Origin of the sequence: Acetobacter sp. DmW_136 (genome assembly GCF_008690365.1) — a bacterium.
Taxonomy (GTDB): domain Bacteria; phylum Pseudomonadota; class Alphaproteobacteria; order Acetobacterales; family Acetobacteraceae; genus Acetobacter; species Acetobacter oryzifermentans.
In genome coordinates, this window is record NZ_VHON01000014.1 from 1 (window position 1) to 45,120 (window position 45,120).

General features: G+C 60.9%; 38 protein-coding genes and 1 tRNA gene. 30 read left to right on the forward strand and 9 right to left on the reverse strand.

Going from position 1 to position 45,120, the window contains the following annotated elements; genetic code table 11:
• The first annotated feature begins 12 nt into the window (after nt 1–12).
• Nucleotides 13–89 (forward strand) — tRNA-Met (locus FKW31_RS06020).
• On the opposite strand, the gene FKW31_RS06025 is transcribed toward FKW31_RS06020, so the two are convergent.
• A complete protein-coding gene (locus FKW31_RS06025) occupies nt 46–1,710 on the reverse strand; it encodes a recombinase family protein (protein WP_123809158.1) in 1,665 nt (554 codons plus the stop codon). The genes FKW31_RS06020 and FKW31_RS06025 overlap by 44 nt on opposite strands.
• Nucleotides 1,711–2,369: 659 nt before the next feature.
• On the opposite strand from FKW31_RS06025, the gene FKW31_RS06030 reads away from it, so the two are divergent.
• From FKW31_RS06030 to FKW31_RS06045, 4 genes are all read left to right on the forward strand, one after another.
• Nucleotides 2,370–3,482 carry an iron-containing redox enzyme family protein gene (locus tag FKW31_RS06030; protein ID WP_035378738.1) on the forward strand — a complete coding sequence of 371 codons (1,113 nt, stop codon included), beginning with the start codon at nt 2,370–2,372 and terminating at the stop codon, nt 3,480–3,482.
• A gap of 159 nt (nt 3,483–3,641) precedes the next feature.
• Entirely contained in the window at nt 3,642–4,265 is a 624-nt protein-coding gene (locus FKW31_RS06035; RefSeq protein ID WP_238331253.1) for a TetR/AcrR family transcriptional regulator, read from the forward strand.
• Between the two features lie 164 nt (nt 4,266–4,429).
• Nucleotides 4,430–6,451, forward strand: a complete 2,022-nt coding sequence (locus FKW31_RS06040) for a conjugal transfer protein TraG (RefSeq protein WP_035378733.1) — start codon at nt 4,430–4,432, stop codon at nt 6,449–6,451.
• Nucleotides 6,448–6,900, forward strand: coding sequence for a hypothetical protein (locus FKW31_RS06045; protein ID WP_035378731.1), 453 nt, complete (start codon nt 6,448–6,450; stop codon nt 6,898–6,900). Before FKW31_RS06040 ends, FKW31_RS06045 begins: the two co-directional genes overlap by 4 nt.
• Before the next feature lie 27 nt (nt 6,901–6,927).
• Here FKW31_RS06045 and FKW31_RS06050 read toward each other — a convergent pair whose 3' ends face one another.
• Complete coding sequence (locus tag FKW31_RS06050) at nt 6,928–7,602, reverse strand: MucR family transcriptional regulator (protein ID WP_370512886.1); 675 nt, start codon at nt 7,600–7,602, stop codon at nt 6,928–6,930.
• Nucleotides 7,603–8,208: 606 nt separating this feature from the next.
• Between FKW31_RS06050 and trbB the strand changes: the two genes are divergently transcribed.
• The 12 genes from trbB (at nt 8,209) to FKW31_RS06110 (ending at nt 19,595) form a co-directional block, all read left to right on the forward strand.
• A complete protein-coding gene (gene trbB / locus FKW31_RS06055; RefSeq protein WP_150150571.1) occupies nt 8,209–9,231 on the forward strand; it encodes a P-type conjugative transfer ATPase TrbB in 1,023 nt (340 codons plus the stop codon).
• On the forward strand, nt 9,231–9,584 hold the full coding sequence (locus FKW31_RS06060; protein ID WP_052051224.1) for a TrbC/VirB2 family protein: 354 nt from the start codon (nt 9,231–9,233) through the stop codon (nt 9,582–9,584). Before trbB ends, FKW31_RS06060 begins: the two co-directional genes overlap by 1 nt.
• Nucleotides 9,584–9,859 (forward strand): VirB3 family type IV secretion system protein, encoded by a 276-nt coding sequence (locus FKW31_RS06065; protein ID WP_035378726.1) that lies wholly within the window; start codon nt 9,584–9,586, stop codon nt 9,857–9,859. The genes FKW31_RS06060 and FKW31_RS06065 overlap by 1 nt, the downstream gene beginning before the upstream one ends.
• Nucleotides 9,860–9,872: 13 nt before the next feature.
• Nucleotides 9,873–12,317 (forward strand): conjugal transfer protein TrbE, encoded by a 2,445-nt coding sequence (gene trbE, locus FKW31_RS06070; RefSeq protein WP_150150572.1) that lies wholly within the window; start codon nt 9,873–9,875, stop codon nt 12,315–12,317.
• A complete protein-coding gene (gene trbJ, locus FKW31_RS06075) occupies nt 12,314–13,084 on the forward strand; it encodes a P-type conjugative transfer protein TrbJ (RefSeq protein ID WP_089179471.1) in 771 nt (256 codons plus the stop codon). The genes trbE and trbJ overlap by 4 nt, the downstream gene beginning before the upstream one ends.
• A gap of 3 nt (nt 13,085–13,087) precedes the next feature.
• Entirely contained in the window at nt 13,088–14,494 is a 1,407-nt protein-coding gene (gene trbL / locus FKW31_RS06080) for a P-type conjugative transfer protein TrbL (protein WP_089179470.1), read from the forward strand.
• Complete coding sequence (trbF, locus tag FKW31_RS06085) at nt 14,494–15,177, forward strand: conjugal transfer protein TrbF (RefSeq protein WP_089179469.1); 684 nt, start codon at nt 14,494–14,496, stop codon at nt 15,175–15,177. Before trbL ends, trbF begins: the two co-directional genes overlap by 1 nt.
• Entirely contained in the window at nt 15,174–16,181 is a 1,008-nt protein-coding gene (gene trbG / locus FKW31_RS06090; RefSeq protein WP_089179468.1) for a P-type conjugative transfer protein TrbG, read from the forward strand. Before trbF ends, trbG begins: the two co-directional genes overlap by 4 nt.
• Nucleotides 16,178–17,413, forward strand: a complete 1,236-nt coding sequence (locus FKW31_RS06095) for a TrbI/VirB10 family protein (RefSeq protein WP_089179467.1) — start codon at nt 16,178–16,180, stop codon at nt 17,411–17,413. Before trbG ends, FKW31_RS06095 begins: the two co-directional genes overlap by 4 nt.
• Nucleotides 17,406–17,645, forward strand: coding sequence for a DUF2274 domain-containing protein (locus FKW31_RS06100; protein WP_035378714.1), 240 nt, complete (start codon nt 17,406–17,408; stop codon nt 17,643–17,645). The genes FKW31_RS06095 and FKW31_RS06100 overlap by 8 nt, the downstream gene beginning before the upstream one ends.
• A gap of 97 nt (nt 17,646–17,742) precedes the next feature.
• Entirely contained in the window at nt 17,743–18,633 is an 891-nt protein-coding gene (locus FKW31_RS06105; RefSeq protein WP_035378712.1) for a pyridoxamine 5'-phosphate oxidase family protein, read from the forward strand.
• Nucleotides 18,630–19,595, forward strand: a complete 966-nt coding sequence (locus FKW31_RS06110; protein WP_035378710.1) for a DMT family transporter — start codon at nt 18,630–18,632, stop codon at nt 19,593–19,595. The genes FKW31_RS06105 and FKW31_RS06110 overlap by 4 nt, the downstream gene beginning before the upstream one ends.
• Nucleotides 19,596–19,724: 129 nt before the next feature.
• Here FKW31_RS06110 and FKW31_RS06115 read toward each other — a convergent pair whose 3' ends face one another.
• Nucleotides 19,725–20,381, reverse strand: coding sequence for an SOS response-associated peptidase (locus FKW31_RS06115; RefSeq protein WP_035378708.1), 657 nt, complete (start codon nt 20,379–20,381; stop codon nt 19,725–19,727).
• 12 nt (nt 20,382–20,393) lie between these two features.
• The gene (locus tag FKW31_RS06120) at nt 20,394–22,496 is read right to left on the reverse strand and encodes an ATP-dependent helicase (RefSeq protein WP_052051223.1); all 2,103 of its coding nucleotides are present in this window, start codon (nt 22,494–22,496) and stop codon (nt 20,394–20,396) included.
• A gap of 156 nt (nt 22,497–22,652) precedes the next feature.
• Between FKW31_RS06120 and FKW31_RS06125 the strand changes: the two genes are divergently transcribed.
• The 10 genes from FKW31_RS06125 to FKW31_RS06170 all read left to right on the forward strand — a co-directional run bounded on the left by FKW31_RS06125 (nt 22,653) and on the right by FKW31_RS06170 (nt 34,709).
• Nucleotides 22,653–23,468: an ImuA family protein gene (locus tag FKW31_RS06125; protein WP_232877465.1), complete on the forward strand. Its 816-nt coding sequence runs from the start codon at nt 22,653–22,655 to the stop codon at nt 23,466–23,468.
• Between the two features lie 7 nt (nt 23,469–23,475).
• On the forward strand, nt 23,476–24,918 hold the full coding sequence (locus tag FKW31_RS06130; protein ID WP_228120640.1) for a DNA polymerase Y family protein: 1,443 nt from the start codon (nt 23,476–23,478) through the stop codon (nt 24,916–24,918).
• Entirely contained in the window at nt 24,915–28,082 is a 3,168-nt protein-coding gene (locus FKW31_RS06135; protein ID WP_086898285.1) for an error-prone DNA polymerase, read from the forward strand. Before FKW31_RS06130 ends, FKW31_RS06135 begins: the two co-directional genes overlap by 4 nt.
• A 367-nt stretch (nt 28,083–28,449) precedes the next feature.
• On the forward strand, nt 28,450–29,049 hold the full coding sequence (locus tag FKW31_RS06140; protein WP_035378701.1) for a glutathione S-transferase family protein: 600 nt from the start codon (nt 28,450–28,452) through the stop codon (nt 29,047–29,049).
• Between the two features lie 160 nt (nt 29,050–29,209).
• The gene (locus FKW31_RS06145) at nt 29,210–31,300 is read left to right on the forward strand and encodes a ParB/RepB/Spo0J family partition protein (protein ID WP_035378751.1); all 2,091 of its coding nucleotides are present in this window, start codon (nt 29,210–29,212) and stop codon (nt 31,298–31,300) included.
• Nucleotides 31,301–31,391: 91 nt separating this feature from the next.
• Nucleotides 31,392–31,892 (forward strand): DUF6878 family protein, encoded by a 501-nt coding sequence (locus FKW31_RS06150; RefSeq protein ID WP_035378699.1) that lies wholly within the window; start codon nt 31,392–31,394, stop codon nt 31,890–31,892.
• Nucleotides 31,882–32,244 carry a DUF6915 family protein gene (locus FKW31_RS06155; protein WP_035378696.1) on the forward strand — a complete coding sequence of 121 codons (363 nt, stop codon included), beginning with the start codon at nt 31,882–31,884 and terminating at the stop codon, nt 32,242–32,244. Before FKW31_RS06150 ends, FKW31_RS06155 begins: the two co-directional genes overlap by 11 nt.
• Nucleotides 32,245–32,393: 149 nt before the next feature.
• Complete coding sequence (locus FKW31_RS06160) at nt 32,394–33,581, forward strand: DUF932 domain-containing protein (RefSeq protein ID WP_035378694.1); 1,188 nt, start codon at nt 32,394–32,396, stop codon at nt 33,579–33,581.
• Between the two features lie 80 nt (nt 33,582–33,661).
• Nucleotides 33,662–34,072, forward strand: coding sequence for a hypothetical protein (locus FKW31_RS06165; RefSeq protein ID WP_035378692.1), 411 nt, complete (start codon nt 33,662–33,664; stop codon nt 34,070–34,072).
• Nucleotides 34,065–34,709, forward strand: a complete 645-nt coding sequence (locus tag FKW31_RS06170) for a hypothetical protein (protein ID WP_035378691.1) — start codon at nt 34,065–34,067, stop codon at nt 34,707–34,709. Before FKW31_RS06165 ends, FKW31_RS06170 begins: the two co-directional genes overlap by 8 nt.
• Nucleotides 34,710–34,725: 16 nt before the next feature.
• Here FKW31_RS06170 and FKW31_RS06175 read toward each other — a convergent pair whose 3' ends face one another.
• From FKW31_RS06175 to FKW31_RS06185, 4 genes are all read right to left on the reverse strand, one after another.
• Nucleotides 34,726–35,514 carry a hypothetical protein gene (locus tag FKW31_RS06175; RefSeq protein ID WP_035378688.1) on the reverse strand — a complete coding sequence of 263 codons (789 nt, stop codon included), beginning with the start codon at nt 35,512–35,514 and terminating at the stop codon, nt 34,726–34,728.
• The gene (locus tag FKW31_RS06180; RefSeq protein WP_052051222.1) at nt 35,483–36,466 is read right to left on the reverse strand and encodes a nucleotidyl transferase AbiEii/AbiGii toxin family protein; all 984 of its coding nucleotides are present in this window, start codon (nt 36,464–36,466) and stop codon (nt 35,483–35,485) included. Before FKW31_RS06180 ends, FKW31_RS06175 begins: the two co-directional genes overlap by 32 nt.
• Complete coding sequence (locus tag FKW31_RS16010) at nt 36,447–36,878, reverse strand: hypothetical protein (RefSeq protein WP_035378686.1); 432 nt, start codon at nt 36,876–36,878, stop codon at nt 36,447–36,449. The genes FKW31_RS06180 and FKW31_RS16010 overlap by 20 nt, the downstream gene beginning before the upstream one ends.
• A gap of 114 nt (nt 36,879–36,992) precedes the next feature.
• The gene (locus tag FKW31_RS06185; RefSeq protein WP_035378684.1) at nt 36,993–37,268 is read right to left on the reverse strand and encodes an HU family DNA-binding protein; all 276 of its coding nucleotides are present in this window, start codon (nt 37,266–37,268) and stop codon (nt 36,993–36,995) included.
• A 198-nt stretch (nt 37,269–37,466) separates the two neighbouring features.
• Here FKW31_RS06185 and FKW31_RS06190 point away from each other — a divergent pair, with 198 nt between their 5' ends.
• From FKW31_RS06190 to FKW31_RS06200, 3 genes are all read left to right on the forward strand, one after another.
• On the forward strand, nt 37,467–41,771 hold the full coding sequence (locus tag FKW31_RS06190; protein ID WP_035378682.1) for a bifunctional class I SAM-dependent methyltransferase/DEAD/DEAH box helicase: 4,305 nt from the start codon (nt 37,467–37,469) through the stop codon (nt 41,769–41,771).
• Nucleotides 41,771–42,832 carry a toprim domain-containing protein gene (locus FKW31_RS06195; protein WP_035378747.1) on the forward strand — a complete coding sequence of 354 codons (1,062 nt, stop codon included), beginning with the start codon at nt 41,771–41,773 and terminating at the stop codon, nt 42,830–42,832. The genes FKW31_RS06190 and FKW31_RS06195 overlap by 1 nt, the downstream gene beginning before the upstream one ends.
• Before the next feature lie 357 nt (nt 42,833–43,189).
• Nucleotides 43,190–44,125 (forward strand): DUF2493 domain-containing protein, encoded by a 936-nt coding sequence (locus FKW31_RS06200; protein ID WP_035378681.1) that lies wholly within the window; start codon nt 43,190–43,192, stop codon nt 44,123–44,125.
• A 50-nt stretch (nt 44,126–44,175) separates the two neighbouring features.
• Here the strand turns inward: FKW31_RS06200 and FKW31_RS06205 are convergent, their stop codons facing one another.
• Complete coding sequence (locus tag FKW31_RS06205; RefSeq protein ID WP_123809148.1) at nt 44,176–44,532, reverse strand: hypothetical protein; 357 nt, start codon at nt 44,530–44,532, stop codon at nt 44,176–44,178.
• Between the last annotated feature and the right edge of the window lie 588 nt (nt 44,533–45,120).

Consider the following 45,120-nt stretch of genomic DNA (forward strand, 5'->3'; position numbering starts at 1 on the left):
CACAATTACAACCGCGGGGTGGAGCAGCCCGGTAGCTCGTCAGGCTCATAACCTGAAGGTCATAGGTTCAAATCCTATCCCCGCAACCAATGTATCCTGTTCAATGAACGACTGAAGAACGTCGTGGTCCGGATGGACTGCGGCGCTTTTTTTGTTGGACGAGAAGTTCAGAATTGCAGCGAGGTCTCCTTCGAGGAAGATGGCAAGCTCGCCGTCCAGCGGAATCAGCTTGATCCGTGAGACCAGAGCGCGCAGCCTCTCGATGGCCTCAAGGCTCGCATCCTCCTTCTGAAGGTTTTCGTAAAGGGCTTCGATGCGTTCCCTGTAGATCACAGCCATGTTTGGATGCAGCAAAGGAGGTGGCTGGGGTGCATCGGCGAGCAGAGCCGTCAGTTCTTCCTTGCGGGCCTCCAGCCGTCCGATCTTGTCCTTCAGCTTGACGCCGGGTACGCCGTCGAGAATGGCCTGGATCGCCTTGTCCAGTTCGCGATCAACGCGGGGTAGTTCCGTGCGCATCGCAGCGAGATCTGCGCCGCGCTCCATTCTCACGCGGTTAACCTCCCGAGTAAACTCATCACAGAACTCCTTGAACAGCGCGGGGTCCATGAGGCGCGTCCGTAGCCCGTTAAGTACAGACTTCTCGAGCATGTCCCGCCGGATGGTCATGCGATTGTCGCAAGTGCCTTTGTTGCGCGCAGTCGAGCAGCCAAGCAGGTTTTTCGAGATCATTGAAAAACCACCGCCACAGCAGCCGCAGCGTGTCATCGCAGTGAAGAGGTGACGAGGACGCTTGAGACTGTTCAGAGGATGGACGCCGTCACCACGTGTCTTTTGCGACCACGTTGTCGTTGCCTGACGGGCCTTGGTCGCTTCCCATAGGTCAGGCTCGACAATTCGAAGTTCAGGAACCTCCTGCAGAATCCATTCACTTTCTGGATTCAGGCGCGAGACGCGCTTGCCAGTTTCCGGATCCTTCAGATAGCGAAGGCGGTTCCAGATCAGTCGGCCAATATAAAGCTCGTTGTTGAGGATGCCGGTGCCGCGGTCACGGTTGCCGTGGATGGTGGATGGTCCCCAGGCACCTCCCAATGGTCCGACAATCCCTTCCGCATTCAGATCGAGCGCAATGGCCCTAGGCGCCTTGCCGTCTGCATATTCACGAAAGATGCGCCGCACGATCGCGGCTTCGCTGATGTTGATCGACCGCTCTCCGCGGACAGCTTCGCCGGCAGCGTCAAATTTTCGGACGACGTCATACCCATAGCACAGACCGCCGCCCGATTTACCGGCTTCAACGCGTCCCCGTATGCCGCGCCGCGTTTTGTCTGCCAGATCCTGCAGAAAGAGGGCATTCATGGTGCCCTTGAGCCCGACATGGAGTTGGGTGACGTCGCCTTCTGAAAGCGTGATGATCCGCACCCCGGCAAACTTCATTCGTTTAAACAGCCCGGCGATATCTTCCTGATCGCGCGAAAGACGGTCCATGGCTTCGGCGAGAATGATCGAAAACTTCCCGCGCTGTGCGTCCTGCATCAGTTCCTGAATACCAGGACGAAGCAGGGAGGCACCAGAGACGGCTCTGTCGCTGTAGCTGTCGACGACGTTCCAGTCCTGACGGGCAGCATATTCCCGACACAGCCTCAGTTGATCCTCAATGGAGGCATCGCGCTGGTTGTCAGAAGAATAGCGGGCGTAGAGCGCGACCTTCATGAAGACCTCCTGTTAGTCCTCCGATCGTGTACGGATCGGTCCGTTTTCATGTTCAATGTAATCCCGCGCCGCCTGCCGGGCGAGGGCTCGTATCAGCGCCCGCAGACCCTCACCGTTACCGTCTCCATGACCGGTAGGGTCGAGAATGACACGGGGCGACGTTGACACTGTAGCGTCTTTTGCGCGCATCGTCCTGCCTTTTCTTGAAGCTCAGATGTGTGCCATCGTGCCTCTCATCGGCACGCAGGAAAATAGAAAACCGCAATAAAACAATGTGGTAAGGAGTATCGTGGCGGGTCGGGGCGTGCCCCTGTCGGTCGTGGCGTGGCGTTTTACGCTCGAAACATTCACGTTCTTGTGAGATTTCCCGCTGACTGGATCAGGAACAGAACAGTCAGTGCGATTCGAAGTGCCGCGGCTTTATGCTGCCTCCGACCACGGGGGGCTGTAAAACTACCTAAAAACAACATACTGCGCGGATCGTACTTTCACAAAAGCATTATACCTGCGGCTAGGCCTTCGGTTCTGCCTCTGCAATTATGACGAATACGCGTCAGTACGGTCTTTTTTCTTGACTCAAAACGGACCGTTTCGTCACTGTGCAACATACAGGTCGCGAGCTGTTTCCAGATTGTACACACATTGCAAGGAACTGCTTTATGCTGACACATGCTGGCGGCGCTGCTTTTGCGCGACCGGAGATCAACATCGCTGACGATACACCGCAGGCACTGCGCCGTCTGGTGAATGATGCACTTTCCAACGACAACGCGGATACGTTCCTTGCCTCTCGCGGAGCCTCGGGTCAGTTGGAGGCGCTCGCGCATCGGTGCTGTGATATGGCGTTTGCACAGAGCGACCTTGCCGCACGGAAGACCGTTCATCGCGTGCTGCATGACCTGTATGGTTTGCATCTCTCCCGACCCCACCCGGGCCTTACTGATAACCAGTACAGTATCGAACTGTTGCGAGCTCGCCGTGCGATCGAAGTTTCGTGGATGGAGTGGGAATTGAGCCAGGCCAGCCCAATCCCGGCCGATGTCGAGCCGGAAGCAATTGGCGACGCCATCAAGTCCCTCTGGAAGAGCCATTCCGGGTATAACCATGCGGTATTCGATTTCATGAAGACCGACGCGTCACGACCGCAGATCATCAAGTATTTTACGACCGATTACGCGCTGAATATGCGTTTTTATGACCTGATCGTGCTGTCTCTTGTCGGTATCGACGAAGATGTCCGGATGGAAGTCGCGCATAATTTCTGGGATGAGATGGGGCAGGGTAACCCAGCCCGCACGCATGTGCGTCTCTACCGCGACCTGCTCGACTATCTCAAGATTGAAGATAATCCGACCCAGTTTGTCGATGCGTTGGGTTGGGAGGGCCTCTCGGGGTATAATCTGCTGCTTTATTTCGCCTTCAACCGGCGGGAATATTTCCGCTCGATCGGTGCGCTTGCAATTACGGAACTCTCGGATCCCGAGCAATACGCCAAATTGCTCTCGGGTTGCCGTCGCGTCGGTATTGGCAACGATCAACCGTCGATTCTGGATTATTACAGCGAGCATGTCGAGGTCGATGCCCTGCATGGCGATGGCTGGATTGACAATGTCATTGTGCCTGTTCTCCGGCGGTATCCCGGTGAAGCGCGATCTGTGCTTGAGGGTGCGGCGATGCGCCTGAACTCCAGTGAAGCGTACTGGGACTGGCAACTGGCCGAAATGAAAGCCGTCAAACCAGTTCCGACCGTGGCCCTGGAGGCAGTCAATTAATCAGATAACGTCCCGTGTATGAACGACCGGTACATTTGATATCGCTTTATTAACTTGTGGAAAGGGAATTGCTGTGGCCTGATCTGTGCCTTGAACTTGTTGACGCACAAAACGTTCCGATTATGAATGAGACGGATTGATGCGAATTCCTGTGAGGTCATGGACGTGCCACAGCAAAAACTCCGCAGAAAGCGGAATGGTCCGGATAGTCGGGCTACTCTCTTAACGACAGCGGGATCCCTCTTTGCCCGTTCGGGTTTCCACCAGGTCAGTGTCGATGACATCGCCGACACCGCGCAGGTCGCGAAAACGGCAATCTACTACCACTTTGGAAACAAAGAGGGGCTGGTGACCGACTTCCTGGAAGGACATATTGAGACGCTTGAGGCCTCGCTGATTGAGGCCGTCAGCGCACATACGAAGCCCAGAGCCCGGCTGCGCGCGGTGTTCGACTGGCATACGTCCTGGTTTCGTCAACCCGACTTTGCAGGATGTGTGTTCTCTCGCGCGACCGAGGAATACAAGGGCAAGCAGGACGCAATCGTTGAGATTTCGCGACTGCAGAAGCGCAGCCTGCGGCACGCCATCCGGGCGCTTCTGGAGGCGGATGGCGTTCTGGAAGAGCGATCTGAGCAACTTGCTCACTTCATGATCTACCTGCTTGATGGCGCAGTTGTCTCAGCCAATGTTCTGGACGAGAAGGATGCCGCGGATCAGGCGTGGGTCGCTGCGGAACGTCTGCTGGACGATGAAACCCGCAGGCACCCACCCACAAAAAACTGACTCTTGCCGGGTCTGCCTGAAGCCAGAAGGCGTTTGGAAGTGCTACTTACGCCCGCGCCAGTTTGTTTACGCCTCCGCACGCCCGTGCCGTCAGTTGACTGGGAAAAGTCTTGAACTGAAGGGTGTGTCGTCATGCAGAGTTCCTTCCAACTCGGGAGGAATTCATGTCTGGTTCTCGTATCCTGTGGGGGCAACTTTGCCTCTGTTTCCTGATTGTCATTGTGGCTTGGTGGGCCGCGACGCAGTGGGTCGCGTGGCGGCTTGCATTCCAGCCGGAACTCGGTCCCCCGTGGACTTTAGTGGCCGGACGGTGGCCGCTCTATCCGCCATTTCTGTTTCCGTGGTGGTGGTACGAGTTCGATGCCTACGCGCCACACATTTTCGTAGAAGGCGGATGGATCGCCGGATCTGGCGGAGTGCTCGCCTTCCTGACAGCAGTGGTCCTGTCCGTCAGGCGCGCGCGGGAGCATAAACGCACAGCCACCTATGGATCGGCCCGCTGGGCCGAACGCGACGATATCGAGCAGGCCGGACTTCTCGGCCAGGATGGCGTGGTGCTGGGGCGTTGGGAGCGCGACTATATCCGGCATGATGGCCCCGAGCATGTGCTCTGCTTCGCGCCGACGCGCTCGGGCAAGGGCGTAGGGCTGGTGATCCCGACGTTGCTGACCTGGCCCGGTTCAGCCATCGTTCACGATATCAAGGGCGAAAACTGGTCCATTACGGCCGGGTTCCGGGGCCGTTTCGGCAGATTGATCCTTTTCGATCCCACTAATCTCGCGTCATGCGCCTACAATCCGCTGCTGGAAATCCGTCTCGGCGAGTGGGAAGTGCGCGATGCCCAGAACGTCGCCGACGTGCTGGTCGATCCCGAAGGCTCGCTGGAACGACGCAATCACTGGGAAAAAACCTCACATTCCCTGTTGGTGGGAGCCATTCTTCATATCCTCTATGCGGAACCGGACAAAAGCTTGCGTGGTGTCGCCAGCCTGCTGTCCGATCCGAAACGCTCGATCGCGGCCACCCTCGTTGTGATGATGGGCACGCGCCATCTTGGCGAGCGTGGCGTCCATCCGGTGGTGGCGTCGGCTGCGCGCGAATTGCTCAACAAATCCCCCAACGAGCGCTCCGGTGTGCTGAGTACGGCCATGTCGTTCCTGGGCCTGTATCGTGACCCCGTGGTGGCCGAGGTGACGAGCCGCAGCACGTGGCGGATTGGCGATCTCGTCAATCCGGCCCGGCCGACGACGTTATACTTCGTTGTCCCGCCCTCGGACATCAGTCGCACCAAGCCGTTGATCCGGCTGATGCTTAACCAGATCGGGCGCAGGCTGACCGAGGATTTGTCCGGAGCAGAAGGGCGGCAGCGTCTGTTGCTGATGCTCGATGAGTTTCCGGCGCTGGGGCGGCTCGATTTCTTCGAAAGCGCGCTTGCTTTCATGGCTGGCTACCGGATCAAGGCGTTTCTGATCGCCCAGTCGCTTAACCAGATTGAAAAAGCCTACGGGCAGAACAACTCGATCATTGACAACTGCCATGTTCGCGTCAGCTTCGCGACCAACGATGAGCGGACAGCCAAACGTGTTTCCGATGCGCTTGGCACCGCAACCGAAATCCGCTCGCAGAAGAACTATGCCGGCCATCGCCTGTCACCCTGGCTGGGGCACCTCATGGTGTCCCGTCAGGAGAGTGCTCGACCCCTGCTGACCGTCGGCGAGATTCAGGAGCTGCCAGCAACCGACGAACTGGTCCTGCTCTCGGGGATGTCGCCCGTTCGGGCAAAAAAGGCTCAATATTTTCGTGACAGCCGGTTTCGGGAACGGCTCTTGCCCGCGCCGGAGACGGGGACACGAGGATTACCGGTCGCACCCGACGACTGGACCTCACGTCCGCAGCCATCAAAGCCTGAGGTCAAGCCCGACACACCAGAGGATGCGGTCAAGGAGGCGGGTGAGGAAGAAGATCCTGTCGGCACCGAGGCGCGCCGTCAGCCGGAAATGGACGTTTCCGAGGAGCCCGACCTGCCACCGCAAGGCGACGAGGACCCCGCGCGTGATGCGCCTATGCGCGAGCGTGAACGCGATCCGATGGAAGAGGAAGACCTTCATGCCGTGCTGACGGCGGATTTGGCCCGCAAAGCCCGTCAGGCGGCTCTTGATCCAGGCAATGATCTGGGGCTGTCATGAGCGGCGCGCGCCAGAAGAAGAAGCGGCTTTCGGTCTATCTGGAGCCGCATCTATGGAAGGGGCTGCGGACGCAGGCTGCCCGACGCTCGATGTCGGACTCCCTGCTGGCCGAAGCCGCGATTGCGGCGTGGCTCGACCCGGAAGGCGCTGGTGGCGATCCCAAAGCGTCGCTGGAAGCCGCCGTGCAGCGGCTCGATCGTCGTCAGGCGCGGATCGAACGCGACCTGTCGATCTCGGTCGAGACGCTCGCGCTGTTCATCCGGCTGTGGTTCACCAGTATGCCAGGTCTTTCTGACAGCATGGCTGCAGCGGCTCGTGCCCAGGGGGCGGAGCGCTACGACCGTTTCGTCGAGATGCTGGGACGGCGGCTGGCCAGCGACAGGCGGTTCCGGACAGACATTGAACGTGAGGCGAATGAAGGCGGCGACGCCGGTGTGAAAAAGGACTGACGAACCATCCTCACGCGTGATCTCAGATCAGCGAGAGAACGCGTTGGCCAGTCGATGTTCATCCGCTTTCCCTGCTGACCGTTCCTTCCGGCCCCCCTTGGCCTTGTTTCGTGTAGGTGATGGTGCCCCCGGGGCCGACCGCGCAGACGCGTCGGTGCGGTCCGTTTTGTCCTCACTCTGGGAGGCACGCTTTCCAAGGCCGATTTTCTGTGCAACCTGACGCCGCATTTCCGTATAATTCGGCGCGACGGTCGGATATTCTTCAGGCAGCCCCCATTTGGCCTTGTAATCCTCAATGGTCATGTCGAAGGCAGCCGCGAGGTGCCGTTTGAGCGATTTCAGCTGTTTCCCATCTTCCAGGCAGATGATGTAGTCGGGAAAGACAGATTCCTTAATCGGGACGGCCGGCTGCTGCTGTTTCTCGACGGTCAGAATTGTCGGCGACGTCGCCTCCGCCGGCGCCTCGTCGACAGTCGCGGACGGTTCAGGCTTTTCAGGAGGCGAGGGAACATTGCTGGTTTTCCGGGATACTCCCGATCCTGTCGTGTTCGGCACAGGCTGTTCCTCTGAAAGCGACGCATAAAGCCGACGTACGAGGTCCGGAAGCTGGTCGGTCTCCACTTTCGTCGTCGCAAGGTGCGCCGTCACGATCTGTGCCATCGCATTCAGACGACCGAGAATGATGTCCTTGTCGCTGCTCAATAGGGTAGTCCTCAATATAGGGTGTGAATCGTTATAAGCTTCGGAAAGCCTGTATTTCACCAACGGATTTGCGCCTTGTCGATTCAAGCACGGGTCACACCTTCCGAGCAACTTTTTGACGCCGCGTGACGTCGATCTTCGGCGCACCGAAAATATTGCCAATCAGCCGTCTTCGTCGGTGTATAGCGTGTCGGGTACAATCACGCGCCGGTTTATAGTTCCAGATACAGTAAAAACTCGCCATATCCAAATATCGTACTATACGCGTTGCCGTTGATGAGCGGGGCCTGATACTCGCGTCCATACTTAATATTTGGCCCGGCTCAAAAGTTTCACGCTCGCGAAGTCAGTTATCGCCATCGTTGCAATCGGTTTCTTCGGCTCACCGTAATTCCTGACAACGCCGGATTAAAAGTTTCAAGCCTAATGCACTGATAAAACGCCAAATTTTTAGCCGTCTACGCCTCTGCCAGTTTGTATACGCTTTCGTACGCCCCGGTACGATGATGGCCGAATTTCTTGTTGCGATCTGGAAACGCGTGCCTCCTCTATTTGTCCCTGTCGCGATCCGGACCTCCCGGTTCGCTTTCCACAACGGGGACGACAATGCACACCCATGCGACGACGAACGAAGCCGTGGCGCGTGGTTTTTCCATGCTGCGCACGGCTATGGGAGAGGCGATCACGAGACAGCTTGCTGATCCGGCAGTTGTCGAGGTGATGCTCAATCCCGATGGACGGCTCTGGATCGACCGTCTGTCAGAAGGGCTGTCCGACACCGGGCACACGATCGGCGCAGCCGATGCCGAACGCATCGTGCGTCTGGTCGCACACCATGTCGGCGCGGAGGTTCATGAGGCCGCGCCCCGTATCTCGGCCGAACTCCCGACAGGCGAGCGGTTCGAGGGATTGCTGCCGCCGGTCGTGACAGCGCCCAGTTTCGCGATCCGCAAGCCCGCTGTCGCCGTATTCACGCTCGACGATTATATCGACGCCGGGATCATCACCGTCGCACAGGCGGCCTATCTCCGCGAGGCTGTCGTCCAGCGTAGAAATATCCTCGTTGCGGGCGGCACGTCTACGGGCAAGACGACGCTGGTCAACGCCCTGCTGGCCGAAGTGGCGAAGACCAGGGACCGCGTGATCCTCATTGAGGACACGCGGGAATTGCAGTGCACGGCGCCCAATCTCGTCGCCCTGCGGACCCGGGAAGGGATCATCACGCTTTCCGACCTCGTCCGGTCCACCCTCCGCCTACGTCCGGACCGCATTCCCATCGGAGAGGTGCGCGGCGCCGAAGCGCTCGATCTGCTCAAGGCGTGGGGCACCGGACATCCCGGCGGCATCGGCACGCTGCACGCCGGCTCAGCGCTCGCAGCCCTGCACCGTCTCGAACAGCTGATCCAGGAGGCTGTGGTGACGGTGCCGCGCGGCATGATCGCGGAAACCATCAATGTGATCGCCGTGCTGTCCGGGCGCGGGACTGCGCGGCGGCTGACGGAACTTGCAACGGTGGACGGACTGGATCCGGCAACAGGCCGTTACCGCCTGACCTCGTTTGATGCCCCGCCTGGCGAAGCAGGGCGTTCACATTCCTTCAACCTCTCCAGCATCGAGGACACACTCTGATGTCGCAGACCCTGTCCGCGCGCGTCATGACGCGCGCCCATACCAGTCGCCTGTCCCGTCTGACCAGTATGGCGGCCATCGCGCTGTTTGCTGCAACCTCCTCCGCCTGGGCGTCCGGCTCCGGAATGCCGTGGGAGGAACCGCTCAACCAGATCCTGGAATCCATTCAGGGACCGGTCGCGCGCATCGTCTCGGTGATCATCATCACCGTGACTGGCCTGACCCTGGCCTTCGGGGAAACGTCGGGAGGCTTTCGACGCCTGATTCAGATCGTCTTCGGTCTGTCCATCGCTTTTGCGGCGTCGAGTTTCTTCCTGTCCTTCTTCTCCTTCTCCGGGGGAGCATTGATCTGATGGTGGGATATGACGACAACGCGGTGCCAGGCTTTCATGTTCCGGTGCATCGCTCCCTGACCGATCCGATCCTGCTGGGTGGCGCCCCACGGACGCTGGCGATCGCTAACGGCACGCTGGGCGCGGCGATCTCGCTGGGTCTGCGGCTCTGGCTGGTCGGCGCGGTGTTCTGGATCGTAGGCCACAGCCTCGCGGTCTGGGGTGCGAGGCGCGATCCGCTGTTTGTCGAAGTGGGGCGGCGGCATCTCCGCTATCCCGCCTGGTTCCGGGCATGAGGAGGGCACGGCGATGATGTCCCTTGGCGAATATCGCAATCGTGCGGCACTTCTGTCGGATTACCTGCCCTGGGCCGCGCTGGTCGAAAAAGGTGTCGTCCTGAACAAGGACGGCTCCTTTCAGCGCACCGCGCGCATTCGTGGTCCGGATCTGGATTCCGCCACACCGGCCGAGCTTGTCGGCGTCACCGGACGGCTGAACAATGCCTTGCGGCGTCTCGGTTCCGGCTGGGCAGTGTTCGTAGAAGCGCAGCGCGTGCCTGCGACGATCTATCCCGAGAGCGATTTTCCCGACGCCGCCAGCCAGATGGTGGATCTGGAGCGCCGGGAACAGTTCGAGGATGAGGGCGCGCATTTCGAGAGCCGGTATTTCCTGACTGTAGTCTGGCTACCACCGGCGGAATCATCAGGTCGCGCTGAACGGTTTCTTTATGAGGGCAGGGAGCACGACGGGCCGGATCCGCACGGCATACTGAATTCTTTCATTGACCGCAGCGACCGTCTTCTGGCGTTGCTCGATGGATTCATGCCCGAGGCAGTCTGGCTCGATGACGGCGAGACGCTGACCTATCTGCACAGTACCATCTCCATCCGGAACCAGCGTGTCCGGGTGCCGGAAATCCCGATGCATCTGGATGCCCTGCTGGTCGATCAGCCGCTGTCGGGCGGGCTGGAGCCAAAACTCGGCGATGCCTTCCTGAAAACCCTGACGATTACGGGTTTCCCCAGCCGCACCTTTCCCGGAATTCTGGACGATCTGAACCGTCTGGCCATGCCGTATCGCTGGTCCACCCGTGCCATTCTTCTGGACAAGACCGACGCCACCAAGGTGCTGACGAAGATCCGGCGTCAGTGGTTCGCAAAACGCAAGAGCATCGCGGCCATTGTTCGCGAAGTCATGACCAACGAAGCATCCGTGTTGGTGGACAATGATGCCGCCAACAAGGCGGCCGATGCCGACCTCGCGCTTCAGTCGCTCGGTGCTGACGATGTCGGGCAAGCCTACATCACCGCGACCGTCACGGTCTGGGATGGCAGTGCCGGCATCGCTTCCGAAAAACTCCGTCTTGTGGAAAAGATCATTCAGGGTCGCGACTTTACCTGTATGACCGAGACTCTGAACGCGGTCGAAGCATGGCTCGGCAGTCTGCCCGGTCACGTCTATGCCAATGTGCGCCAGCCCCCGGTCTCGACCCTGAATCTGGCGCATATGATCCCGCTCTCCGCCGTCTGGGCCGGGCCGGAGCAGGATGTCCATTTCAGGGCGCCGCCGCTCTTCTACGGCAGGACCGCCGGAGCAACGCCGTTCCGGTTTTCTCTCCATGCCAGCGATGTGGGTCATACGCTGATCGCAGGACCGACGGGAGCGGGGAAGTCAGTGCTGCTGGCGCTGATGGCGCTCCAGTTCCGGCGCTACGTGGGGTCGCAGATCTTCGCTTTCGATTTTGGTGGCTCCATGCGCGCCGCAACACTCGGCATGGGCGGCGACTGGCATGATCTCGGTGGTGGTCTGACGGATGAGGACGGGCTGGGTGTGGACGGCTTTCCCGGCGTTTCACTCCAGCCTCTGGCCCGGATTGATGATCCGGATGAGCGCAAATGGGCCAGCGAATGGCTGGGCCAGATTTTTGTCAGTGAAGGCGTCGCGCTGACGCCGGAGGTGAAATCCTATCTCTGGTCGGCCCTGAATTCCCTCGCGTCCTCCCCAGAGGAGGAGCGGACCCTATCGGGCCTGGTCGCACTTCTTCAGTCCAACGCACTGAAACAGGCGCTCGCACCCTACTGCCTCGGCGGTCCCTACGGTCGCCTGCTTGATGCTGACACCGAGCGCCTGGGTGATGCCGATGTGGTGGTGTTCGAAACCGAGGGGCTGATCGGCTCCGGCGCAGCCTCCTCCGTGCTGTCCTATCTGTTCCATCGCATTGAAGGACGGCTGGACGGACGACCCACCCTGCTGGTGATCGACGAAGGCTGGCTCGTTCTCGATGACGGGAATTTCTCCGGCCAGTTGCGGGAATGGCTGAAAACCCTGCGCAAGAAAAACGCCAGCGTCATCTTCGCAACCCAGTCTTTGTCGGATATCGCCAACTCGCCCATTGCCCCGGCCGTGGTCGAAAGCTGCCCGACGCGGATCTTCCTGCCCAACGAGCGCGCCATCGAACCGCAGATCATGGCGATTTATCGCGACTTTGGTCTGAACGACCGTCAGATCGCCATCATCGCCCGCGCGGCCTCGAAGCGGGAATATTACTGCCAGACCCAGCGCGGCAATCGTCTCTTCGAACTCGGGCTCGGGCCGGTGGCACTCGCCCTGTGTGCGGCTTCAGGGAAGGACGACCATCGTCTGATTGATGCTGTGCTGGCGGAGCACGGGCGGGAGGGCTTTCTGCCCGCGTGGTTTGAGGCGCGTGGTGTGCCGTGGGCCTCGGACCTTCTGCGACACGGAGGCGTGCCATGACGGAAAGATCTTTCCGTATTCGGGCAAAATATTTCCGTAGCGGTTATACCGCAGCTGTGGGCGCCGTTCTGTTTTTTCTCATGCCGGTCGTCCCTGCCTGTGCGCAGTGGGCGGTCTATGACGGAGCCAACCATGTCCAGAATGTTCTCATCGCAGCACGGACTCTTCAGCAGATTGATAACCAGATCACATCGCTGGCCAACCAGGCGCAGATGCTGGTCAATCAGGGTCGCAATCTGGCGAGCCTCCCGCTTTCGACACTTTCGACGCTGCAATCGACGATTTCCCAGACGACAGCACTCCTCGCGCAGGCGCAGAACATTGCCTATAGCGTCCAGTCGGTCGAGCAGCAGTATCAGCAGTCCTACACATCCGTCTCGTCCGGCATGTCTGACAGCACCCTCTTCAGTCAGGCACAGACACGCTGGCAGAATTCCGTCGGTGGGTTCGAGGATGCCCTGAAACTGCAGGCCCGGGTGGTCGGCAACATCCCAACCGACAGTTCGGCCATGACGCAACTGGTCTCGGCCAGCCAGAACTCTGCGGGTGCGTTGCAGGCGGCACAGGCCGGAAACCAGCTTATGGCCCTGCAATCCCGCCAGTTATCTGACATTCAGGCGGAGCTTGCCGCCAACGGCCGGGCTGCTGAACTGGAACGTGCCCGACAGGCTGCGAACGAAGCCGGCGCCGAGGCACAATACCAGCATTTCGCGCAGTACGACGCCTATGTTCCCGAGACTGTCTCCGTTCCCGGTTCGGGAGACTGATCGATGGACGCCAGTAATGTCGGGATTATCGACGGGTTCCTGAACACCTTCGAGACCACCATCGATTCCGGTTTTGGATTGCTGCGGGGCAGCGTCGTGTCCCTCGCCGGATCGCTCTCCGTCCTTGATATGCTGCTGGCCGGGCTGTTCTGGGCCTGGGCGGTGGACGAGGACATTGTCCAGCGTCTGGTCAAAAAGACGCTTTATGTCGGCTTCTTTGCCTTCGTCATCAACCATTTCAGCCATCTCTCGAGCGTCGTTTTCAACAGCTTCGCCGCGCTCGGTCTTAAAGCGGGCGGGGGAACGCTGACACTTGCCGATTTCATGCATCCGGGACGGCTGGCCGCGACCGGCCTCTCCGCCGCACAACCGCTGCTTGATGCGGCCAGCAAACTGGTGTTTTCCTTCGGCGCAATTGCCAGCATCGTACAGATCCTCGTGCTGCTTCTGTGCTGGTTCATCGTGCTGGCGGCCTTCTTCATCCTCGCGGTGCAGCTTTTCGTCGCGATTGTCGAATTCAAGCTCACCAGCCTCGCCGGGTTCGTGTTGATCCCGTTCGCCCTGTTCAACCGGACGGCCTTTCTGGCCGAGAAGGTTCTCGGGAACGTCGTTTCGTCCGGTGTGAAGATCATGGTGCTGGCCGTCATTTCCGCCGTCGCCTCCGGCCTCTTCAAACAGTTCACGACCTCCTACGGGAACAGTTCGCCCACCATCGGACAGGCGCTGTCCGTGGTTCTGGCCTCCCTGTGCATGGTCGGGCTTGCGATTTTCGGCGGTTCACTGGCCAACGGCCTGATCTCCGGCGCCCCACAACTTGGCGCGGGTGCTGCTGTCGGCACCGGTATGGCGGTCGGCGCCATGGGAGCGGCGGCTGTCGCCGCCCCTGCCGCCATCGCCTCCGGTGGTGGCGCGGCTCTGGCCGCCACGGCAGCAGCCGCTCGTGGCGGGGCCGCTGCGGCGGGGGCGGCCTCAAGCGCCTATTCCATGGGAGCCATGAGCGCCGCGGGTGGGAGCGCGGGCGCGCGCATGGCCGCCGGGCTTGGTGGTGTCGCCCGCGCACCAGGTGCCGCAGCCATGAACGCAGCAAAGAGCAGGGCGTCCGGGGCCGCAGCGTCCATGAAACAGAGTTACGGCGCCGGTGCTCGTGGCGCCTTCACCGCAACAGGGGGGCGCTTTACCGGCGGAGCCGCTTCCGAGGCGGGTGGCGGGAATTCTGCCGGCCCGTCAGACAGCGCCGGCAAAGGTCAAGGCGGCGGCGCCGGCTCTGCTCCCGACAGCAAGCCCCCACGCTGGGCACAAAAAATGAAGCGTCGCAATGCCGCGACCCACGCGGCCGAAGCGGCCCATGTCATCCGCTCCGCCGATGGCGGCGGTGGATCGGCAGCCATCGATCTTTCGGAGAAACAATGATGTTCCGTCGCTCTACCACACGCTACGGGATCACACCCGAACCCGTGACACCCTATCAACACGCAGCCCAGATCTGGGATGACCGGATCGGCTCCGCCCGTGTGCAGGCCCGTAACTGGCGGCTGATGGCTTTTGGCAGTCTGTTCCTCTCGGCAGCACTCGGGATCGGCCTGGTCTGGCAGTCCGCGCGTGGCACCATCGTCCCCTGGGTCGTGCAGGTCGACAAACTCGGCCAGACACAGGTGATCGGCCCAGCGACCTCGGCCTATGTTCCGACCGATCCGCAGGTGTCGTGGTATCTGGCGCGCTTCATCGAAGATGTGCGTGGCCTGTCCGCCGATCCTGTCGTTGTGCGGCAGAACTGGCTGCAGGCCTACGAGTTCACCATGATTTCCGGCGCACAGGCGCTGAACGACTATGCCCGCCTCAACGACCCGTTCTCACGGGTCGGCCACGAACAGGTCGAGGTCGATGTGTCGTCGGTCATCCGGGCATCGCCCGGCAGTTTCCGCGTGGCCTGGACCGAACGGCATTACCGCGACGGCGCCTTCACGGGAACCGAACGCTGGACCGCTATTCTCACGGTCATGATCGTCACCCCACGCACGGCCGATCGCCTGCGGAAAAACCCGCTTGGCATCTATGTCACCGCCATCAACTGGTCGAAGGAACTCGGACAATGATCCGCATGGTCTTGCGCGCCCTGCCGCTGGCGCTGCTCACCCTGTCCGCCTGTGCCGGACAGTATCATCCGCCCGCCATTCGCTATGATGATGCGGCGCGGGCTACACGCCTGCCCGATCCACCCAAACCGGTGCAGGTGGTGGAAATCGCCAGACCTTTGCCGCTGCCGGGCCAACTGAAACGCCTGCCGTCGCGCAGCGTCCAGGCCCGGCGAGGTGCGCCGGAGGTTGCCGATCCGACCGTGCGTGTGATTCAGGCGAACGTCGCCGCCCGGATCCAGCCGACGCGGGCGGGATTTATCAATGCCGTGCAGGTTTATCCCTACAGTCCCGGCGCGCTCTATCAGGTCTACGCGTCGCCCGGTGACATTACCGACATCATGCTCCAGCCCGGCGAAAAGCTGGTCGGAAGCGGGCCGGTTGCCGCTGGTGACACCGTCCGGTGGGTGATCGGGGATACATCGAGCGGCAGTGGTACTGCCAAGCGTGTCCATATCCTGGTCAAGCCGACCCGTCCCGATCTCACGACCAATCTGATCGTCAATACCGACCGCCGGACCTACCTGGCGGAACTGCGTTCCACACCGGCGACCTACATGGCGTCCGTGTCGTGGGACTATCCCGAGGACGATCTGATCGCGCTGCACCGTCAGAATGACGACGCCGAAGAAGAGGCTCCTGTGGATGCGGGGCTGAATCTCGACGATCTGCATTTTCGCTACGCCATACAGCCAGCAAAAGGCGGGGTGCCCCCGTGGCTGCCCTCGCGGGCTTTCGATGACGGACGCAAAGTCTATATCGCTTTCCCGAGCGGGATCGGGCAGGGGGATCTGCCACCTCTTTTCGTGCTGGGGCCGGACGGGAACCCGGCTTTGGTCAATTACCGGGTCCGCCAGAACTGGATGATCGTTGACCGCTTGTTCGCCGCGGCCGAGCTGCGTCTCGGCGACAAGACCAGCGAGCAGCGCGTGCGCATCGTGCGCACTGACGGGCGGCCGTCATGAGCGAGGACAGAGAAGAGGGGGCAGGGCAGGACACCGCTCCACGCCCTGATCAGAATGCCCCGCCCAATGGGGGAAACCCGGCCCCACCGGCGACGCCCCCCGATCTGCGCCTCCGTGCCGAGCGTCCACGCGTCGTGCGTCTGTCGCGGACGGTGATCTGGTCACTCGGGGGGATCGGCGTCATCGTCGTGGCGTTCGCCCTCGGATATGCGTTGGAAGCCAGCCATCGAGCGCCGTCAGCATCAGTCGGTCCGGACAATGCGTCCCCACCATCTGCGGCAGGTCTGGACAACCTCCCGAAAGATTATTCCAATGTGCCCAGGCTCGGACCCGCGCTTCCCGGTGATCTGGGCAGGCCAATCCTCAACGCGCAGCGGCAGGGCAAATCAATCCCTGCCAATGCGATCGGCAACGAGGATGCGCGTCGGGCTCAGCAGGAAATTGATGCCGCCATTGGCAGCAAACTGTTTGCCTCAGTCGATGTGCGTGATCAGCATGACGTGCAGCCGGCTTCATCTGCGACCTCAGCGTCCCCTGGCCAGGGTGCAGGAACGACCAGCACCGGACCACAGGCAGAGAACCGGGCCTTTCTCGCGGGTCAACCTGACCGGCAGACCATCAGCCCCGATCGGATTTTGCCGCTCCTCTCCCCTTACGTGCTTCAGGCCGGAACGGTCATTGCGGGCGCGCTGAACACGAAGATCAGTTCCGATCTTCCGGGCCAGATCGTCGGGCACGTCACCCAGAACGTCTATGACAGCCCGACAGGGCGCTATCTCCTGATCCCGCAGGGCAGTACGCTGTTCGGTGCCTATAACAGCGGCATTTCCTTCGGGCAGCAACGCACCCAGATCATCTGGACCCGGCTGATTTTCCCGGACGGCGAAAGCCTCGTGCTGGAGAAACTGCCCGGCGCCGACGCGATCGGCCAGTCCGGCCTGTCGGACGAGGTGAACAACCACTGGGGCCAGTTGTTCAAAGCCGCACTGGTGACCACGCTGCTCAGCGTCGGGTCGGAAGCTGGCACGAGCCAGAGCGAGAACAATCTCGCCCAGGCCATTCGCAGTGGCGCCAGCAACGGGTTCTCTCAGGTGGGATACCGGCTGGTCGACCGCTCACTCGATATTCAGCCAACCCTCACCGACCGTCCCGGTCTGCCGTTCACGCTTCTGCTGGGGCGCGACCTGATACTCAAACCTTATGTTGCGAAAGGAGAACATCGCAATGGATAAGCTTCGTATCACCGCAATTCCCGACAGTCGTCCTGTCCGGATGACGATTGCCTTTCCCGCGGACATTCATCGTGACCTTCTTCTGTATGCCCGTTTTCTCGCGGAGGAGAATGGCGACGACACCAATGTCGGCAAGAACCCGGCCCGTCTGGTTCCAATTATGGTGGCCCGGTTCATCGAACGTGATCGTGTGTTCCTCAAGAAACGGAAGGAGGAAGGCGAAAAACCCTGAAAGTGAATAGCCAATAAACGGACCGTTCTGTATTGTTGCTCGGAGATGCTACGTGGCATGTTTGCCTCATTCAGTTCCGACATGACGGATCACGACGATGGATAACACGGCGACCGCATTTCACGAGGGCGAACGGCGTGCGCAGGCACTGGCTGGCGTGGCCGCACCTTCGAGCACTTTCATTCGCTCCTTCATGACAGAGCAGCATCGCACGTTCTTTGCATCGCTGCCTTATGTCGTGCTGGGTGCCCTTTCTCCCGACGGCTGGCCGGTTGCAACGCTTGCTACCGGCGTGCCCGGCTTTCTCTCAAGTCCTGACGAGATAACACTTCATCTCGCCTGGCATCCCCTATCAGGAGATCCTGTGGCTGAAGCGCTGGCGCCGGAACGCCCGATCGCGATCCTCGGGATCGAGTTTGCGACACGCCGACGCAACCGCGCCAACGGCACCGTTCTGGCGAACGACGCGGACGGCATCCGGATGCGCGTTCTGCAGAGTTTCGGAAACTGTCCAAAATATATCCGCCCACGTGAGCCACGATCGCTGCTTCGATTACCCGGTGCCGTGGAGAGATATCCGGCACCAGACGCTGAGGCGCGCGACGTCATCATGACCGCCAGCACATTCTTCATCGCCTCCTGCGCATCGTCTGTCGTCCACGGCGGCATGGATGTCTCGCATCGCGGCGGACCATCAGGTTTTGTGCAGCTCAACGGTGATGTCCTGACTGTTCCGGATTACCCAGGTAATCGTTATTTCAACACGTTTGGAAACTTTCTGGAAAATCCTCGGGCTGGTCTTCTCTTCATCAATTTCGACAACGGTGATCTTCTGCATCTGACGGGTGAGGCGTCTGTTTCGTGGAGCGGTGCAGGGCGTTCGTTTGATGTGCGTATTCGAGAGGTGATCCGACGCAGGAAGGCTCTGTCGCTCGGTTGGGTGGAGGGACCTGATATTGGGATCGTATCGTCGAGCCACGACGTATGACCGCAAACCGCATTCGTACTCCACGCATCGTAGAGCGTGTTATGGCGTATGCGTCACTTGGATTGCCACCGCTGTTCTGGGCCGGAAATTTTATCGTCAGCCGTGCGGTTCGCGATCTGACCGCACCCCTGACCCTGTTGACCGTCCGCTGGGTCGTTGCTTTTGTCTGCCTGTCGCCGTTTGCGCTCCCTATCATGCGCCGTGATGCTCCTCGTTATTGGCAGCATCGCTGGCTTATGCTCGGGACGGCGCTTACAGGGATCGTCGGCTTCAATGCCCTGATCTATGTTGGTGTACGAACGACCACGGCGAGCAACGCCCTTCTGATGAACGCGCTGATACCACTCATGATTGTTTTCTTCGGTGCGATCTTTTACCGGCAGCGACTTACACTCGCTCAGGGCGCTGGTCTGATACTTTCGTTGTTGGGCGTGTTCACGCTGGTTCTGCACGGCCAATGGTCACAATGGAGCGCCCTCGCGCTCGTGCCGGGAGATGCTGTTGTCCTTGCTGCGATGGCTTGCTTTGCGTTTTACACGCTCTGGATCCGTCGCCTGCCGGCAGACCTCGACCGGTTGGGTGTGCTGGGTGCTCATATCACGATCGGCGTCTGCCTCCTGTTGCCGCTCTGGTTCATCGCTCCGATAAGTGCGACATCTGCTCATTGGACGATTTCATTTGCCGCAGCTGCCTTATATGTGGGCATTTTTCCGTCCGTTCTGGCCTATTTACTCTACATGCGCGCTGTCAGATTTTTTGGTGCGGAACGTGCAGGCCTGAGCATTCATCTGATCCCGGCCTTTGGAGTCATACTCTCGACGTTGTTTCTTCACGAACGTCTGCATCTCTGGCACGCTACAGGCATTGTAGCGATTGCTTTGGGTCTGGTGTGTTCGTCTTTCCGGCAGGCCTCTGCACCGCCGACCAATGGCGGCGATGTCTCGCACGTTCGGGAAGTATGAGCCCAACGATATGGAGATCACCACACGATTAACTCTGATTGATGAGAGATCAGCATACTTGGGATTTTTGTTGCACTCGTCTTTTCTACTTATATCCGGGATGAAAAATGCAAGAAGTATGATCCCATTTTAGCTTCCATTTTCCACGAGGTAGGGTGGTTCACGACGGGCCAAACGCCCATCTGACAGAGGCCGTTGAAGCCCCAGCGCCTCCTCTGCTGGCGCATTCATCCACACATCCAGCTCATCCGGCTGCGTCAGAATCACCGGCATGGCTTTCGGATGGATGGCTCCAACTTCCCGGTTTGCCTCGGTGGTCAGAAATCCAAACAGGTCATCCGTTGTCTCTCCATCAGCCAGTTTCCGCACGGATGTCCATCGGCACCAGATACCGGCAAAGAAAGCCAGCGGCTCTCCGTCGCTGCGGGCAAACCACACAGGCTGTGATTTCCCATCAGGCAAACGCTCGGGTTCCGAGAACGCTGTCAGCGGAACCAAACAGCGGTGCTCCACCCCTTCCCAGCGCTTCCACCATGCAGATCCCGGATTGCGGATATTGGTCACACCGCGATCCACCTTATGGCCTTTCAGGTAACCGGGGGGAGTCGGCATACCCCAGCGGGCCATGAGCAGTTCACGACCGCCTTCCCCGTTCCTCACAATCGGCGCCATCGTATTCGGGTAGATCTCCGGCAGCGGCTGGAGATTGCCCGTGCGATCCTCAAGAACTTTCGCGATCTCGCGGATCGCCTGCGGGTTGGAAGTCATGGAATAGAGATTGCACATCCGCCTGCTCCCTTACGACCACATGCCGCGTAATCTGGCTGCCATATCGATCCGCACCGACTTCACCGCCTCCTGCCTTGCCTGCTCTTCCGGTTTCACGACAGGCCATGACACGGCTTCGAACAATGGCAGCATGTCCCGGTCGATGAAGCGTGTACGTGAAGCATAGACATGTCGGTCGCCCCGGCTGTGCTGGCCATGCACATAGAAACGCTGCGGCACCATGATATCGAGACTGTCTTTCGCCCTCGTCATGGCCACATAGAGCAGGCGGCGTTCCTCCTCGATATCGTCCTGCTCGCCCGTCGCCAGATCAGACGGAATGCAGCCATCGACTACGTTCATGAGGAACACATTCTTCCACTCCTGCCCCTTGGCGGAATGAATGGTCGAGAGGATCAGATAGTCTTCATCCAGCAACGGCACGCCAGCCTGATCGGACGTGGCATCCGGCGGGTCCAGCGTCAGTTCGGTCAGGAATTTCTCGCGTGACGGGTACCCTCCGGCAATCTGCTCAAGCTGCACCAGATCGGCCAGACGGGTGGAGGCGTCCTCGTGCAGCCGCTCCAGATGTGGCTCATACCAGTACCGCGCGGCTGCAATCTCGCCCGGCCAGCCGACCTGATGGCTGCCGAGAGCGGTCAGCATATTCACGAAACCCGCCCAGACCTCACCACTCCGCTGTGGCGCTTTGACATCCTTCAACGCCTCGAAGGGATGGGCATTCTCGCCCATCGTATCCAGCACGCGCCGGGCTGAACCCGGCCCCACGCCCGGCAGAAGCTGCAATACCCGAAAGCCCGCGATGCGGTCGCGTGGGTTCTGGGCAAAACGCAATAGCGCCAGCATATCTTTCACATGCGCACTGTCGAGAAACTTCAGGCCACCGAATTTCACGAACGGAATATTGCGCCGGGTCAGTTCCACCTCCAGCGTGCCGCTATGGTGCGAAGCCCGGAACAGCACAGCCTGCTGCTTCATTGGTGTTCCGGCCTCACGCTCTTCCAGCACTCGATCGGCAATGTAGTTGGCCTGCGCCGTGTCATCCCAGATAGTGACCAGTCGTGGCTTTTCCTCCGAAGCCCGCTCGGTCCACAGATCCTTGGTGAACCGCTCCGTCGCCTCGCCGATCACCGCATTGGCGGCATCCAGAATGGGTTTCGTGGAACGATAGTTCCTATCCAACGTCACGATGCGCGCCGGGGAATCGAAAGACACTGGAAAATCCAGAATGTTGCGCACGGTCGCCGCCCGGAAGGCATAGATGCTCTGCGCGTCATCACCCACCACCGTCAGGCCTCGGCCATCGGGCTTCATGCCCAGCAGCATCTCCGCCTGCAGCCGGTTGGTGTCCTGATACTCATCGACCAGCACATGATCCCATTTGCCGCCGATATCTGCGGCCAGAACCGGGTTGCTGACCATTTGCGCCCAGCACAGCAGCAGATCGTCATAATCCAGCACGCTCTGCTCCTGTTTCGCCGTGACATAACCGGCGAAAAGCTGTTTCAACTGGGCTTCCCAGCCCGCGCACCACGGATAGTGCTTCAGCAATACATCGGCGAGCGGCGCGCCTGAATTCACCACACGGGAATAGATGGCAAGGCACGTGCCCTTGCCGGGGAACCGCTTCTCGGTTTTGGAAAATTCCAGATCATGGCGGATCAGATTCATCAGGTCAGCGGAATCTTCGCGGTCATGGATCGAAAACGCCGGATCCATGCCGATCTGCTGGGCATACTCCCGCAGCAGCCGCGCACCGATGGAGTGGAACGTCCCAGACCAGGCCAGCGCGTCAGCGAGAGGTCCGGCCTTGTCGCCCAGCACGGTTTTGCAGATGCGTTCTACCCGCCGCGTCATCTCCACACTGGCGCGGCGCGAGAAGGTCAGCAACAGGATGCGGCGCGGATCAGCCCCTGAGGCGATCAGATGCGCGACCCGATGGGCCAGTGTGTTGGTCTTGCCCGAACCAGCCCCGGCGATGACCAGCAGCGGGGATGAATCCGCCCCGCCTGTCGAGACTCCGGTCCCGTGCGTGACAGCCTGTCGCTGGGCCTCATTCAGACGGGACAGATAATCATCGCTGCCCGAAGCAGGAGAAGGTTCTGGATTCAATTCCTTAGCGCACTTTCATCAACGATACTGATCGAACATCGCTAACCAGCATGCCGGATACAGAGCGAATTTGCATTGACTTGCGTAGCATGATTGGAACAAATCAGGAACATATAATCAGGAAATTTGCCTGCATAAGGGACGCCGAGCCGTGACATGACTGCTGAAACCCATAAAAAACCCGGTCTGGAGACGCTGCGGGCCGCGATCAGTCGTCTCGAAGGACAGACCAGTCGCAAGCGTGCCACACTGCCCTTTGGGTTAGCGGAGATCGACCGGAGACTTCCCGGTGGAGGGCTGACTCTCGGAGCCCTGCATGAGATCGCTGGAGGCGGCAACGACGCCCTCAACGCCGCTGCCGCCGCCCGTTTTGCTGCCGGTATCGCCGCACGTACACAAGGTCAGGTGTTATGGATTGTGACAGTTGCCGATCTGTTTACTCCCGCACTTCAGCAGGTTGGCCTTCCACCCTCGCGGGTGCTTTTTGTCGAGAGTGGCACCGATCGTGACGTGCTGGCCTGTTTCGAGGAAGGACTGCGTCATCCGGGCCTGGGCGCGGTGGTCGCCGAAGTCGGTCGCCTGACCATGACGGCTTCGCGCCGGTTGCAACTCGCGGCTGAAAGCGGTGGCGGCATCGGTCTCGCCCTCCGACGGTGGAGACGACAGAGGGATGCCGCTGATTTCGGGCAGCCGACGGCGAGCACCACACGCTGGCGGGTCTCGCTTCTGCCATCGGCGCCGCTGCCGGTTCAGGGGGTAGGGGAGAGCCGCTGGTTGCTGGAACTGATCCGGACACGATCCGGCGAAAGCGCCGACTTCGAGGTGGAGGTACGAAATGGACAGGCAGGATTGCGGATTGCCGGAAGTCCGGACAAAACAGCAGGAGCCGAGGCGAACCACGGTGATCTGGCTTCCGTTCTGGGCCACCGACCGGCTCCGCCGCGAGCAGGGCGACGCCGCGCCTCCGCCTGAACAGCCACTGGTCCTCGCGGGGCGCGAGGGCAGTCGTCGCGTCGTGCTGGCCGCCGACCGCGCTGCCCGTAAAAGCGGGGTGGTGATCGGAATGCCAGTTGCCAAAGCGCAGGCGCTGATTCCGGGCCTGGCGGTTCAGGACGGTCAGCCCGAAGCGGACCGTGCGGCGCTGGAACGGCTGGCGCTGTGGCTGCAGCAGCGGGTCAGTCCCATCGTGGCGGTCGATGCGTCCGGCAAGTCGGCGGACGGGCTGGTTCTCGACACCACCGGAGCCGATCATCTCCTGGGCGGTGAGGCCACAATGTTACGTGACATTGTTCGTCGCCTGAACGGATCCGGTATCACGGCGAGAGCCGCCGTCGCTGATACGCTCGGAGCAGCCTATGCTGTCACGCGCACCACGCCGGGCACGGCGATTGTCGTTCCACCCGGAGAGCACGTCGCTACTCTGGCGGATATGCCGATCGCTGCTCTCCGCCTCCCGACCAACGTCGTTGCCGGAATGGCCGACCTCGGCCTGACTCGGGTCCGCGATCTCGAGAACGCGCCTCGCGCCCCGCTGGTGCTGCGCTTCGGTCCGGAAATCACACGAAGGCTGGATCAGGCCTATGGCAGGGTGGAGGAACCCATCCTGCCGATCCGTCCGGTCGATCCCGTCGCGGTGTCGCGCAACTTCGCCGAGCCAATTGCCGCCGCCGAAACCATCGCGCGCTATATAGGCAAACTGGTGCCGCCGCTCTGCATCGGCCTCGAAGAACGCGGCCTCGGTGCACGGCGACTGGATCTCCTGCTGCATCGTGTCGACAACGCCGTGCAGGCGGTGCGTCTCGCGCTGGCTCGGCCCGTCCGCGATCCGAAGCATCTGCTGCGTCTTCTGTCTGACCAGATTGAGACCATCGAACCCGGGTTTGGCATCGAGCGTATGGAACTGATTGCCATGCTGGCCGAACCAGTGGAGCGGCGCCAGCAGGTCTCATCCCTGATTGAAGAACCGGAGGCCGATCTGTCCGGACTGGTCGATACACTGGCCAACCGGCTGGGCAGCGGGGCGCTTTACCGCGTTGTGCCAGTGGAAAGCGATGTTCCCGAGCGTTCAGTTCAGCGAGTACCGCCGCTTGCGCCAATTCAGGATACGACCTGGCCCGAAGGCTGGCCGCGACCGACCCGTCTGTTGCCGCGACCCGAGCCGATCGAGACCATGGCCATGCTACCCGACCATCCTCCGGTATTTTTCGTCTGGCGAGGCCTGCGCCACAAGGTGAAATGCGCAGACGGGCCGGAGAGAATATTCGGAGAATGGTGGAAAGGTGATGCGGAGCTGACCACGGCGCGGGATTATTTCCGCGTCGAGGATACGTCTGGCGAGCGATTCTGGCTGTTCCGCGCCGGTGACGGCGAACACGGCGAGACCGGATCGCAACGTTGGTTCCTGCATGGGCTCTTCGCATGAGCGCTTCGGCACCGCGCTACGCCGAACTTCAGGTCACGAGCTATTTCTCCTTTCTGCGCGGCGCGTCGTCGCCCGGTGAACTGTTCGGGCAGGCGAAGGCGCTCGGGATCACGGCCCTCGGTGTTACCGACAGGAACACGCTTGCCGGCATCGTTCAGGCGCATCTTGCCGCAAAGGAATTCGGGGTGCGCCTGGTTGTCGGCTGTCGCCTCGATTTGGAGGACGCGCCGCCCGTGCTGGTCTATCCGACCGACCGGGTCGCGTATGGCAAGCTGTGCCGCCTGCTGACGCTCGGCAAGGCCCGGGCGGGGAAGGGGAAGTGCCGCCTGCTCTGGCGTGATCTGGTGGAATGGGGCGAAGGACTGCTCGCCGTGCTGGTGCCGGATGTCGCCGACGAGGAGTGTGCGGCGCATCTGCGGCGGTTGCGGGAGGCGTTCGGTGACCGCGCCTATATGGCGCTCACCCTGCGCCGCCGCCCCAACGACCAGATGCGGCTTTACGACCTGGCCAATCTCGCCCACGCCCAGCGCGTGAAGACTGTCGTCACCAACGACGTGCTGTTCCATACCCATGATCGCCGCATCCTGCAGGACGTCGTCACCTGCATCAGGCACAACACCACCATCGAGCACGCAGGCTTTGCCCGGGAGCGTCACGCCGACCGCTACCTGAAACCACCGCCGGAGATGGCGCGGCTGTTTGCGCGGTATCCTGAGGCGATCGACCGCACGATGGAGATCGTCGAACGTTGCCGGTTCTCTCTGGACGATCTGGCCTATCAGTATCCCGACGAGATCGAGATTCCGGGCCAGACCCCGCAACAGGCGCTGGAGGACCTGACATGGCAGGGGGCGCGGGAGACCTATGGCGGCATAATCCCGCCGGACGTCGAGACGATTTTGCGCCATGAACTCACGCTCATCGGGCGCATGCAATACGCGCCGTATTTCCTGACGGTGCATTCCATCGTTCGTGAAGCGCGGCGACGGGACATTCTCTGCCAGGGACGGGGCTCGGCGGCCAATTCCGCCGTGTGCTTCGTGCTCGGCATCACCGCCATCGACCCATCGCGCACCACGCTCCTGTTCGAGCGGTTCATTTCCGAGGAACGGGGCGAACCACCGGATATCGACGTGGATTTCGAGCATGCTCGACGCGAGGAGATCATCCAGTGGGTCTACGATCATTACGGTCGCGACCGCGCGGCGCTGACCGCCGTGGTGATCCGCTACCGCGCCAAGGGCGCGTTGCGCGACGTCGGCAAGGTGATGGGGCTACCGGAGGACGTGATTGCTCTGTTGAGCAAACAGATCTGGGGCTGGTCGCGGCATGTCGAAGCAGAGAAATTTGCCGAGACCGGGATCGATCTGACCGACCGGTGCATCCGCCTGACGCTGGACCTCGCGCGCTGTCTGATCGGTGTACCGCGCCATCTCTCGCAGCATCCCGGCGGGTTCGTGCTGACCCGCGACCGGCTGGACGAGCTGGTGCCCATCGAGCCGGCGGCGATGGATCAGCGCCAGATCATTGAATGGGACAAGGATGATATCGACGCCCTGAAATTCATGAAGGTCGATATCCTGGCGCTCGGCATGCTGACCTGCATGAAAAAAGGGCTGGACCTGCTCGCTGCGCACAAGGGCCAGCATTTCACGCTTCAGACCATCCCGGCCGAAGACCCCCGGACCTACGCCATGATCCGCAAGGCGGACACCATCGGCGTGTTCCAGATCGAATCCCGCGCGCAGATGTCGATGCTGCCGCGCCTCAAGCCGCGTACCTATTATGATCTGGTGATCGAGGTCGCAATCGTGAGACCCGGCCCGATACAAGGAGATATGGTCCATCCGTATCTACGGCGCAGGGAGGGGCTGGAAGAGCCGGATTATCCGACACCGGAACTGGAGGAGGTGCTCAAGCGCACACTCGGCGTACCGCTGTTTCAGGAGCAGGTGATGCAGGTCGCCATGGTCTGCGCGGACTTCACCGCCGCCGAGGCGGACGGGCTGCGTCGGGCAATGGCGACGTTCAAGAACACCGGCACCGTGTCCCATTTCCAGACCCGTCTGCTCGAAGGCATGACGCGCAAGGGCTATCCGGAAGAGTTCGCGCAGCGCATTTACCAGCAGCTCGAAGGTTTCGGCTCCTACGGTTTTCCGGAAAGCCATGCGGCCAGTTTCGCCATTCTCGCCTATTCGTCGTCCTGGATGAAATGCACCCATCCGGACGTGTTTCTGGCCTCGCTTCTGAATTCCCAGCCGATGGGTTTCTACGCGCCCGCGCAACTGGTGCGCGATGCCCGGGACCACGGCATTGAGGTCAGACCGGTCTGTATAAATTCTTCCCGCTGGGACAGCACTCTTGAAGGCGAGGATGACGATCGCGGCTGTTTCGCGGTGCGGCTGGGGATGAGCCTGGTCAAGGGGCTGGCCAACGCCCATGCGGCGGCGCTCGTGGCGGCGCGGCTACGGCGGCCGTTCGCCTCGATCGACGATCTGTGGCGTCGGGCCGGGGTGCCGCAGGAAGCGCTGGTGCGTCTGGCAGAGGCCGACGCTTTCCGGCCGGCGTTCGGGCTGGCACGGCGCGAGGCGCTGTGGGCGATCAAGGGCCTGCATGACGAACCGCTGCCGCTCTTCGCCGCGGCTGCGCAGTCCCGCGAAACCGACGAGCCGGCGATGGCGCTGGTCCCGATGACCGACGGCGCCGAGGTGGTGGGCGATTACAACCATCTTGGGCTGAGTTTGCGCGCCCACCCCGTGTCGTTCCTGCGGGAGGATCTGCGGCAACGCCGGATCGTGCCCTGCGGCACGGCCATGGTGCTGCGTGACGGTAAACGGGTCGAAGCGGCCGGACTGGTGCTGGTGCGCCAGCGGCCCGGATCCGGCGAGGGGGTGTGTTTCATCACGCTGGAGGACGAGACCGGCATCGCCAATCTGGTCATCTGGCCCGACATCTTCGAGAAATACCGATCGATCATCCTCTCGGCCAGCATGGTGGCCGCCAGGGGGCGCGTCCAGCGCGAGGGGGATGTCGTGCATCTGGTGACGCTGGAACTCACCGATCTGTCCGGATTGCTCCGTCAGGTCGGAGCGCGGGGAGGGGACGACGATCCGGCCAGTTCGGGTCTCGACAGGCTCAGTTTCAGGTCACGGAATTTCCATTAGAAGCACCTTCAGGCTTTTCCTTGACACCCATTTTGGCTACCGTGGTCAGTGGCGTGTGGAAACGCTTTTTGCACTGGGCGGCCTCCTATGTCGGGTGGCCTGCCAAATAGAACACCTGGACCTATGGTCTCGCGGTGAACGGCTTCGGTTGTCCACTGTAGGGAAATAGGCAGGAGGTGGATACGCCCAGCGCAAAACACCTTTCCAACCGCCCGACGCCAGGGAATGGCGGGGTGAATTGCGCGTTAACAGAATTGTACCGACCGGTCACTCCTTGCGTCGATCATTGATTTCGTTTTGTCTCCAAACTTGATGCGCCGGGGACAGGTGATCTGCTCCGGCGGAAGAAACCAAGGAACGACCGGTTATGACATTACCAATACTCTACAACTGTCCCCCATCGGGAAACTGCTACAAGGTTCGGCTGTTCGCAGCGCTGACGGGCATTGAACTTGACATTCAGGATGTCGACCTTGTGGCAGGAGCACATAAAACAGCCGCGTTCACCGCCCTCAACCCCTGGCAGCAGGTACCGGTCCTGCAGGACGGAGAGACCGTGATCTGGGATTCTCAGGCCATTCTCGTCTATCTGGCGGAAAAATACGGCAAGACAGACTGGTGGCCGGCAGATCCGGCAACCCGGGCAGCCGTCATCGAGTGGCTGTCGGTGAGCGTCAATGAAATCCAGCATGGTCCGGCAGACGCACGGCTTGTGAAATTGTTCGACTATCCCCTGCGTTACGACGATGCCGTACGTAACAGCCAGCGAACGCTCAAGGTCATTGACCAGCATCTGAGCACCCAGAAATGGCTGTCAGCAGACCGACCCACTATCGCGGATTGTGCCGCCTATCCGTATCTCGCACTGGCGCCGGAGGGCGACATCGCCCTTGATCCTTACCCGTCATTACGGCGCTGGATCGATAACATGGAAAAGCTGCCGGGCTATGTTCCCGTTGATCACTAAGCGATTTTACGCATGGCTACATCCGTGCCCGTTCTTTCCTCATGGGGAAAGCCGTGCACCTCGAAGCGGCTATGAAGAGGGAAAGTGAAGTTGGGAATTCCGTGACGGGTTGAGAGGGTAGGAGAGAGTCTCCTGTCCGCCCGTCATGGAGTTTTTCGCCATGGCAACCGCCGTTTCCAAAATCGCGCTCAGTTCCTCGCGTGACATTCCGTTCAACAAGCTGGTCCTGTCCCAAGCCAATGTCCGGCGTGTGAAGTCCGGTCTTTCGATCGATGAACTGGCCAAGGATATCGAGCGCCGCGGGCTGTTGCAGAGCCTGAATGTCCGCCCCGTCCTCGACGACAGCGGGGCCGAGACCGGCACCTACGAAGTCCCGGCTGGCGGGCGACGTTTTCGCGCGCTCGAACTGCTGGTGAAGCAGAAGAAGCTGAACAAGACCGCCCCGGTGCCCTGCGTCGTGCGCGAGGCAGGATCGTCCATACTCGCCGAGGATGATTCTCTCGCCGAAAACGTCCAGCGCGTGGCCCTGCATCCGCTGGATCAGTTCCGGGCCTTCCGCGACATGCTCGAAAAAGGCATGTCCGAGGAGGAAATCGCGGCGGCGTTCTTCGTGCCGGTCACGGTCGTCAAGCAGCGTCTACGCCTGATGAGCGTCTCCGAAAAGCTGCTGGACGTCTACGAACAGGACGGCATGCGGCTTGAGCAACTCATGGCGTTTTCCATCAGCGATGACGCGGCGCGTCAGGAGCAGGTCTGGGAAATCGTCGCCCAGAGCCATAATCGCGAACCTTACGTCATTCGCCGGATGCTGACGGAAAAGGCAGTCAGGGCGTCGGATGCTCGTGCGCGGTTTGTCGGTCTGGACGCCTATGTCGCGGCAGGCGGTCACGTCATGCGCGACCTGTTCGAAGCCGATGATGGAGGCTGGCTGCAGGATCCTGTCATTCTCGACCGCCTCGTGATGGAGAAACTACAGGCCGCCACCGAGCAGGTCAGGGCCGAAGGCTGGAAATGGGTCGAGACAGCCCTGTCGTTCCCCTGGGGGCACACCCGCCACCTGATCGAGATCGACGGGACGCTGGCGCTGCTGTCCGAGGAAGAGACCGCACGTCTGGCCGTCCTGCGTGCGGAGCAGGAAACCATAGAAGCCGAATACGCCGAGGCCGAGGAACTGCCCGACGAAATCGATCATCGCCTTGGCGAGATTGAACAGGCCATCGAAGCCCTTGAAACCCGTCCCGCAATTTTCGATCCGGGCGACATCGTGCGGGGTGGGGCCTTCGTCAGCCTCGACAGTGACGGCACGCTGCTGATCGAGCGCGGGTTCGCCCATCCGGAAGACCTTGAAGATGAAAACCTCTCCGACGCGCACGATCCTGCGGCAGCCCTGGAAGACGGCGACGCTCCCGAAGACCATGCTGACAACGCGACCACCGATGCGACAGGACAGCACATCGCGTCCGACGACGCCGAAGACGAGGATGATCTCCGCCGCCCCATCCCGGATCGCCTGCTCTCCGAACTGACCGCATGGCGGACGCTGGCCCTGCGGGACGCGTTTGCCAGCAACCCTGATGTGGCGCTGACCGAATTCCTGCACACGCTCTGCCTCAGCCTGTTCCGCGACGATCGCAGCGGTGCCTGCCTCGAAGGCGGGGTGCGCGTTGTCGGGTTCCCGATCCAGGCGCCCGATCTGGGCAGCAGTCTGGCGGCCCATGCCCTGCGCGCGCGGCACGAAGGATGGAAGCAGGATCTCCCGCAGGACGAGGACGAACTCTGGGCGTGGCTGGATCGGCTGGATGAGACCAGTCGTTCGGCCCTTCTCGCGCACTGCCTCTCTTTCGGGGTGAATGCCCTGTTCGAGAAGGTCAATCCGCACGGGTCAGTTTCTCCGCGCGCGATTGAGCGCCGACTGGCCCGCAGCAACCGGCTGGCATCGGCCCTGCGCCTTGATCCGGTCGAGGCGGGCTGGCAGCCGACGGTCGAAAACTATCTCGGTCGCGTGACCAAGCCGCATATTCTGGACGCCGTGCGCGAAGCACGCGGTGAACAGGCGGCGGGGCTGATCGCGCATCTCAAGAAAGCGGATATGGCCCGTGAGGCGGAACGGCTGCTCGAAGGTTTCGGCTGGTTGCCCGAAGCACTGCGTGCGGGGCTGCCTGAGCATGCCGCGCCTGACGAGGAACAGAACCACACAGCGGAAGACGTGGAACTGCCGGCCTTCCTGAACGCCGAGATCGCCGCTGAATAACCATTTCCCAACCACTCAGGGCCGTGATCCCGAGGTTCGCGGAGTCACGGCCCGCCCTTTCTTCCAACTGTATGATCCGATGGAGCTTGTCATGTCAGAAACATCAGGCGTCCCCGCCACCCCTGAAGCTGCCCCGGTTGACTATACGCTGCGCTGGCAACGTCACGAAGCAGCGCAGAGAGATGCGGCGGTGCAGAACCGGCGGATTGTATTCGCCACACTCGCCCTTCACGGCATCACCCAGGTCAAGGTCTCCTTTAATGGCGAGGGGGACAGCGGCCAAATAGAGGATATCACTGTCACGCCCGAAGACCAGGCCGACATTCTTCAGCGCGAAATTGCCATGAAGACCACGTCATGGCCCGATGCTGACGTTACCCAGGTGTCCGGCTCCCTCAACGATGCGATCGAGAATGTCTGTTACGACGCCCTTGCACAGACGCATGGCGGCTGGGAAAATAATGATGGCGCATATGGCGATATCATTTTTGACGTGCCTGAGCGAACCGTCACGCTTGAATTCAACGAGCGCTATACGTCCTCGGAATATTACGAACATAGCTGGACAGAGGAGGCCGACCATGGCGCATAGTTATCATCATGCCCTCTCTTCCGTGCGGCAGTGGGGTGGAACGGTAGACGATTTCCTGCCAATTCATGACTTCTTCGACGAGTCCAAGCGGATATCGGCAGACTTCCGTCACAGGGCCTTGCGGCATCATGCTGAAGGGATCTACCTCGCGGAGCGGATATTTGGTGTCACCCTTACGCTTTCAACGGGCAGGGTCGTGCCCGTCCGGCTGATCGGTGAGCAGCATATGCGCGAAGATTTCGGCTTTATCCCGAGTTTTGTAGACTGGCTGAAGGAAATCCGGCCGCAACCGTGGATGGGACGGGCGAAGTCTCTGCATCAGATGCTGGAGACCGACCTCGACAACTCATGATAACGTTCTGAACACTCTATTATTCTCTATGGTCATGACGCGGCTTTCGGTCTCCGGAAGCCGCATTTTTTCATGTTGGTCATGCCCTGAAGAGGGAGAGGGCGGCTTCGCCTTTTGTGCCGAATATCCGGCGCAAGAGGAGAGTTTCCATGACCATGACCGTTCTTCCTTCAGCCCGTCCCGCCAGCGGGTTTCGTATTGATCCTTCCCGTGGCCGGGTTGACCACCGTGTGGCGTCCGAGTGGTATTCCCGGCCCGATGACGAGCGTTATCTCTCACTCGCTGATCTGCACGCGGCGACCCTGAGCCGTGCGGAACGGGCGACAGCGCGCACGGTGGAGAGCCGCGCCATCCGCGTGGACGCGTCACGCGACAACGCCGAGCGGCTGACCCTGTCTGTCCCCGGCCAGAGTGCGCCGGTTGCGCCGACCCATTGGTCTTTCGGGCAACTGTGCAGCCTTGTTAGCGCGCCGTCGTCTTACCTGCGTAATCTTCCGGCTCCGCTAGCCGCGATCAACTTACAGCATGGGTTGCTGTCCCATCGGGCGGAACTGGTCAAGACGCTGGAGACCGGCGACGGCCGTGTCGAATTGCGGGCCGTGACCGGGCCGGATTACGGCCGGATCTGGGACCACGAGCTTGTGGGTGCGGTGCGAAAAATTGCCGGTAATGGAACAGGGGATACGAACTGGAAAGTACCGGGTGTCATTGACTGGGCGACCATGACCCATAATCCGCATGTGGACATCACGAAGGAAACCACAACCCTGTATGCCTCGGACAGGGACGTTTTCCTGTTTCTCGTCGATGATACGCATCCGATCGAGGCGGGACGGCTGCCAAATGGCGATCCTGATCTTTTCTTCAGGGGGTTTTACGCATGGAATTCCGAAGTCGGTAGCAAAAGCCTCGGTATTGCCTCTTTCTACTTGCGCGGTGTGTGCCAGAACCGGTTGATCTGGGGGCAGGAAAATCTGCAGCAGATCACGATCCGGCACAGCAAGTTTGCGGCCTCCCGCTTTGTCCAACAGGCTGCACCTGCGCTGCGGAATTTCGCAAACGCCAGCACAGCATCGTTCGTTTCCGGAATTCAGGAATCACGCAAGCAGATCGTAGCCCGTGACGAGGACGACCGCGAGCGTTTTCTGCGCCGACAGGGCTTCTCGAAACCCGAGACGGCGAAAATCATCGAGACGGTCCTGCATGAGGAAGGCCGGCCACCGGAAAGCGTGTTCGATTTCGTGCAGGGTATTACGGCCTTTGCCCGCACAAAGAGCAATCAGGACACGCGGCTCGATCTGGAAGGCAAGGCCCGCAAGCTCATGGAGCGGGTCTGATCTTCCAGCTGCATTTTTCATCGTTGCCTTTGCGAAAGCCCGGATTTGTTCCGGGCTTTTTCTGTATGGAGGGTCCGAAAATGGCCGATTATTTTACGCATTTCTCCTGCCTTCTCGACGTAAGAACACATGAAAACGCGCTCAAAGCGCTGGAACTCTATCGGAACGAGACGGAGGATGAAGATGGTTTTTGTCTCTCTGACGGGTTCTCCCTTCTGCTGTCTAGGGAAGGCTCTTCTGAATTGTGGATCCATGATGAGTCTGGCGGCGACCCGGAATGCGTCATCGCATTCGTGCTGAAATGCGCGGAAGCGTTTTCACTCTCCGGTTTGTGGGGAATGGAGTATGCAAATACCTGTTCGCGTCCCCGTCTCGACGCTTTCGGGGGTGGCGCGCATCTCATTGATCTTGGGGCGGGTAAATCCGTCGGCTGGACCAGCACCAACGAATGGCTGGCCGGTGCTCTCGAAGGAGATGATCCTGATGCCTGAGATCCTCTCCGTCACCGTTTATCAGATCGATGAACTGTCCGCTGCCGCTCGCGAAAAAGCCCGTTGCTGGTATCGGGATACTCTGGACGCTTTTCCCTGGTGGGATGCTGTCTATGAGGACTTTCTGCGCATATGCGCCGTAATCGGGGTGGACGTTGCGACGGTATCACGGCGTTCGACAGGCCCGTCCAGCGTATGCGATCCCTGCATCTATTTCCGGGGGTTTTCCAGTCAGGGGGACGGCGCCTCGTTCGAGGGTGTCTACAAATATGCGCCGCGTGCGTCCCATAAAATCCGTCAGTACGCGCCGCAGGACGAGGCGCTTCATGCCATTGCAGACCAGCTAACTGCGCTCCAGAGGTGGAATTTCTACCAGCTGACCGCGCGGATTACCCAACGCGGCCTCTATTACCATGAATATACGATGCGGATCGACGTCAGTCGCGACAGCCCGTCGGATCAGGATATGACGGCTGACGCGGAGGAAGGGGTTACCGAGGCCCTGCGCGATCTGGCACGCTGGCTGTATCGTTCTCTTGAACGCGAATGGGACTATCAAACCACCGATGGGGTGATTGATGACGCCATCCGCGCCAATCGATATACGTTTACCGTAGGAGGAGACCGGTTTTCATGATTGGCAAAGATGCAAGCTAGATACGTGGAGACAATAAATGCGCGAGACTGGAGAGCATGTGCCAAAAATGTATCCCGGATATTTTAGCCGAAAAATATCCCACCCCCCACACAGTAAGAGCGGCACGTAACAAAATAATAAAAGCGCATAGCAGAGGAGGAAATCCCTCCATAGATTTTGATGTAGTAAGTAAGCACAAGAATAAATAGAACTGAGATCCTAGGTATTTTATAAATCCAGAGAATGAGGAATATGTGTTGGACCACGCATTAAAATTAATGCCTCGGGCAAATATTTCTTGGCGTCGTATACGTCCTTTTTCCCACTGATTTTCTGTCGTTAATAGAAACTCGCGCGCGATAGCTGAAAGCGCATGGGCGAAGAAAAACATGTCCATGCCCATGATGATCATATTACCTGATATGGAAGACCATTCCTGCGGCTGCGCAATATGAGGCAAGCAAAGGTAGAGCGCGATCGTGGTCAGGCCGCTCGTCAAGATGCCCCTGAAGAAGGGGCGGATAAATTCAGGCCCCCCTCTGACGAGACCGTACCAGGTTCCGGCTGCAGCTACGGAGGCGACATAGACCCAGATCGGAAACTGGCCGCAATCCGGATGTTTGTCAGTCCACAGGAATGCCATAAGTGTAAGGACGGCGGGTGCGGTGACAGTTTCATCAACGGTTTCAGACCGCTTGCCAATGCGGAGCAGCCAACGGACGATCCTGCCGGTTTTTCCTTTGGAAAAGTGATAATCTTTATCGTCGTTGTCTTTATTTCGGTCGTTTTCTATTTGGTTCGACATCGTTCTTTTCATCTACATGATTTTCGGTTTCTTTAATGGCGGCATAGAGACTCTGTACTGACGCCATCGCCGTGTCGTAGGTGAAATGTTCGCCGTAAACCATGGATGCCTGAAACCGATCGAAGGAATCACGACATTCTGAATTCGTCATAAGATAGGCTAACGCCTGTTCGGTGCCTGCCTCCGGGTCTGCGGCATACGCAGGGAACCACCTCTTAAACTGCTCTGCGTCACTGACCATGATCTGTCTGGCAAGTGTCGAGACGCGAGGCAGATCGAGATGGGGTAGGATGCAATGCAGGTCGTAGACGTGCCGGATCAGGAAGCGGTCATAAGCGTCTGTTTTCCGTCCTTCCAGATAACCTGCTGTCCGACGGGTCAGGGCCACGAATTTCTCTGCAGCGGTCTCGTCCACGGAAATGCAGGTGATCTGCTGTATCTCTGGTTCGCAATTCGTCGCCTCGCTGACGAACGACCGGACCGATCTTTCGACGGTCGGGAGAGCGGCGGGGGCATATGTCAGTTCGACGAGAAGGTGCGGGCGCAGTTCGACGTCTTCGCCCGTGCTGTCCGCATAGCTCAGCTCGGCGCAGATATAGTGGTTTTCATTTTTCGCGGAAATGACCGGATCGGGAAACCCGAGGTCTGCGGTGATTTTTCTGATGGTCTCCTTCAGGGCGCCCAGAATTTTCCGGGCCGCATTCTTACTCGACGGCAGCGGTGTAATCGCGATCTTCAGATCCACGTCTTCCGACATTCTGGCGACCAGCCGATGAGCACGAGCAAGGCACGTGCCGCCAGCAAAAACCAGACTTATCCCTTGAGGGAGGTCCGTATGCTGAAGTGCTGCCAGCACCTCGACAACGCGGTAGTCCTTTTCCACGAGAGATGCTGATGACAGGTCAAGCGCATCGGCAACCTCAGCGAGCAGATCAGGCGTAAGGCTTTTCAAACCGCGCCTCGAGGTTTCGGTAGCGCAGTTTCCGGTTGAACCGGCTCTGGACTTCGAAGACCGGATTGGCCTGAACCTGTGTCGTGCGTCCGTTATTGTACTGTTGGACCGCATCGGACTCCCGCCAGTTGACCTTCAGTTTGCTGAGAGTCTGACGTACGGCTCCATCAAAGCCGCCGCGGACGGCAAGCATCGGGCGACCAGTCAGGCCGTTCGTTTTCACGCGGGCGTAGACCCCGTAGCCCAGACGCGCGATCTCGCCTTCGACAATGAGCTGTCGAAGGGCTCTTTTGACACTGTCATATTCGCCAAGGTCGGCGAAGTCACGCGGCACGAAGACGTCGCTGCGTGCGCGGCGAATGCGTGTCTTCAGCCGATCTTTCAGTGTTCTGGTGCGACGTGGCTGGGTCATGATGACCTCAATGGACCTCCCTGATGCTCCTGCACAGTAACAGAAACAGGACATTCCGATCCACAAAAATAGGACATCCTGCTGTTTGTCAGGACCATCGGAGAGGGCGCGTTTTCAGTCGTTCAACGCGTCTTTCAGGGCCTTGGCGGGCGTAAACGTCAGCTTGCGGGAGGCAGCGATCTGGATCTTGTCACCGGTCGCCGGATTGCGTCCTTCCCGGGCCGGCACGTCCTTGACCTTGAATTTGCCGAAGTCGGGCAGGGAGATCTCCTCGCCTTTTTTGGCTGCGGCGGTCATCGCCTCCACGAGCGCATCGAGCACCTTGCGGGTGTCGGTCTTGCTGGCGTCGGTTGTCTCGGCGATCTGATCGACCAGTTCGGAAATTTTCATGTGCAATGCCTTCTGTAGGAATGGTTCAGGCGTAAGCCTCGCAAAACCGTTACGAAGAGATTGTGGCGGCTTCAAGCCCCGCGTGCCCCGGATGTGCGGCAGCGGAGAGGGAAAGGGTGGTTCTGAACCGGGTGGTTCCGGTGCGGGAGAGGGAGGCGTGCCGGGACCGTCCGTCTTTTTTCCCCGGAGACTTCCGTCATGGATTGGCCTGTAACCCCTATCGGTGAGACGAGCGGTCACGCCGCCGCACGACTGCTTCTCGCCCATCTCGAACGCGGTGAGAAACTGGACGCCAGCCGGTTGCGCCAGGCGATGGAGAGCGCCTTCAAGGCCCCTGATGCGACAGGCGCGTGGGACTGGAAAATGGCTTATGACGCTGCCGAAGCCGCGTCCGTCCTGTTCCTGCGCCGCTATGGACCGGCCCTGATGGCCCGCGCCTCGGGCGATGCGGATCTCCTCACCAGCATTGCACGGCTTGCGTCCCTTATGCCCTCGCAGACGCGTCGGTCGGACGACAGCCAGACCTGGCAGCAGTTCTCAACGCCTCTGCCACTGGCGTTCTGCCTGATGCGGGCGGCGGGTCTCGCGCGCGGCGAGCACGTACTCGAACCGTCCGCCGGGACCGGTCTTCTGGCCATCTTCGCCGAACTGGCCGGTGCCTCGTTGACCCTCAATGAATTGGCGCCGGGCCGTGCTGACCTGCTGGCAGCGCTCTTTCCGGCAGCCCGCCTGTTCCGGCATGACGCCGCACAGATCCACGACTATCTGCCGCAGAGCATTCAGCCGGATGTGGTCATTATGAATCCGCCCTTCTCGGCGACGGTGCATGTGGCCGGTCGCTCACCTGACACGACCTTCCGGCACATCGCCTCAGCACTGGACCGGTTGCGGCCCGGTGGTCGGCTGGTCGCCCTGACCGGCCTGTCCTTCTGCCCTGATAACCCGCGCTGGACCGATGGTTTCTCCACCCTTCAGGCCAAAGCCCGTCTGGTGTTTTCGGCGGGTGTCGCGGGGCCGCTCTATCGGCAGCATGGCACGAGCGTTGAAACGCGGCTTCTGGTGTTCGATCGCACACCTGCTTCCGAGCCATCGCACTTCATCGCGGCCCACGGCACGGCCCCGGATTTTCCGACCCTGCTGGGCTGGATCACCGGTGATCTGCCGTCCCGTCAGCCGCAGACGCGCCAATCGTCGCCAGTGTTACGCTCTGCTGCTCTTTCTTCGCCTCGCACTGTGCGTGGCTATATCGGGCGTAAGGCCGCCGCCGCACCGCGTCACAGGACGGTCCCGGAGATGCAGGACGTACTTCTGTCATATGACATCCTGCCGTCGGATGAGCATGGAACCGCGGCGACACGTCTGTCTGATGCCCTGTATGAGGATTATCGTCTCCAGACCCTCGCAATTCCCGGCGCCCGGCCGCATCCCACCAAATTGGTCCAGTCGGCTGCCATGGCCTCGGTGCGCCCGCCCGGGCCTTCCCACAAGCCAACCCTCCCTGATCCCGTCATCCATGACGGCCTGCTCTCCGACGCCCAACTGGAATCCGTCATCTATGCTGGCCAGGCCCATGATCGCTTTCTGGCAGGTCGGTGGAAAGCCGATCACACATGGGACATCCTCACCCGTGTCGGTGAGGACGATCCCGATGGTGTCCGGTTCCGCCGGGGCTGGTTCCTTGGCGATGGCACCGGCACCGGAAAAGGCCGCCAGGTCGCGGGTATCATTCTGGACAACTGGCTCAACGGCCGCAGGCGCGCGGTCTGGGTGTCGAAGTCGGACAAACTGCTCGAAGACGCGCAGCGCGACTGGTCGGCGCTGGGAATGGAACGGCTTCTGGTCACACCTCAGTCGCGCTTTTCGCAGGGCACCACCATCCGTCTGACCGAGGGCATCCTGTTTACCACCTATGCCACGCTCCGGACGGAAGAGCGTGGCGCGAAAGCCTCCCGCGTCCAGCAGATCGTCGAGTGGCTGGGGGCTGATTTCGACGGGGTCATCATCTTCGATGAAGCCCACTCCATGCAGAATGCCGCCGGCAGCAAAGGGCAGCGGGGCGATCAGGAAGCCTCCCTGCAGGGGCGTGCCGGACTACGACTGCAACATGCCCTGCCGGACACGCGGGTGGTGTATGTCTCCGCCACGGGTGCGACCTCGGTCCACAATCTGGCCTATGCCCAGCGTCTGGGCCTCTGGGGCGGGGAGGATTGCCCCTTCGTCACGCGGGCCGATTTCATTGCCGCCATCGAGGCCGGCGGTGTGGCGGCCATGGAGGTGCTGGCGCGCGACCTCAAGGCCATGGGGCTCTATACCGCCCGGTCGCTCTCCTATGACGGTGTCGAATATGAACTGGTCGAGCATCAGCTCACGCCAGAACAGATCCGCATTTACGATGCCTTCGCCCAGGCGTTCATGGTCATTCATAACAATCTCGATGCCGCCATGCAGGCCGCCAACATCACCGGAACGGACGGTACGCTGAACCGGCAGGCCAAGGCCGCAGCCCGCTCGGCCTTCGAGAGCACGAAACAGCGGTTTTTCAACCATCTGATCACGGCCATGAAAACCGTGACCCTGATCCGCGCGATCGAACGCGATCTGGCCGAGGGCCATGCAGCCGTCATCCAGCTTGTTTCAACGGGGGAGGCCCTGACCGAACGGCGGCTGGCCGAGATCTCGCCGGAAGACTGGAATGATTTGCGGATCGATGTGACGCCAAGGGAATACGTCCTTGGGTATCTGGAACATTCCTTCCCGGTCCAGCTTTACGAACCCTATAGCGACGGGTCGGATCATGTGTATTCACGGCCGGTCTTTCACGATGGCAAGCCTGTCCTGAGCCGTGAGGCCGTGGCCCGGCGGGATGCGATGATCGAACAGCTTGCAGCCCTCCCGGCACTGCCTGGCGCGCTTGATCAGATCATCCAGCATTTTGGCACCGATGCAGTAGCCGAGGTGACCGGCCGCTCGCGGCGCGTGGTGCGCAAGGGGGATCGGCTTGCCGTGGAAAGCCGACCCGCCGCCGCCAGCCTGATCGAGACCCAGGCGTTCATGGATGACGCCAAGCGCATTCTGGTCTTCTCGGATGCCGGAGGCACCGGCCGGTCCTATCACGCCGAACTTTCCGCTGCGAACCGGCGTCTGCGGGTGCATTATCTGCTGGAACCCGGCTGGAAGGCGGATGCCGCCATTCAGGGGCTGGGTCGCACCAACCGGACCAATCAGGCGCAGCCGCCTCTGTTCCGGCCGATTGCCACGGACGTAAAAGCGGAAAAACGCTTTCTCTCCACCATCGCCCGCCGGCTGGACACGCTGGGCGCCATGACCCGGGGCCAGCGCCAGACGGGCGGGCAGGGGCTGTTTCGCCCGGAGGACAATCTCGAAAGTCCCTATGCGCGCGATGCGCTGCGGCAGTTTTACCGTCTTCTCGCCCGGGAGAAGGTCGAAGGCTGCACACTGGCGCAATTCGAGGATGCGACGGGTCTGTCCCTGGTCGATGATACGGGCCTGAAAGACAAGCTTCCGCCGATTTCCACGTTCCTCAACCGGATGCTTGCCCTGCCGGTGGCGCTGCAGAACCTGCTCTTCGCGACGTTCGAGGATCTGCTGGCAGGCCGTGTCGAGGCGGCAGTGGCGGCGGGTGTCTATGATGCGGGTCTGGAAACCCTGCGCGCAGACAGTTTCACCATTCTCGCGCGCCAGACCATTCACACCCATGCGGAAACCGGCGCGGACACGGAATTGCTGACCATCCGGGAACGCCGGCGGTCAGAACCCGTTACGTTGTCGCAAGCACTGGCTCTGGGACGGGAGCGGGAGTCCGGTCTTGTGCGCAATACCCAGTCCGGGCGGGTCGCGGTGCGTGTTCCTGCACCCGGTCTGGTGACGGAAGACGGGGAGTTCGAGTGGCGTGTCCGGCTGGTCAGGCCCATGGACACGCAGATCCTCTCGCGTGACGCCTTCGCGGCGAGCCACTGGAAGCCTGTGGATGAGGACACCTTCGCGGCCTTGTGGGAGGCGGATCTGCGCACGGTCGATGAATTCGTCGAGACCGAGTTCCATATGGTGACGGGGCTGCTGTTGCCGGTCTGGAAAAGCCTGCCGACGGACCATGCACGGGTCTACCGGTTGCAGACCGATGACGGTGAGCGCGTGCTTGGCCGGCGCGTGCCCGTGGCATGGGCCACCAGTGCCGGGGCGACTGGCAGTCTGTCGCCGTCCGGGCAGGACGCACGCACAGCCTTGCTGGACGGCGGAACGGTCCTGCATCTGGCCGAACGGATGCAGGTGCGGCGGGTCCGTGTGATGGGGCGGCCGCGGATCGAACTGACCGGCTTTACCGAAGGGATGCGGGAACGTTTGCGGGCCTACGGCCTGTTTTCGGAAATCATCTCGTGGACATTGCGGTTTTTCGTGCCGGTCGATGAGGCGGGCGATAAGGTTCTGGAACGGCTCTTCGAAACCTGGCCGATTGAGCGCGTGACGGAAAGGGAGGCGGCATGATGGCGGAGCATGATGCACGGGACCTGTCACGCCGTCTGGCGGAGAACGCCGAGGCGGTGTGCCGTCATTACCTCTCGGCCGGGCGACGGCATGGCAATTACTGGCTGGTCGGCGATGTTCGTAACACCCCCGGCCGCTCGCTTTATGTCCGCCTGCATGGCCCTTCGGAAGGGCGCGGGGCCGCCGGGCGCTGGACGGATGCCAGCACCGGTGCGTTCGGCGATCTGCTCGACCTGATCCGTGATTGCCTCGGTCTGATCGAATTCCGCGACGTTGCTGACGAGGCGCGCAGCTTTCTGGCGCTGCCTCAGCCTGAACCTGACCGGGCGGCGGATCGCCCGCGAACGTCCCCGTCGCACCGGCCCGGGACGGGAGGCAGCAGCACGGACGCCGCACGCCGCCTGTGGGATGCCAGCCGGCCCCTGTCCGGTGTCGCGGCTGTCTATCTGCGGGGACGCGATCTGACGCGCTGTTCCCCTTTGGCTGCCCTGCGTTTTCACCCCGACTGCTACTATCGCGCTGATGCCGACAGTCCGCCCGAGACCTGGCCCGCGATGATCGCCGCCGTCACCGATCTCGGAGGTCGCGTCACCGGCGTTCATCGCACCTGGCTGGCGTGCGATGGACGCGGCAAGGCGCCTGTCGCCATACCCCGTCGGGCGATGGGCGATCTGCTCGGCCATGCCGTGCGTTTTGGCGCAGCCTCTGACGCTCTGGCGGCAGGCGAGGGGATCGAAACGGTGCTGTCGCTCCGCGAGGTCATGCCCGATCTGCCACTGGCCGCCTGCCTGTCCTCGGCGCATCTCGCCGCCATGGCGTTTCCGCCTGCCCTGCGCCGCCTCTACGTGCTGCGCGATGACGACCCGGCCGGCGACCATGCGGTGACGACCCTGCTCGCCCGGACGCAGGAGGCCGGGATCGAGTGCCTTGTGCTGTCACCGCGTCTGGCGGATTTCAACGATGATCTGCGCTATCTCGGGCGCGGGGCGATGCGGGCGATCCTGCATCCCCAGCTTGCCCCGCAGGACGTGGCGCGGTTCCTGCAACCCGTCGCGCACTGAGGCGGGCCGGGAAGGGGGTGTGGGGGCATCGTTTTTCCTTGTCGTGCGGGGCTGTCCTGCCTTGCTTCCGGGTGGGGCACGCCCGCGGGCCTTTTAAGAGGGGGAGCGGGCGTCAGCCAGGCCGGGCCTGCAATGGCGGAGCCGGCTATTTTCCGCCGCGCCCTCACACCCCACGCGGCAGGCCGCGTGGGGACCCCGGTTCGGTGCGCTTTGCATCGCGAAGCAAAATAGCCGTCTCCCTGCCATCCTCCACTGCGTTCCGGCCGCGCGTGGCGCGGTTCCGGTCCGGCCTTCGTCTGCCGCTATCCGCCCCTGGAAAGGCCGCGAGGGGCGCGGCCGAGACCGGAGGACAGACCCATGACCCGCACACAGGACGATTTCGAACCCGCACACGCTACCTCTTCCACCGCCCATGTGCTGGCGGAACTCCAGCTTTATGGCCACCGTCCCTTCGAGGACGAGCCGGACCCGAGGCCCTTGCCTGACGCCAGCCAGATCGAGGGCGCGGTCGCTGACATCTTCGATGCCCTGTCAGCCACGCTGACCGACACGCGGCTGGAACCCGATCTCGAACCGCTGCTCTGGTCCACGGTCAACGTCTTTCACCGCATGGTCGGGCAGGTCGAACGGGATCTCGATCGCAACGAGGCAGCGCAGAAGCGCAGCCAGCAGGAACAGGATGGCAGCGAGATCCGCTCGGTGGAACTGGAACGTCTCATCGCCGAGGGCCTGACCCTGCTGGAGCGACGCAACGCTTACGAGATATTCCGCGACCTCGCCTGCGACCAGTTTGAACGTCTGACCATGTCGCCCTGGCGACCGCGTTCCGGTTCGCTGGTCAGCCGCAGCACCCTGACGGCGTCGATGATCGATAGCCGCGATTTCCTCAACGCCCGCCGCAAGGCCGAAGCCGAACTGCTCGTGCCTCCCGGGCCAAAGGTCGCGGTCACTGGCGGCCTCGATTACGAGGACCATATCCTGATCTGGAACCGGCTGGACAAGGTGCGCGAGAAGCACCCCGACATGGTGCTGCTGCACGGAGGTTCCCCCAAGGGCGCGGAATTCATCGCTTCCCGCTGGGCCGATCACCGGCAGGTCGCGCAGATCGCCTTCAAACCGGACTGGAACCGGCACGGCAAGGCTGCCCCGTTCCGGCGGAACGACGCCCTGCTGAAAGTCCTGCCCGTCGGGGTCATGGTATTTCCGGGATCGGGCATTCAGGACAATCTGGCCGACAAGGCGAAGCAGATGGGCATCCCGGTCTGGCGGTTCCGCAAGGACAGTGGCGCGTGAGCGCCATCGTTCTCCAAGAAGGGTATATCAACATCCGTGGTGAGAAGAGTTTATTCTTTCGATATGCTTTTATAAATGCAGGAGATGCTCTGAACGCCGCTATAGGCACCGTCGATATGAAATGGTTTCCCCTCTTCGCAAAGAAGACGCCGATAATAGTCGCCATCTCCCGATACTCGACCCGTGCCTATTTCGGGAACTGGCTGAATTTTTTTGATTTCAATCCGATGTCCGGAATAGCAGGTATGTGCCTTGAATTCTTTGTCCAGATCCTCCGCGCTCCTGTTCTTTCCGATCTCGTTTACAGCATCGACAGAACAGGACGATACGCTCTGAGCACTCGCCGCAGATATATTGGCCAGCATAAATCCAGAAAAAATGGGAAGAACGAAAAGACCGGCCTTCATGATAACGAGTTCCTCTTTTCTATACGAAAGCATTGAGTCGATCGCACAATGTAGAAATGCAAAATAGAGATATATCAACATATGACTTCGATAAAGTGCGCCTTCGCAACCTGTTTCCACACTGAAGGAGATTAAGCCGGACTGCCCCACCCCTCACGCCGGACTGGAGGAGGGAAGAACTTTTCCCCGTTCCGGCTGCGGGGACGATGGATGAGGGAGGCGGTGGTCCCCTTCCGCGTCGGTGAACAGGTCGAAACTGCAGTGGCGAAGCAGGGATCGTCCAGCGGACAACTGGCTGCCCAGCCTTCGTTGAAACGACGGGTCCATAGAATGCGGCTCGAACCGTTTGTAGCAGGGACGCGGCAGATAGGGGCGGGTGTCTCTAGCCGCGATCCGCGCCAACAGCAGGTAAGACGGTCGCACCGGGCGAGCGCGATATCCTCCTATGTCGCACGTTCCCCACCTGTCGGACCGGTCATGCCGGCATCGTCTCTCCATGGGCTGGCGGGTCCGCACACCATGGCCTCTGTCGGATGGCTGATCTAGCCGAAGACCGGCTGCGCCTCGATCGGCTGGCCGCAACGGCGT

Bases quoted from the DNA above. Each gene is read 5' to 3' on its own strand.
- trbL (WP_089179470.1), top strand. From the start codon at position 13,088: ATGGACGCCAGTAATGTCGGGATTATCGACGGGTTCCTGAACACCTTC.
- trbE (WP_150150572.1), top strand. From the start codon at position 9,873: ATGATGTCCCTTGGCGAATATCGCAATCGTGCGGCACTTCTGTCGGAT.
- FKW31_RS06165 (WP_035378692.1), top strand. From the start codon at position 33,662: ATGGCCGATTATTTTACGCATTTCTCCTGCCTTCTCGACGTAAGAACA.
- FKW31_RS06145 (WP_035378751.1), top strand. From the start codon at position 29,210: ATGGCAACCGCCGTTTCCAAAATCGCGCTCAGTTCCTCGCGTGACATT.
- FKW31_RS06205 (WP_123809148.1), bottom strand. From the start codon at position 44,532: ATGAAGGCCGGTCTTTTCGTTCTTCCCATTTTTTCTGGATTTATGCTG.
- FKW31_RS06155 (WP_035378696.1), top strand. From the start codon at position 31,882: ATGGCGCATAGTTATCATCATGCCCTCTCTTCCGTGCGGCAGTGGGGT.
- trbG (WP_089179468.1), top strand. From the start codon at position 15,174: ATGATCCGCATGGTCTTGCGCGCCCTGCCGCTGGCGCTGCTCACCCTG.
- FKW31_RS06125 (WP_232877465.1), top strand. From the start codon at position 22,653: ATGACTGCTGAAACCCATAAAAAACCCGGTCTGGAGACGCTGCGGGCC.
- FKW31_RS06190 (WP_035378682.1), top strand. From the start codon at position 37,467: ATGGATTGGCCTGTAACCCCTATCGGTGAGACGAGCGGTCACGCCGCC.
- FKW31_RS06135 (WP_086898285.1), top strand. From the start codon at position 24,915: ATGAGCGCTTCGGCACCGCGCTACGCCGAACTTCAGGTCACGAGCTAT.
- FKW31_RS06025 (WP_123809158.1), bottom strand. From the start codon at position 1,710: ATGAAGGTCGCGCTCTACGCCCGCTATTCTTCTGACAACCAGCGCGAT.
- FKW31_RS06030 (WP_035378738.1), top strand. From the start codon at position 2,370: ATGCTGACACATGCTGGCGGCGCTGCTTTTGCGCGACCGGAGATCAAC.
- FKW31_RS06200 (WP_035378681.1), top strand. From the start codon at position 43,190: ATGACCCGCACACAGGACGATTTCGAACCCGCACACGCTACCTCTTCC.
- trbB (WP_150150571.1), top strand. From the start codon at position 8,209: ATGCACACCCATGCGACGACGAACGAAGCCGTGGCGCGTGGTTTTTCC.
- FKW31_RS06175 (WP_035378688.1), bottom strand. From the start codon at position 35,514: ATGTCGAACCAAATAGAAAACGACCGAAATAAAGACAACGACGATAAA.
- FKW31_RS06095 (WP_089179467.1), top strand. From the start codon at position 16,178: ATGAGCGAGGACAGAGAAGAGGGGGCAGGGCAGGACACCGCTCCACGC.
- FKW31_RS06150 (WP_035378699.1), top strand. From the start codon at position 31,392: ATGTCAGAAACATCAGGCGTCCCCGCCACCCCTGAAGCTGCCCCGGTT.
- FKW31_RS06160 (WP_035378694.1), top strand. From the start codon at position 32,394: ATGACCATGACCGTTCTTCCTTCAGCCCGTCCCGCCAGCGGGTTTCGT.
- FKW31_RS06195 (WP_035378747.1), top strand. From the start codon at position 41,771: ATGGCGGAGCATGATGCACGGGACCTGTCACGCCGTCTGGCGGAGAAC.
- FKW31_RS06140 (WP_035378701.1), top strand. From the start codon at position 28,450: ATGACATTACCAATACTCTACAACTGTCCCCCATCGGGAAACTGCTAC.
- FKW31_RS06045 (WP_035378731.1), top strand. From the start codon at position 6,448: ATGAGCGGCGCGCGCCAGAAGAAGAAGCGGCTTTCGGTCTATCTGGAG.
- FKW31_RS06110 (WP_035378710.1), top strand. From the start codon at position 18,630: ATGACCGCAAACCGCATTCGTACTCCACGCATCGTAGAGCGTGTTATG.
- FKW31_RS06185 (WP_035378684.1), bottom strand. From the start codon at position 37,268: ATGAAAATTTCCGAACTGGTCGATCAGATCGCCGAGACAACCGACGCC.
- FKW31_RS16010 (WP_035378686.1), bottom strand. From the start codon at position 36,878: ATGACCCAGCCACGTCGCACCAGAACACTGAAAGATCGGCTGAAGACA.
- FKW31_RS06105 (WP_035378712.1), top strand. From the start codon at position 17,743: ATGGATAACACGGCGACCGCATTTCACGAGGGCGAACGGCGTGCGCAG.
- trbJ (WP_089179471.1), top strand. From the start codon at position 12,314: ATGACGGAAAGATCTTTCCGTATTCGGGCAAAATATTTCCGTAGCGGT.
- FKW31_RS06060 (WP_052051224.1), top strand. From the start codon at position 9,231: ATGTCGCAGACCCTGTCCGCGCGCGTCATGACGCGCGCCCATACCAGT.
- FKW31_RS06115 (WP_035378708.1), bottom strand. From the start codon at position 20,381: ATGTGCAATCTCTATTCCATGACTTCCAACCCGCAGGCGATCCGCGAG.
- trbF (WP_089179469.1), top strand. From the start codon at position 14,494: ATGTTCCGTCGCTCTACCACACGCTACGGGATCACACCCGAACCCGTG.
- FKW31_RS06035 (WP_238331253.1), top strand. From the start codon at position 3,642: ATGGACGTGCCACAGCAAAAACTCCGCAGAAAGCGGAATGGTCCGGAT.
- FKW31_RS06065 (WP_035378726.1), top strand. From the start codon at position 9,584: ATGGTGGGATATGACGACAACGCGGTGCCAGGCTTTCATGTTCCGGTG.
- FKW31_RS06040 (WP_035378733.1), top strand. From the start codon at position 4,430: ATGTCTGGTTCTCGTATCCTGTGGGGGCAACTTTGCCTCTGTTTCCTG.
- FKW31_RS06170 (WP_035378691.1), top strand. From the start codon at position 34,065: ATGCCTGAGATCCTCTCCGTCACCGTTTATCAGATCGATGAACTGTCC.
- FKW31_RS06100 (WP_035378714.1), top strand. From the start codon at position 17,406: ATGGATAAGCTTCGTATCACCGCAATTCCCGACAGTCGTCCTGTCCGG.